Consider the following 57,671-nt stretch of genomic DNA (forward strand, 5'->3'; position numbering starts at 1 on the left):
GGCAAGACGCTCCACGCCCAGAACCCCGGAAACCGGCAAGAGATGAATGATGCCTACGAGCACCAGCAGGCCTGTGACAACTTTCTCCATGTTTGCCTCTCTTCCTTGAATTTAACGCTGAAATAAGCGGCGGCCCGACAGGGGCGTCCGGTGGAGGCCGCAGGCCGGAACATACTTAATTGACTTGTTAAATTTCTTGTTACGGAGCACTGGCGCCGCACCCCTCGAACTCGCAGTCGGCGTCAGCACCAACCGAAATAAGGTAATCAACCCACTTCAAAAGTTGCTCTTCTGACCAAGTTATAGGGCCGGAATTGCCCGAAATTACGTACGACTTTCTTAGGAATCCCTCTCGCTCTACCCGGAGCGGATAGTCAGCCAGTTCAGATTGAAGAGCCTCGACTGCAACCTTCCGCTTGGCGCTAAATTGAAAGTCGAAGTCCAACTTCGATTCTTCTGTGGCACCCAGTTCTATCAGCCGCTTCCAAACTTCGGCTGTCCTTACAAGATGTCCCGTTCTGTAATCTTCGAACTCAGTGCTCACAGGTTTACCCTTCGGAATTTAACGCCAGCAATAAACGGCGCCCTGACAAGGGCGTCCGGTGGAGGCCGAAGGCCGGAACGAATTTGATTGCCTTGTTATGCGGACTTCTGTTCTACAATCTGGAGGTTAAACGCTTCCGACTCTTCGGGCGGCTCAAAGTAACCTGTCACCATCCTAAAGACCTCCTCTGTGTCGAACTGTGCTCGTTCAGGTTGTTCTTTCTGCCGCTGTTTAAGCTGCTTTAAACAAACTTCATCGTCTACCGACAAATAGTACAGTTCATGAGGAATACCGTGTTGCGAGTATATATCTTTGAACCAAGCTCTTTGCTTCCGGGTGTTGCCAGGAAAATCCAGGACCACGGAGGTACCAGCCAAGAGCACTTGCTCAACGTGTGATCTCAGCACAGGCTTAAGACGAGATGAGTAACTAATGTAATCATTGAAATCTTTGATCTCGCCGGGGAACAGCGCGGCTAGCCATTCATCCTCTGAAATAAGCACGGCTCCCCGCTCACGAGCGATTTTGCCAGACAAAGTGCTTTTACCAGCTCCCATCTTCCCACAGAAGAATATCAACGTTCCGTACGAACTCATTGCTTAATCCTTACGCATAACGCCCTTGTTTAGCGGCGCCCATGTAGCGCAGCGAAATGGGCGTCCGGTGTAGGGCCGCCAGGCCCGAAACATACTACAACTACTTGTTAAAGGCTTTTGAAGGAAGCGCTCGGTAATCACTACAACACCGACAATATTGTCTGGAAGATGCTCACAACTGTCAGGAATCCGCCAATGACGATCAGTCGTCTTCGAGAGAGATCGATCCCCTGAATCAGAACAAAGGTTCCGACCGCGCCGCTGAAAAAACCTCGGCTGAACAGGGAACCACCGAGTGCATAAACAAACACCAAGTAAACGACTGCCAGCAGATACAGCAATACTCGTAACGGCTTGAACTCAAAACGCTTGTAGTAGGCTTGGTCTTCTGGGGATAGGTCTTCCTTGTTCACCGAAAACTCCCTTTAGCCTTTAACGCCAAAATTCAGCGGCGGCCTGTACGCAGCGAAGCGAAGAAAAGGCCGTCCGGTGGAGGCCCATCAGGGCCGGAACGAACTGGAATGATTAGTTATGCATGGCCTGGACGAAGTAAATTCCACAATTTCGCCCCCCAACTGCGCCGATAAAACGGCTCAACTGATTCAAACATATAACCTGAAGCTCCCGAATCGCCTCGGGTTACTTCGACAAAATCGACCAACATTCCTTTAGGGGCCGTATCGGCGACAACAGATCCAGCTTCTCGCATTACCAGCTCCAGACTACCCTCTCCCTCAAATCCAACCAGTAAAGTGGGCACTTTATCGGTAGTTAGTTCTTGCATCATGCAAAGGTATGCCGCTTTAACAACAGGATGCCGCGAAAGGAGCGACGTGAGCGCTGAAACCATTTCAGTCGGGTATCCGGCCGACTGCCACAACTGTATTTGCGTGGATTCTTCCACGATCCGTTGGGTTAGAGAATGATTGACGCCAGTTTCTAAAAGGGCCTCAATCTCATGTGGGAAGAATTCTTTTCCAAAATCCAACTTGGGATTCAAGTAAACAGTCGATCCTTTGGTCATCTCAAAAAAATTGCGGGCAGGCAACGAGACGACTCGAGTTTCCTCCTCTAAAATCTTCTGCACCGCAGAAACACTAGTGAAAAACGGTATTACTTTTGTTCCATCACTTTTTTCCCAATTTACAATTGACAGCTTTTCTCCTTCGACGGCGGTTCTAGAGCCTTCTTCGGAAACGTTGCTGAACCCAAGTACAACAATTTCCGACTCTAAGAGCTTCTTATAAAATATGGGACGGCTCCCGGGATCAGTAGCGGCTTGAATCAGAGCTTCTTCCAGATCATTCTGTGGTTCCGTCATGGACAATTCCCTAGTGCATAACGCTGAAATAAGCGGCGGCCCGTCAGGGACGTCCGGTGGACGGCCGATAGGCCGGGAACGAACTTAATTGACTGGTTAGTCAGCACGGATCGAGCGCTCCGCTATAGAAAACCATCCGAGCCATGATCCTGGCTTGATGACCAAGTAAAGACCAATCGCGAACTGAACCAACGAGCCGCCAAAATACATCGAACTTTTCACCGGTTCGGTGTTTCCCTGAAAAGCTTGAAGAGTTGCCATGGGAAATTCGGATAGCGCCGTCACAACGAAGTACAGACCTATGAGCTGGAAAAGGAGTTGTGGAGAAAACCCTTCAGTAGTTTCAATTGGGTCAGTTGGGACTTTTCGAATGATCGAGTTGGCAACCAAGATCATCCCCACCGCAGCGATTAACCCTATGGCGATGAAAATTGCGACCAAATAGATAAGGAAATTTTGGGTCGAGCTGGTTTCCAATAGCTCTGTGTAGGTTGAAACATAGACGCTGATCGTTGGGGCATACCAAAGAATGTTGAACGCTAGATAAAGGGCAAAGAATTTTATCGCCACTACCGTAATCCCTTGAGGTGTCATAGAACTCCCTTCATTCATGTGACTAACGCGGAGCACAGCGGCGGCCCGTCAGGGACGTCCGGCGGCCATCGGCCGCGTACTGATGCGGTTGGTTATATTTTGCTGGCTTCGGCTTCAGGCTCTCGCCCACCACGCAACACCAAATATAGCAGCGGACCTGCAGATACAAACACCGCTGTCAGAACGAAAAACGGGATGAGATAGCCCAATCCTTTACCGCGGCTTTTGGCGTCCTGGTACATCCAGACGCAAGCCAACGCGGCGAGAATGTAGAGATCTAGGACAACCTGGGCGGTATCCGGGCTAGACATCAGCTGGGCACCGAAGGCCAAAAGCGACTGCTCGGCGCCCGCCATTGTCCAGAAGGTAAAACCCATGAACAGGCAGAGGATGATTAGGGGGAATATCGATACTCTCATGATCTTCCTTGATTGAGGTTTAAGAAATATAACGCCAGGCTCACGCGCCGCTTTGGAGCCGCGAAGCGGCGGAAAATCGGTCGCCGTGCAGCCGATTGTTAACTCAAAAGGTATACATTTTGGACCAGACTATCTCGTCCCCATTGTGTTGGATACGACAGACAAAATCGGAAACATCTGAATCAAAACGCAGAGCGAACTCAAAGGTCCTTTCAGATTCCGGAAACGACTTGGACACATCATAGCGATAATCCACCTCAGATTCCTGGACCTCAAAGCCAGCTTCACTTACTACTGCCTTGGCGCCATTCACTGGCATGCCAATAGCAACATCCTCGCAGGTGCTATAAACCCGGTAGAAAAGAAAACCTGCGTAAAGGAAAAGGCTACCCCACAGCAGAGCAAGAAAAAGTGCGATGTATAACAGATACCTAACAGTTTTTCGCAGGATGCTCATGGGAGTTAACGCTTTTGTTCAGCGGCAGCTTTTGCGCAGCGAAGCGGAGAAAAAGCTGTCCGGTGGAGGCCCGTCAGGGCCGGAACGTACTGCAACTATTTGTTAGAACTTTTACGGAGGAACAACAAATAGATTGCAGAAAACAAAACCAGTAGAGCAAGCCCACAAATGATGTAAAACATCATTTGAAGACGCGATTCCGCCGCTTTGGTCTGAGTTTGCAACGCATCGTAAATAATTTCGAGCTCTTCAGAGGCGTTATCCAGAAGCGACTCGACTCCACCTTTGCCAACCTTGTCGACTTGTGCAATTTCTACTCGAGAAATTTGCTCTGTAGTTGCAGAAGGTTCGAAGACTTCATTGAAGCTAGCCATGGTCTTATAGGTACTCAAAGCTTCCCAGCTGTATATCACCACTCCTGTGAGAACCAGCGTCAATAAGCCAAAAATTATGCTCTTTTTCTGATAAGCGATACTGGTCACCACCTTTAGTTCTAACGCCAATGATAAGCGGCGCCCGTCTAGGGCGTCCGGTGGAGGCCGCAGGCCGGAACGAACTTAATTGATTGGTTAAATGCCGTACTCACGTTCTACCCTCGCAACACGAACTCGAAAGCTTGAGTACCATTTTTGGTGGCCAAGTCTCTGAGCTTCTCTGTGCTCTGCGTTCTTTTTCCAATTGGTGATGGACTCCAGGCTCTCCCAATAGGAAACAGTGATACCTAAATCCTCGCGCACGGACTCCATACCCAAGAAGCCCGGTTGGTTTGCAGCCAACTCAACCATCCTATCTGCCATTGCCCCGTAACCACTGTCGCCCTCAGTGCGATGGCTACTGAAAATGACCGCGTAATATGGCGGCTCAGGAGTTTTGGCTATCTCTGACATAGATCCCTCTAGGCATTTAACGCCAGCCAGCATGCGCGGCTACGGAATGCAGGCGAAGCCGCAATGCAGTATGCGTCGCGTGCCTGGCCTTGTTATAAGCTCTATGCTACTGAATTGAATAAATGATTTTGTTTCTCACAAGCTCAACTGAATCCTTATTATAGCCAGCAACCGCAACCATGAGCTTGCTTTGGGTAGGTGATATTTCTATACATTTCACTACAACACGGTTTGACTTTACGTTCCCGTATATTCCGTACTCATTCTCAACCTGGTTCTCCAGCCCCAGGACTTGCAGGGCATATGAGCTTTGTATCTCGCAAGCCTCTTTGGATTTGCTCAGGTCTTTAAACCATGACCAAAGCTCAGGCGGTTTTTCCCCAGCGATAGCAGATCCTGATAATAAAAACAGAAGAACTAAAACTTCCTTGTTGATCATGCGGATTTCCCTAGTGCTTATAACGCTGAAATAAGCGGCGCCCTGACAAGGGCGTCCGGTGGAGGCCGCAGGCCGGAACGTACTTGATTGACTTGTTAAGGACACCAGACCCGGGCCAACAAGGTTGCGATCACCCCAATACCAACTACAAGTGGCAAACCGTACTCAAAAAAGGCTCTTGCATATGCTAAGTGCCCAGCGCTTTGGTAGAGCCAAGCGACCTTTGGCAGAGGGGAATTATCATAATGGTGTTGATCTTCCTCATCCCAGTTCTCCATGTAGCTCTGAACATCTTCCAAATATTTCTGATACTTTTTTCTCCAAATATAAAAGTCCGATGTTCCATAAATTGCGAATGCACAGATGAAGTATGCAATCACCAAAGCCACGCCTATAACGAACATGCCTTGCGCTGAAACAGAGAGCGAAATGCCCAAAGCCGAGATGTTGGTTGGGACCAAACCTGCTGTTGCAACAAGAAAGCCCACGGAGCTGGCTATCAAAAGATTTCGTCGCTCTAGTCGAGCGATAGAGCTTAATGGATCTGATAGAAAATCCTCTGGATCAGGGCTTTGCAATATTCACTCCTTAACAGCTAATTATACGAACGTGTCCGTATATCACTTGTTCGTAAAACCCCATTCAAAAACGCTCAACAAAAAACGATTTTGTCTAATAAAAACAATCTCTTGATCACCAATCACCACGGCTACCGCCGGAGTTATACGCCCTCTTTTGAGCCACTCCTGCTCCCGCCATAGGCGTATAACTCCGCCATTCCTGTTCCAACTTTTCAACCCTATCAGATAGTTACCTTCATTTCTCATGTGATTTTTGGAGTTTTGCGAACGCGTTCGTATAACTCCGCCAACATCGGCCTCTTGACTTCGACTCAAACCGATATACTGTATATAAAAACAGTATTCAAGGATGAATGGATATGGATATCCCTACTCCGATACCTGCGCAACCAACCCGTTTTTTGGACAAAGTTCGAAGCTTTATACGCCTGCGAGGCATGGCGTATAAAACGGAGAAAACCTACCTGTTCTGGATTAAACGCTTTATTCGCTTCCATGGCCTCCAGCACCCAGAAGTGATGGGCTCTGCAGAAGTCGAAGCATTTCTGTCTCATCTGGTTTTGCGGGGAAGCGCAAGCGTCTCTACCCAGAGAGTCGCTCTGAACGCATTGGTATTCTTATACCGGGAATTCCTGGGCCAACCTCTGGATGATCTGAAGTTCGAACACTCGAGAAAGCCGGTAAAGCTTCCAACGGTATTCAGTGCGGAAGAAGCCAGGTCCGTTATTCGCAATCTGAGCGGAGACTACAAGCTTGTTGCCATGCTTCTCTATGGCTCCGGACTGCGTATCAATGAAGCCCTGCGCTTAAGAGTCAAAGATGTTGATTTTGATATGCAGCAATTGATTGTTCGAAGCGGCAAAGGTGCTAAAGACCGAATTACCCTACTGCCGGACATACTCGTGGAGCCGTTAAAACAACAGATCGATTCCGCATTGCACCAGCATCAGGCGGATCTATTGAAAGGATTTGGCTTTGTTTATCTTCCAGAGGGCCTTGCACGCAAATATCCAAATGCCAGTCAGGAGGCCGGGTGGCAGTATATCTTTCCCGCGCTGGAGCTTTCGAGGGATCCTCGCTCAGGCATTCGAAGGCGGCATCACTTGCTCGACCGAACAGTTCAGAAGCACTTTCGCCGGGCTATTCAGGCGGCAGGTATCCGAAAACTCGCGGGCAGCCATACCTTTCGTCATAGTTTTGCCACACGCTTGCTTGAGGCCGGCTATGACCTTCGCACTATCCAGAAGTTGCTCGGCCACTCGGATTTGCGCACCACGGAAATATACACCCATGTCGTTCGCAAGGGCGGCTTTGGTGTGCGCAGCCCGGTTGACGAAGGCTTCTAACTCTCCCAGTTGCTGGCTGGAATTCGCTTAACGTGGATGTGGCTGATAAAGGAGCGCGGCGGAAGCCGGGTTCCGCCGCGATTGGGATTATTGCATGTCGTTGAAGGCAGCGTCGGTTCTCGCTGCCAGGATAAAGTCGTTTTTATGCAGGCCGCCGATTTCGTGGCTCCACCAGCTCACAGCGACTTTGCCGTACTCCAGCACGATCACAGGATGGTGGTCTTCCTCTTCGGCGAGTTCGCCAATCTTGGTTGTGAATTCCAGGGCCTTCACAAAGTTTTTAAGCTTGTAGACCCTGTGAAGCTGTTCTTCCCCGTCAATGTCCAGGATTTCCCAGTCCGGAACATCCTTGTGTAACTGCTGCTTTTCTTCCTCGGTCGCCTTGGGTGCGTTCGGGCTGCAGGCTTCACAGCTGTGTGCTTTCAGGTCACTCATTTCAACCTCCATGGTTGATGGCTGTACTACAAGCGTGGGTCGTGCCATTCGCTTTATCAACCCTTCCCTTGAAATCCGGTCGCTTTCAGAATACTGTATATTTAAACAGTATTTCGAGAGTTTTCATCATGAGCGAGCTTCTGAACACGCTGATGCAGGATGCCCGTGTCTGGCAGGGGCACCGCCACACCCAGACCACGCAGCCGGCGGAGCCAACCGGGTATCAGGTTCTGGATAACCAGCTTGGAGGCCTGGGCTGGCCCCGGGGTGCCCTGAGCGAATGTCTGCTGGATGCGCCGGGTATTGGTGAGCTGCATTTGCTGCTGCCCCTCATGCAGCGGGTGTGCGGAGAAGGTAAAAGCGTGTTCTGGCTGAACCCGCCACACACGCCCTACGCCCCTGCCCTGGCCCGGGAAGGCGTCAATCTGGACCAGGTGGTGCTGATCCATACCGAAGATGAGGGCGACTTTCTGTGGACACTGGAGAACTGCCTGCGCTCACCGGTAACGGGCCTGGTGATGGCCTGGCCAGGCAAACTGGCCTCCCGGGAGGTTCGGCGCCTGCAACTGGCGGCTGAAGCCGGGAGCAATGTGTGCGTGTTGTTCCGGGAACGCCGTTACGCCGAGCAGAATTCTCCGGCGGCCCTGCGTCTGGAACTGGAACCGGGCGAACAGCAGGATCTCAAGGTGAATGTGCTCAAGCGCCGGGGTAGCTGGCCCGGGCAGCGCTGTTCATTGGCCATGGCCCAGAGGGCCGATCTCTCATTCCGTGAAACCACCCGGGTTGTCCGGGGCCCATGGTCGGGTTCAACCGGGTAATAACGCTCCATGCTCTGGCTGTATCTGCATTTCCCGCACCTGGTGCTGGATCATATTCGGCGCACCCGTGAAGATCAGGGCGCCCTGGTGGTGGTTGAAGGCTCTGGTCAGAAGGTGATCCAGGCCTGCCCCGAAGCCAGGAGCCAGGGTATTCGTAGCGGCATGCGTCTGAAAACCGCCATCAGCCTGGCGCCGGATCTGGGCATGGTGCGGGCCGATGAAACCCAGGAAGCCAGGATTCTGGAAGATCAGGCCCGCTGGCTGTACCGCTATGCCGCCCATATTGTACTGGTGCCGCCGGATGGCCTGCTGGCCGAAATTGGCAGCCTTCAGAAGCTCTATGGCGGGCTGCCCGCTGTCTGGCAAACCGTGGAACAGGGGCTGAATGAACGCCAGCTGAATGCCTGGATTGGTATTGGCTATACCCCTCTCGCTGCCCGGCTGATTGCCCGCGCCGGCAAGGGGGAATGTACGGCAGATAAGGGCCACATTCAGCGAAATTTGAGCCAGATGCCTTTGCTGGCAGCGGAATTCAACGAGAAAGCCTGTACCCGGCTACAGCGCCTGGGGCTGAACACGCTGGGAGAGGTGTTTGAGTTACCGCCCGGCGAACTGGCACGGCGTCTGTCTCCAGAACTTCTGGCTTACATACAGAAAATCCAGGGCACCCGGCCGGACCCTCGCACCCCCTGGCAGCCGCCTCACTCGTTCCGGCAACAGGCGGATTTTGTGCAGGAGATCGAGCATACCCAGGGCCTGCTGTTTCCGCTCCAGCGCATGCTCGCTGAACTGGAAGAAGATCTTTGCTGGCGCCAGCAGGATACCGACAGCCTGCGGCTGGTCCTGAGGCACCGGCATTCAGAGCCAACCCGGCTGCAGATCCGCACGTCCGGGCCGGAGCACCGGGCTGATCATTTCCTCAACCTGATTCGCCTGAGGCTGGAGCAGCATTCCCTGAGCGCGCCGGTTATCTCCATGGTCCTATTGGTAAAGCGTTTCCTGTCACGGGAAGCCCCCTCCGGGCAGGATCTGCTGGGTGAAACCCAGGATCTGAATGAAGCCTGGCATACCCTGATCAGCCGCTTGCAGGCGCGCCTGGGCGATCAGGCCCTCAGGCAGCTTTCGCCCCAGGCCGATCATCGTCCCGAACGGGCCTGGTCGGCCTCGGAAGTCCTGCGTAAAACCGGAACGCCGCTAGTACCGGCAGCAGAACTGCCCCGGCGCCCGCTCTGGCTGTTGAAAGGCCCGCAACCGCTAACCGAAGCGCCCGTTACCTGGTTTTCCGGGCCTGAGCGCATCAGCGGTGGCTGGTGGGATGGCCAGCGCGTGCACCGGGATTACTACATTGCCCAGTTGAACAGCGGCCAGTTGGCCTGGGTCTTCCGGGATGCCCGGGAAGGCTGGTTTGTGCATGGGTGGTTTGGCTGATGTCCGGGCAGCAGTATGCGGAGCTATTCTGCTTCAGCAATTTCACCTTCCTGACCGGGGCCTCTCATCCCCACGAGCTGGCTGAGCGGGCCCATGCGCTGGGATATACCGCCCTGGCCATTACCGATGCCTGCTCCGTTGCCGGCATCCCCCGGGCCTGGGCGGCGCTGGCAGACAGCCCGGTAAAACTCATTACCGGCAGCTGGTTTGAGCTTTCAGACGCACCGGTCGGGGCAACCCAGCCCCGCTTTATTCTCCTGGCTCGTACCCGCAAAGGCTATGGCCAGCTTTGCCAGCTGATCACTACCGGCCGTCGCCGGGCTGAGAAAGGCCAGTACCAGCTGTTTTACCGGGACATTGAAACCCACACCCTGGATGACTGTCTGTGCCTGTGGCTGCCCCCCTCGCCTACCGAGGCAGATTCCGATCAGGCGCTGGCCTGCGGCGAGTGGCTGGCCCGCCTGTTTGACCCCCGAGTCTGGATTGCCGCGGCCCGCACCCTGGAATCCGGCGAGGAGCAGCGGCTGGCGCGGACACACTGGCTGGCCGATCAGCTGCGCATTCCCGTTGCTGCCGTGGGCGAGGTGCACATGCACAGCCGGGAACGCCAGCCGCTGCAGGATGTACTGACAGCCCTGCGCAATCACACCAATCTGGAGAATGCCGGCCACTGCCTGTTCCAGAATGGCGAGCGATACCTGCGTCCCCTGTCCGTTCTGCAACGGCTGTTTCCGGAAGCCTGGCTGCATGAAACCCTGACCATTGCCAGCCAGTGCACCTTCGAGCCCGGCAGCCTGCGCTATGAATACCCGCCAGATCTCGTGCCGGAGGGCGAAACCCCGGCCGGCTATCTGAAACGGCTGACCCGCGAAGGCGAGCGCCGGCGTTATCCGGAAGGCACACCACTGCAGGTTCAGAGCCTGATCCGCAAAGAGCTGGGCCTGATTTCGGAGATGAAGTACGAGCATTACTTCCTCACCATCCACGATATCGTGGCCTTTGCCCGCAGCAGGGGCATTCTCTGCCAGGGCCGGGGTTCGGCAGCCAACTCTGCGGTTTGTTATTGCCTGGGCATCACCGAGGTGAACCCGGCCCGGGTGGAGCTCCTGTTCGAGCGGTTTATTTCCAAAGACCGGAACGAGCCGCCCGATATTGATGTGGATTTCGAGCACGAACGGCGTGAAGAAGTCATTCAGTACATCTACCAGCGTTATTCCCGTGAGCGGGCCGCCCTGGCTGCCACGGTGATCCGTTACCGGCCAAAGAGCGCCATTCGCGATGTCGGCAAGGCCCTGGGGTTTGATCCGGCCCTGGTAGAACAGTTGCTTGAGGGAATCGACTGGCGGGACAAGGCCACCAACTGGCGCCAGCAGATTCTGGACAAGAAAATCACCCGCAACCCCCAGGTGGCGGACCAGTTCTTCACCCTGGTCAATACCCTGCTGGGCTTCCCCCGGCATCTGTCCCAGCACGTGGGCGGTTTCGTAATCAGCGCCGGGCCACTGGCCGAACTGGTGCCGGTGGAAAACGCCGCCATGACCAACCGCACCGTGATCCAGTGGGACAAGGACGATCTCGAGAGCCTGGGCCTGATGAAGGTGGATGTACTGGCCCTCGGCATGCTCTCCGCCATTCGAAAAGCGCTGGAACTGATCAGCGAAGAAAAAGGCGAGCCTTTCCGGATACAGGACATTCCCCAGGAAGACCGTGACACCTACGCCATGCTTCAAACAGGCGACAGCATCGGCGTGTTCCAGGTGGAATCCCGGGCGCAGATCAACATGCTGCCCCGCCTGAAACCGGAAACCTACTATGATCTGGTGATCGAAGTAGCCATCGTGCGGCCCGGTCCTATCCAGGGTGACATGGTGCACCCGTACCTGCGCCGCAAACACGGTCTGGAGCCGGTGGATTACCCGAACGATGCCGTGCGCAAGGTGCTGGAGCGCACCCTCGGCGTGCCCATTTTCCAGGAACAGGTGATCAAACTGGCCATGGTGGCCGCCGGCTTCTCCGCCGGCGAAGCCGACCAGCTACGCCGGGCCATGGCGGCCTGGAAATCCCACGGCGACCTGACCCCGTTCCGGGAGAAGCTGGTCACCGGCATGCTGGAGCGCGGCCACGATGCCGATTTCGCCGAGCGGTTATACCAGCAGATCTGCGGTTTCGGTGGCTATGGTTTCCCGGAATCCCACGCCGCCAGCTTTGCCCTGCTGGTGTATGTCTCCGCCTGGATCAAGCGGCATTACCCGGCGGCCTTCTACTGCGCCCTGCTGAACAGCCAGCCCATGGGGTTCTATTCCCCGTCACAACTGGTGCAGGACGCCCGGCGCCACAACGTTATCGTGCTCCCGCCCGATGTGAATGCCAGCCAGTGGGACCATACTCTGGAAGGCGAGGAACGCCTCCTGCGCCTGGGGCTGAGAATCATCCAGGGCCTGTCCGTTAGTGGCGCCGAACGCATCCACCAGAACCGGCCCGCCACCGGCTACCGTTCCGCCAGCGAACTCCGCCGCCTGGCCGCGCTGAATCAGCGGGATATGGAACTGCTGGCCGGCGCCAACGCCATGCCGGCATTCACCGCCAACCGCCACCAGGCCTACTGGCAACTGCTCGACCACGAGCAGCCCACCGAACTGTTCGCTCAGGAAACGGCTGTCGACTACCAGCCGGAATACTGCCAGCAATTACCAGAACCCTCGGAAGGCCAGAACGTCCTTGCCGACTACGCCAGCCAGGGCCTCACTCTGCAGCGCCACCCTCTGGCGCTACTCCGGGAACAGGGCCACCTGAACTTCTGCCTCAGTGCCGAGCAACTGAAAAGTACCAAAGCAGGCATTCCGGTGCAGGTTGCCGGTCTTGTCACCGGCCGCCAACGCCCTGGCTCCGCCTCCGGCGTCACCTTCGTCACTCTGGAGGACGAAACCGGCAACGTGAACGTGGTGGTCTGGCTGGAAACGGCACGGCGACAGCGCAAGCCGTTACTGACTGCCCGATTGCTGCATGTGAAGGGAGTGCTGGAGCGACAGGGGGATATTGTGCATGTGATGGCGGGGCGGCTTTCAGATCTTAGCCATCTGATTAAGTCGCTACCCGTTAACGCCAGGAATTTCCATTAGGCACAAAAAACCCCGCACGAAGGCGGGGTTTTCGGTACTGCGGCAAGAGGATCAGCTCAGGAGCTTGATCATCACACCGGCAGCAACCGCAGAGCCGATAACACCGGCCACGTTCGGGCCCATGGCGTGCATCAGCAGGAAGTTCTGCGGGTTGGCTTCCAGACCAACCTTGTTGGAGACCCGCGCCGCCATCGGCACCGCAGATACACCGGCAGAACCGATCAATGGGTTGATCTGTTCCTTGCTCACCTTGTTCATCAGCTTCGCCATCAGAACACCGGTCGCTGTGCCAACACCAAAGGCCACAATGCCCAAGCCCAGGATGCCAAGAGTCTGGCCATCCAGGAACTTGTCTGCCATCAGCTTGGAGCCCACAGACAGACCCAGGAAGATGGTCACAATGTTGATCAGAGCATTCTGGGCCGTGTCGCTCAGACGCTCGACCACACCACACTCACGCATCAGGTTGCCGAAAGTGAACATACCCAGCAGCGGCGCCGCATCCGGCAGGAACAAAACGACTGCAATTAACACAACCAGCGGGAAAATGATTTTTTCCTGCTTGCTGACCGGGCGCAGCTGGCTCATCTTGATCTTGCGCTCTTCGGCCGAGGTCAACGCCTTCATAATGGGCGGCTGAATCATCGGTACCAGCGCCATGTAGGCGTAAGCAGAGACCGCAATCGCACCCAACAGATGGGGAGCCAGAACACTGGACACGTAGATGGACGTCGGGCCATCGGCACCACCAATGATACCGATAGCCGCCGCTTCCAGGATCGTGAAATCCAGAACCCCGGTCCAATCCAGCAGCGCAGCACCAATGACCGTACCGAAGATACCGAACTGTGCGGCAGCACCCAGCAACAGGGTCTTAGGGTTGGCAAGCAGCGGCCCGAAGTCTGTCATCGCCCCTACACCCATAAAGATCAACAGCGGACCAACCGTACTGCCGATAATGACGGAATAGAAGTTATACAGCATGCCATTGCCATAACCGAAGTCCTGGGCAAGGGAGTTGGCCATCGCCATCTCGGAGTAGCTGGCCTCTTTCACGGCTTGCTTGAAGGCTTCCTTCAGTTCGGGCGTTACCGCCTGACCGGCCTGGTAGGCCACATCCAGCGGCGCAGCCAATGCGGCCAGAATCTGAGTTGCCTCATTCTTCAGAGCGAAATGGATAGCATTTTCTGCCGCAGTCAGGGCCAGGCCTGCCTCCGGAATATTCGCCAGAATGCCGCCAAACCCGATGGGGACCAGAAGCAACGGCTCAAATTTCTTGTTGATCGCAAGATAGAGGAGCAAGAGGCCGATGGCGATCATGATCACCTGGCCTATCTCGATGTTGAACAGGCCACTACCTGTCCAGAGAGTCATTAATTTTTCCATGGAATGCTGGCCCTTTATGCGATTGTCAGCATTTCGTCATCAGGGGAGACGGCATCACCGACCTTGATGAAGACTTCACCGATTGTGCCGGCTTTCGGCGCGCGAACCTCGGTTTCCATTTTCATGGCCTCGAGGATAATCATCACATCGCCCTCTTCCACGGTGTCACCCGGTGAAACCAGGACTTTGAAGATGTTGCCGCCCAGCGGAGCAACCACAGGCTCGCCTTCACCTGCAGCAGGTGCCGGAGCCGAGGACGCAGCCGGTGCGGAGGCAGCACCGCCCTCGCCCTGGATCTGGGTGATCTCGCCGCCTTCGGAAACAGCAACCACAAATTTCTTGCCGTTCACTTCAACGGTGTAGGTCTCGGGGCCTTCAGACTTCTTGGCCGGAGCCGCGCTTTCGGCGGTCGGAACCGGCTCGAACGCATCCGGGTTGTCACGGTTTTCCAGGAACTTCAGACCAATCTGCGGGAACAGCGCGTAGGTCAGAACGTCGTCTTCGACGTTTTCGGCCAGCTTGATGCCCTTCTCGTCGGCAAGCTTCTTGAGCTCGTCAGTCAGCTTGTCCATTTCCGGCTCAAGCAGATCGGCCGGACGACAGGTGACAGGCTCTTTTCCGTCCAGAACACGCTCCTGCAATTCCTTGTTCATCGCCGCCGGTGCAGCACCGTACTCACCTTTGAGGATGGCAGAGGTTTCTTTGGAGATGGACTTGTAGCGCTCGCCGGTCAGGACGTTCAGTACCGCCTGGGTACCCACGATCTGAGAAGTCGGGGTTACCAGAGGAATGAAGCCCAGGTCTTCGCGAACCTTGGGGATTTCGTCCAGAACCTGGTCGAACTTATCGCTCGCGTTCTGCTCACGCAGCTGGTTTTCCATATTGGTCAGCATGCCACCCGGCACCTGGGCAATCAGGATGCGGGAATCGGTACCACGGAGGCTGCCCTCAAACTTCGCATACTTCTTACGGACCTGACGGAAGTAACTGGCGATCTCTTCGAGCAGGTTGAGGTCCAGGCCTGTGTCACGATCAGTACCCTCAAGAATCGCAACCACCGCTTCGGTGGGCGAGTGACCGTAGGTCATACTCATTGAGGAGATGGCGGTGTCCACGTTATCGATACCGGCTTCCGCAGCCTTGATGGCGGTGGCGGTCGACATGCCGGTGGTGGCGTGGCACTGCATGTGAATCGGGATGTCCAGCTCTTTCTTCAGACGGCTGACCAGATCATAGGCCACGTACGGCTTCAGAATACCCGCCATGTCCTTGATCGCGATAGAATCTGCGCCCATGTCGGCGACTTCTTTCGCCAGCTCAACCCACATCTCAATGGTGTGAACCGGGCTGGTGGTGTAAGCAATGGTGCCCTGGGCGTGCTTACCGGTTTTACGAACGGCCTTGATGGCGCGATCCAGGTTACGGGGATCGTTCATCGCATCGAAAATACGGAATACGTCGACACCATTCTCGGCGGCACGCTCACAGAAACGGTCAACCACATCATCCGCATAATGACGATAACCCAACAGGTTCTGGCCACGCAGAAGCATCTGCTGCTGGGTGTTGGGCATGGCTTTTTTCAGCTCGCGGATGCGCTCCCAGGGATCTTCGCCCAGGTAGCGGATGCAGGAATCAAAGGTAGCGCCGCCCCAGGATTCGAGGGACCAGAAACCGACCTTGTCGAGTTTCTCGGCAATAGGCAGCATGTCATCCAGCCGCATACGGGTGGCAAGCAGGGACTGGTGGGCGTCACGCAGAATAACGTCCGTAATCCCCAGCGGTTTCTTTGTGTCAGTCATCGTGTCAGCCTTCTGTTTAAAGGTTCTAGTCTTTTACCGGTTCACTTCTTGTGGCGCGACCGGAATTGTGCAATCGCCTTCTTGATGGCCTCGGCGGTGTCAGGGTCAACCGACGCGGGCGCCTTCGGCTTGGCACGTGGCGTTTTGGCCGGGGTTGCCGGCTCTGGCGGCGCAAACCGTCCTATGAGCTTGGACATGAGGAGTGTCGCGAATACCAGAATAATCAGGAACACGAATACAAACCCCATTCCGGCAATCATCAGATCAACGGCTTGTGACATCAGGTCAGTCATATCGAACAGCTACCTGTATTGATTTATGTTTCTCCCGAACTTTGCCCGGACTGACCAGTTAGACTAAGGTCTAACGGCCTTCCACGACAATTCGGGGGGCAAAATCCTGCGTAATTTACCGTTTTCAGGGCCTCCGGGCAACCTGAATGCAAAAATCTATACGGGGTTTCCGAGCGTCTCGGCCCGAAAAGACACGCATTCATACAGGCGAAGCAATTCTCATTCAGGCATATCGAACACGTATTTTCCGACCTTTGATCTTGCCGCTCTCAAGCCTGGACAAAGCCTTACCTGCCAGTGATTTTTCAACCGCCACAAAACACTGATGATCAAACAGATCGATCTTGCCGACCACCTTTCCGGGTAGACCTGCTTCGCCAGTCAGTGCCCCCAGAACATCCCCGGGGCGAACCTTGTCCTTGCGCCCACCGGCAATACACAGGGTTTTCATGGCGGGAACTACCGGTTTCAGTGGCGTTGCCAGCAGGGACTCCGTGTCACCCCACGCCACGCTGCGCCCCCTTTCGGATTCAATACGGCTGATCTTGTGACCCTGGGCCGGGGTGCAGAAGGTGACTGCATGGCCCTGCTCCCCTGCCCGACCAGTGCGCCCGATACGGTGGGTGTGAACTTCCGGATCCCGGGCCGGATCAGCATTGATGACCAGCGGCAGTGACTTGATATCAAGGCCTCGCGCCGCCACATCGGTGGCAACCAGGATGGAGCAGCTCTGATTGCCAAAGCGCACCAATACACTGTCACGGTCTCTCTGCTCGAGGTCGCCGTGCAAAGGCAGCGCGGAAAACCCACGCTCACCCAACTCCCCTGCCAGTTCGTCGCACTGCTGCTTGGTGGTACAGAAAACAATACAGGACTCGGGCTGGCGTTCAGAGAGCAACGCCACAATGGCATCCGATTTCGAATGCGGCGACACTTCGTAGAACAGCTCTTCAATATCGGGGTTGTCGCCGGTGTCCTCGGCACGAACGTCCACCGGGGTTTTCTGGTACTGCTTGCTGAGTTCACGGATGGGCGCCGGCCAGGTCGCCGAAAACATCATGGTCTGTCGTGATGGAGGCGTTTGGGACAGGATATCTTCCATCGCTTCCTGAAAGCCCATATCCAGCATTCGGTCCGCCTCATCAAGCACCACGGTTTTAAGCCGCGCAAGCGAGAGGGTCTGTTTGCGCAGGTGGTCCTGAATCCTGCCGGGTGTACCCACAACAATATGGGCGCCGTGACTGAGCGATCCGATCTGCGGCCCGATTGCAACGCCACCACACAGAGTCAGCACCTTGATGTTATCCCGGGCCCGCGCCAGTTCCCTGATCGCCTTGGCCACCTGATCTGCCAGTTCACGGGTCGGGCACAACACCAGTGCCTGAACCGCAAAAAGCCGGGGATTAAGCCGTTCAACCAGGCTAATACCAAACGCCGCCGTTTTACCGCTACCGGTTTTGGCCATGGCGATAATGTCTTGCCCGGCCAGTCCTGGTGCAAGGGCCTTCGCCTGAATCTCTGTGGGCTGGGCAAAACCCAGCTGGTCCAGATTCGAACGCATGGCGGAGGACAAACCGAAGTCACTAAAAGAAGACATAGACGAAAATCCCGGAATCAGCGGAAGCTGGTTATGAAGGCAATAATGAGGGCGTATACTAGGCCCGAATGATACCAGAATCCGCAACGAAAGAACGGAGTTACTGATGCCATCCCTGCAGGATCAATTACTGAAAGCCGGCCTTGCCGATGAGAAAAAGGCCAAGGCCATTCGCAGCGAAAAACGCAAACAACGAAAGCAGAAACCCAAGGGCGCTGTCGAGGTTAATGAAGCCGAGATCCGGGCACGCCAGGCTCGGGAGGAGAAGGCAGAAAGGGATCGCCAACTGAACCTGGAGCGCCAGCGCGCTTCCGAGAAGAAAGCCATTCAGGCCCAGATCCGTCAGCTTGTGGAAACCAATCGCCTTGATCGCAGCCGGGGCGAAACGTCCTATCAGTTTGTCCACGACAAGAAAATCAAGAAGCTTTTTGTGGACGACACCATGGTAGACCAGCTTTCCCGCGGCCGTCTGGCCATCGTCTTCGTGAACGACAACTATGAGATTGTGGCGGAAGGTGTCGCCAGAAAGATCATGGAAAGAGACGAAAGCGCCGTTGTGGTACTTCACGACCGTAAGACGGACGACGTGGGCGAAGATGATCCTTACGCAGGTTACGAGATACCCGATGACCTTATGTGGTAGACCAGTGCTCATACCTGGACTCAATCTTCTTTTGTAGCAACCTGCCGCTCGTGAAGACATAGGTACTACTCATGACCCCACGGCATCTGATTTAGCCTATACTTTGGTTATATACATAGAACCAAAGGAGATTGATCATGAGACTGAAGAAATCATTGAGCTTGATTGCTGGCGCCACGCTACTGGCATCCCTGGCCAGTATGCCGGCTGCCGCCCAATCCGACGACCAGGTTTTCGGACGGGAACTGATGACCCAGCAAGAGCTGCAGCAACATCACCAAACCATGCGAAACCTGAATACCGACGCCGAGCGTGCCCAGTACCGCCAACTCCACCATGAGCGCATGATGGAGCGAGCCAAAGAGCGTGGCGTGGAACTCAAGAACGGCATGGGACAGGGTTCCGGACAAGGCATGGGCAAAGGCCAGGGCATGGGTCAGAAGAACGGCCAAGGCATGGGCATGCAGAATGGCCAAGGGATGGGCCAGAAAAATGGACAGGGCGCAGGCGGTGGCGGCCAAGGTAAGAATCAGCAGTATAAGATGAAGGGTTCTGGCGCCCAGTAACCAGAATTCACTTTTCCAGACCATAAAAAAGCGGGGCTGATTGTCAGCCCCGCTTTTCTTTTGCGCCTGTTACTACCTGATTACTCAGGCATTGCTTAGACGCTTGCGCGCCCACAAGCCGCCCAGCGCCATCAACACCATGCCTGGCAACACAGGGTCGAACGGAGACCCTGGCTTGCCTGCGGTACAGCCGAAGATGGGGCCATCACCGTCGTTGGAAGCCGCGGCGGGCTCTTCCGGCTCAGGTTGAGGTTCAACCGGAGTACCAGGAATTGTCGGCTCATCGACAGCGCCATTCAGACCGGTAAACCGCACTGTGAAACTGCAAGTGGTATTGACGCCATCACCCGTACAGGTAGGCCAGTTAGACGACGCGCCAACCGAGATTGTCGGATTGATATTGACATTGGCGAGATCCTCAATGGGTCCTTGGGTGTACCCAGGCTGCCTAACAAGACCACTCGTTGAGTCAGGCGGACCACTTATGTCCAGCATTTCGCTTAGTGTAAGTGTTGCACCGTAGGTTTCAGCATATGCTGAGGCAATATCATAAAGTTCGGTTTCGGGGTCCCAGGTGGCAACCAATTCATTGCCATTATCGGCATCAATTACTGTCACCGGGTTATTAGCCCAATCTGCGAACGCATCAATGGCTACAGCCTCGCCATCAATCAGGACGTTGAAGGAACCATCATAAAGCGCGGACGCTGCCAACTGACTGAGGGATATCGCATCAGTAACGGTATCGTCGGGATCTCCTTCCCCCAAGGTTTCAACCAGAGGCAACACATCACCCGCCACCGTTGCGTCAAAGTTGACGCTGTTTGGATCCCATAATTCAGCAGACAATTCAGCCGTCGAGGCATCGTCGTCGTGATCAACTGTCACGGCGGCGTTGAACTGCTTTTCATTGGTCTGCCAATCCGGGGCTGCGGCTGTTCCGGCATTAAAGGCCAGAAGGATGGAGTCGTTGGCCGGGTTACCATCGTGGTCGATAAACCAACCCGTGGGCGTCTGGCTCAACGTGCGCCAATCACCAAACGGCGTGCTGTACTGCACAGGGATGGTACCGTTGGTCTCAAGCACATCTCCGTCATCAGCCGTACCTACCGATTCAGTAAATGCTGCAACTTCGGTACTGAAAAATGGAAGCCCCTCAGCTTTGCTCCCGCCAAAAAGCCCGCCGGGATACTTACCGATTGGACCGATACTGAGCTTATCGCCATTTGCAAAGCCAAAACTCAGACCATCACCAATGGATGACGGAATAAACTCGGTTCCTACGCCAAAACCGAGCTCGAAACGGAATGCGTTCATTTCACCGCCAACCGCATTAGAGGCGTCGGTCAGGTTGGAAAACTTCCCAAGCACGCGATACAGGCTTGTAGAGTCGTCCGCAGACACATCCACAACGATATCGATGGGGCCGTTGGTTTCTGTTGTTTTCAGCTTGAAACGCTTTCCGGAATCAGGCGGGGCTGTGCAGTTTTTAAAGCTCGGATCCACCAGCTGCCGATCCGGCTGGGCCATCAGGCAACCGGCAAAGTCGTATGTCTGCTGGGCAGTAAATGGCTCGTTATAAACCTTAATACCCAAGCCTACATTACCAAAATCGTTAACGGGATCGAGCCAGCCGAAACTGGCGGTTCCTTCGGTATCGGTATAAACCACGGTTTTACCGTCAACCGGCGGAACCGCGAGATTCTCTTCGTTCACCCGATCCATCGTTGCCGCAACAGCCACGTGCGGCAAACCGATCATGGAGCAAAGCACCGCGGTAGCGAGTCGATTCCTCGCAAAATTTCTTTTTGTAACAGTCATAATACTTCCCTTTGCGTACATCAGAAAATCTAAAACCAGAGCCGTTTCGGTTACCCTTCTCTAACGATGGTAAAGCACAAAACACAATAAGCAAATTTCTTTTAAGCCTAGACGGTAGGACAATCTGGAAGCAAAAGTTCTCATTGTTTGCACCCAGATCAGAGGAACTTGAGGTTGGAAACCAGCTGCCTATTGGTCGGTTCTCGAGCTCACTCAAAGACATGCCCGGATTGCGAGCCCCAGCACAAAGGCTCTCCTATGGAAATTCAAGCTGACTCGGACCGAGGGGGTGGTAAGGAACTCGAGGGGTGCGACTTTTTGTCACACCCTCTAGTCAGACCAAATTTGAACACTCATCAGGCACGATTTATCTGCCAGCCCCGACCAAACAAAGCCCGCATAATGATTTTATTTTTCAGCAAAAGCCTGATTTTCCGTATCAAATAGAACCCTCCAGAAACTATCTGTTACGGTATGACTCTGGATTATTGGGATAAAAGTGGCCTTAATAGCTTCACATAACAATTTCGAAATTCCGCCGGTGTATCAAATGCTTTCCCTACCTTCAGCAGAAAATGATGCGAATACGGTTGTTTGATATAGCCCTCAAAGACTAAGGACACCCATGACATTCTCGAGCTTCCTCACCAACATGACCATCCGGACCAGACTGGCAGGTGGCTTTGCCATTCTGCTGCTCCTGACCATTGTTGTGGGAGTGGTAGGCGACCGCGCGCTGGAAAGTTACAGCCAGCGATCGAATATCGTTGCCATGCTTGGGCAGGTGAACACCAACCTCACCGAGGCCCGGGTTGAAGAGAAGAACTTCCTTCTGACCGGCGAAACGCAGGCGGTTACCAGAACCCAGGCCCAGGGCGACCGGGTTCTGGAGCTGACCAATGATATCGGACCATTGCTTGCAGCCCCGGAAGACATCAAAACGCTGAGCCAGATTCAGGCTGATGTAAAAAACTACCAGCAGCTGATGGGCCAGGTTGAGACAAACATCGGTGAGCGCGAAGAAGCGCTTGAACGCCTTGAGACCAGCGCACGTATCTTCGGATCTTCGTTGAAGGCCCACAGCTCACTGTTCTTTGCCTCGGCGATTTTCGAGGATATGCGCCGGTCTGAACGCAAGTTTCTCATCGAACAGGACGATGCAAGCGTTAAGGCATATCTGGATGATGCAAAGAGGGTTCAGGGCCCACTCAAATCAGCAGCGATCACTGCCGAGGAAAAAGAACAGATCAATGCGGCGCTCGACACCTATGTCAGCGAATTCCGAGCGGTTGTGGATCTGACAAACGCGGGAGAGCAGCTGTCGGATGATATGGTCAGCACGGCGAGGAGTGCCATTGAATCGGCGAACAACCTCCGGGCACTTCAGGCGAAGAAGATGGAAGCTGACCGCCAGCAGGCATCCTGGCTGATTTTCGGCGCCACCGGCATCGCTCTGGTGCTCGGTATCCTGATGGCTTACCTCATTACTCGCGCCATCGTCTCCCCCGTCAACCAGGCGGTGAATATTGCGTCCGAGGTTGCCTCTGGCAATCTGACCGTGGATATCAAGGCAAGCGGCACCAACGAGATTGGTCGGCTGATGGCCGCCCTGGCAACCATGGTAACCAGCCTCCGGGAATTGGTCAGGAGCATTGAATCAGGCGCATCTAACATCGCCGCCTCTGCCGAAGAGCTTTCAACAGTTACCAACCAGACCAGCGACGGCATCAACCGCCAGAAACAGGAAACCGATCAGGTTGCCACGGCCATGAACGAGATGACCGCAACCGTTGGCGACATCGCCCGCAGTGCAGAACAGGCATTTTCTGTAGCCACAGACGCCGCCAGCCAGGCAAGCGACGGTGAACGGGAGGTACGGGAAACGGTTAACCAGGTGAACAACCTGGCACATGAAGTCAGCCAGAGCATGGAAACCATCCAGGGACTGCAGAAAGAAACCGCAAACATCGGAACGGTCCTGGATGTCATCAAATCGGTCGCCGAACAGACCAATTTGCTGGCCCTCAACGCCGCTATTGAGGCAGCCCGGGCAGGCGAGCAGGGTCGCGGCTTTGCCGTTGTCGCCGACGAGGTGCGCTCGCTCGCCCAGCGGACCCAATCATCCGCCCAGGAGATCGAGACGCTGGTGACATCACTTCAAAGCAGTGCTGGCAACTCGGTATCCGCCATGGAGTCCAGCACCTCCATGGCTTCGAACACTCTTGAGCGCGCCACGGCAACCGGAGCGACAATCGAACGTATTGCCCGGGCCGTAGAGGACATCAAACAGTACAACAGCCAGATTGCCACAGCCTCCGAGCAACAGACCTCGGTGGCCGAGGAAATCAACCAGAACATTACCAGCATCCGGGATGTTACCGATCAGTCCGCCGCCTCATCGAACCAGACCGCCAGCTCCAGCAGCGAGCTGGCCAGGCTCGGCAGCGACCTGCAGAATCTGGTCTCCCGATTCCGGCTCTAGGCCTTCCAAAACAAAAGAGGCAGGCAACTCTTCCTGGTTGCCTGCCTCTTTTTCCTGGCGTCGGTCTAGCTCAGTGGAGCTGGTGCCGCTCGAATATCTCCAGGATTTCCCTCTCGGTCTCAGCAGGCACGCTGACCTTCACCACCATGGCCTCCTCGTCGATGAAAATGTTGTCGCGAGGGATACCGGTTGCAATAAGGTCATCCCAGGCGTTCTTCGCCTGGTCGCGGTCTCTATAGCTACCGTTCACTGTTTTGTTCATGGTTAGATCTCCTTCCTGAAAACGGATTTCCCTACACCCTTAAGGTTAGGTTCGAGGAAGGCGTTTGGGCAAATAATGATCAATCCGAAATTGATCGGGGACAAATAAAAAACCCCGCACAAGGCGGGGTTCTTTATTTGATATGGCGCGGCTGGGAGGATTCGAACCTCCGACCGCCTGGTTCGTAGCCAGGTACTCTATCCAGCTGAGCTACAGCCGCTTAAAACTTGGGGCAGGTTGATCGATGGCGCGGCTGGGAGGATTCGAACCTCCGACCGCCTGGTTCGTAGCCAGGTACTCTATCCAGCTGAGCTACAGCCGCACATTGATCACTTGCTGTGGTTGAACGCTACTTCAACCTGTCTCGCTTTCCCCAAAGGGAAAATGGCGGAGAGGGAGGGATTCGAACCCTCGGTACGATTGCTCGTACGGTTCCTTAGCAGGGAACTGGTTTCAGCCACTCACCCACCTCTCCTTGAGAACGGGGCGTATACTACCATAATTTTTCTGTTTTCATAGGGTTGACACGAGATTTTTCAGGCTCGTTTCACCCCACCATCAAAAAAGCCGTTCAGGTTTCCCATGAACGGCTTTCTGTCTTTCAGCTGTTGCCGGGTTCCGGCTCTTCAGAGCCTTTTTCCGACTGGATCCGCTGATAGATTTCTTCACGGTGTACCGCAACTTCTTTCGGGGCATTCACGCCAATGCGTACCTGATTGCCCTTCACTCCCAGGACGGTGACGGTGATATCGTCGCCAACCATCAGAGTTTCGCCCACGCGGCGAGTCAAAATCAACATATCCCTTACTCCCTATCCAGAGCTACCTGTTCCGATAAATGGTTTTTTATGTACTTCTTGTTTTTATAGTGGGATCACTTGCCAATCTATAGACGCACATTCCCTTATACGGTTCACGTTTGTCATAGGCTCAGCATATGATGCCCTTTTTCGGAGGCCCCGCAGACCGACCTTTTATCTGCGGATGTCAGGCCTCTTCCGATACCGCGGACTTGTCCAGTTCAAATGCACTGTGAAGCGCTCGAACCGCAAGCTCAAGGTATTTTTCATCGATCACCACTGAAATCTTTATTTCTGATGTGGAGATCATCTGGATGTTGATGCCCTCGTTGGACAGCGCCTCGAACATCTGGGTTGCCACGCCAGCGTGGGAGCGCATACCCACACCCACAATGCTGACCTTGGCAATCTTGCTGTCGCCGGCAACTTCACGAGCACCTAGCTCGTCGGCGACCCGCTGAAGCACCTCTTTCGCGCGTTTGAAATCATTGCGATGCACGGTAAACGTAAAGGCGGTACGGTTATCCTCACCCACGTTCTGAACGATCATATCCACTTCGATATTGGCGTCGCTCACCGGTTTCAGAATACGCAGTGCGCTGCCCGGAGTATCCGGTACGCCGGCAATAGTCAGTTTGGCTTCATCACGGTTAAAAGCGATGCCGGACACAACCGGTTGTTCCATGGCGTTTTCATCCTCAAGAGTAATCAGGGTGCCTTCGCCTTCCTGGAAGCTGGAAAGCACCCTTAACGGAACGTTGTATTTACCTGCAAATTCTACCGCGCGGATCTGGAGCACTTTCGAGCCCAGACTGGCCATCTCGAGCATTTCCTCAAACGTAATCCGCTCCAGCCTGCGCGCAGTGTCTACAACTCTGGGATCGGTTGTATAAACACCATCCACGTCAGTATAGATCTGGCATTCATCCGCCCTGAGTGCGGCAGCCAACGCGACGGCCGTGGTGTCAGACCCACCACGTCCCAGAGTGGTGATATTCCCACTTTCGTCCATTCCCTGGAATCCGGCAACAACTACTACCCGGCCGGCATCCAGGTCTTCGCGCATGCGCTGCTCATCAATCTGCTTGATCCGCGCCTTGGTGTGACTGCTGTCAGTCAGGATTCGTACCTGCGAGCCGGTGTAGGAACGCGCTTCACAGCCGCGTTTTTGCAGCGCCATGGACAGCAGCGCGATCGTTACCTGTTCACCCGTGGAGACCAGCACGTCCATCTCTCGGGGCGTCGGCTCCTCCATGATGTTATTGGCCAGGGAGATCAACCGGTTGGTTTCTCCACTCATGGCCGATACGACAACGACCACATCGTGACCGTCCTTGCGAAAACCGCAAACCTTGTCGGCTACCGCTTCAATACGTTCGGTTGTTCCAACCGATGTGCCACCAAATTTCTGAACCAACAGAGCCATTGTTTTCCCAATATCCGAAACGGGGACTCACAGCGGAGCAACACTCCGCCAATTAAAAGAAACGGGCGGGATTATAAACCCCAGCCCGCTCACAAAAACAGTTGCTTAAGCGATATTTTTCTCGACCCAACCGGCAACGCCTGCCAGCGCATCCGCAAGCTTGGACGGATCGTTACCCCCGCCCTGAGCCATATCGGGTCGCCCCCCGCCCTTGCCGTCGACCTGAGCGGCCAAGTGCTTCATCAGGTCACCGGCCTTGATGCGTCCAGTGGCCGATTTCGTGACACCAGCAACCAGGGTCACCTTGCCATCTTCCACGCTGGCTAGCACCACAACACCCTCGCCCAGCTTGTTCTTAAGCTGATCGGCCGTTTCCATCAGGGCCTTGCGGTCAGCACCTTCCAATTCGGAAGCCACTACCTTAAGCCCGCCAACGTCGACAGCGGTGCTGGCCAGATCGGTCCCGGCCGAAGAAGCAAGTTTTGCCTTCAGGGCATCCATTTCCTTCTCGAGCTGACGGTTGCGCTCAATGGTCTGTTGGACCTTTTCAATCACGGACTCGCGGGAGCCTTTCACAAGGCGGGCTGCCTCGCGAAGGGTACGCTCGGTGCCGTCGATCCAGTCCAGCGCGCCCATGCCGGTAACCGCTTCGATACGACGCACGCCGGATGAGATACCACTCTCAGAGGTAATGCGGAAAAGGCCAATGTCACCGGTGCGGGAGACGTGGGTACCGCCACAGAGTTCGACAGAATAGTTGTCGGTACCCATGCTGAGCACCCGGACTACATCTCCGTATTTTTCACCGAACAGCGCCATGGCGCCCTTTTCCTGGGCCTTTTCCATGTCGGTAATTTCGGTCTGAACCGGGCTGTTCTCCAGGATCTGCTCGTTCACCTGGCGCTCGATCTCGCGAAGTTGCTCCGGAGTAACGGCCTCGAAATGGGAGAAATCGAAACGCAGTTTGTCCGGATCCACCAGTGAACCCTTCTGGCCCACGTGCTCGCCCAATACCTTGCGCAGGGCCGCATGCAACAAATGAGTGGCGGAGTGGTTGCGCTTGGTACGCTCGCGGCGGGCGTGATCAATCCGCGCGTCGACTTCCAGCCCCGGGAACAGCTCGCCCTCGATCAGGGTGCCAAGGTGCAGGTGATTATCACCTTCCTTACGGGTATCCGTTACCTTGAACCGGCCACCGCTCCAGGTCAGTAGACCGGTGTCACCAACCTGGCCACCGGATTCTGCATAGAAAGGCGTGCGCTCAAGTACCACCACAGCTTCATCACCGGCTTCAGCGGTCTTTTCTTCACCGCCGACAATCACCGCGCGGATTTTTTCGTGGCCGTCGATGTGCTCGTAACCGGTAAACTCGGTCTTGCCTTCAAGCTGCAGACCGGCAGCGTTGTAGTCGATGCCGAATTTGCTGGCAGCACGGGCACGCTCACGCTGACCTTCCATCGCCTTCTCATAGCCTTCGTAATCCAGGGTCAGGCCTCGCTCACGGGCAATGTCGTTGGTGAGATCGACCGGGAAACCAAAGGTGTCGTAAAGCGTGAAGATGGTCTCGCCCGGAATCTCCGTACCCTCAAGCTCGGCAATATCCTGCTCGAGCAGGCGCAGGCCCTTGTCCAGGGTCTTGGCAAATTGCTCCTCTTCCTGCAGCAACACCTTTTCAATCTGTTTGCGGCTGCTGACCAGCTGCGGGAACGCATCGCCCATCAGTTCGCACAGGGCGCCGGTGAGCTTGTAGAAGAACGGCCCGGTGGCACCCAGCTTGTTGCCATGGCGTGCCGCACGGCGAATGATCCGGCGCAGCACAAAGCCACGGCCCTCGTTTGACGGCATCACGCCGTCCGCGATCAGGAAGGCGCAAGAGCGGATGTGGTCTGCGACAACGCGCAGGGATGCTTCGGTGGTGGCCGCACCACCCAGAACCTTGGAAGCAGCCGCCAGCAGATCCTGGAACAGATCAATCTCATAATTACTGTGGACGCCCTGCAGAACTGCTGTAATCCGCTCCAGCCCCATGCCGGTATCCACAGACGGCTTGGGCAGCTTCATCATCTCGCCGTCAGCCGTGCGGTTGTACTGCATGAACACCACGTTCCAGATTTCGATGTAGCGATCACCGTCCTCTTCTGGTGATCCGGGGGGGCCACCAGCCACATCCGGGCCGTGATCGTAGAAAATTTCGGTACAGGGACCGCAGGGACCGGTGTCTCCCATCTGCCAGAAGTTGTCAGAGGCGTAACGGCCACCTTTGTTATCGCCAATACGGACGATACGGTCTGCCGGCACCCCGATTTCCTTGTTCCAGATATCGAAGGCTTCGTCATCTTCTGCGTAAACAGTTACCCAGAGTTTTTCCTTGGGCAGGTTCAGCCAGTTCTCGCCGGTAAGGAATGTCCAGGCGTAGTTGATGGCTTCCCGCTTGAAGTAGTCGCCAAAACTGAAGTTGCCCAGCATCTCAAAGAAGGTGTGGTGACGGGCGGTGTAGCCGACATTTTCAAGGTCATTGTGCTTACCACCAGCGCGGACACATTTCTGCGAGGAAGTGGCCCGGGTGTAGTCACGCTCTTCACGCCCCAGGAACAGGTCCTTGAACTGGTTCATTCCCGCATTCGTAAACAGCAATGTGGGGTCGTCCGCAGGTACCAGCGAACTACTTGGAACAATGGTGTGACCTTGCTGCTTGAAATAATCGAGGAACGCCTGTCGCAACTCTGCGGTTTTCATAGCCCTTTGATACCTTTCCAGAAACCCGGCAGAAATGCCGCCAGGTCCGCGATTGAATACGAATACTTACATGCTTGTGCAAATCCGCTACTCTAGCACACGCCGAGAACAGGAAAAACGTGAAACATCACAGGAGATTCCATGCCCCGACGCTTCCATGACGCCGAGGAACTATTCCCACCAGCCACCGCCCTCAAACGTGCCCTTGCCATTATTTACGACGGTTTGATCAGCATTGCCGTGCTGCTTGTCGCTACCTGGGGATACACCATGGTGGCCGGCTGGTTTACCGGCTGGGACCGCTACGAGCAAATGGCCGAGTCCGGCCAGCTCTCGGGAGACCCGGGGCTGACGTTCACCCTGTTTCTGGTTCTTTACCTGTTCTTCGGCTACTTCTGGACGCGCATCGGCCAGACCCTGGGGATGCAGGTGTGGCGGATCCGCATTGAAAATATTGATGGCACGTCGGTGAGCTGGACCAAGGCGCTCAGGCGCTATGTGACGGCGGCTGCAGTGATCTTCCTGACGCTTCTGGGCAGCTACTATTTCGGAGCAGCCACCCTGTTTCTTAGCCTCCCGGCTATTGTCGCGCTGTTCTATCCGATTAACGGCCTTTCGGTTACCGATCGCCTGTCAGACAGCGTCGTTGTCTCGGTTCCAAAGGAGAAGACCGACAAGAAAAAGCGCGCAGCGAAGTAACGGCCCGGACCAGACCGGGCCTCTCAACCGGCCCGGCGCATCAAGATAGCTCCGATAACAGCATTGACGGCAATTGGCACCAGTACCGCCAGCATCGGGTTGAAGCCGTAAACCAGGCTCATAGGCCCCAGCAGATCCTGCATGTATTTGAAGAGCAACCCCACCAGCAAGCCGGTAAACACCCGGAAACCCATGGTGACCGAGCGCAAAGGTCCGAAAATAAAGGAAATGGCGACCAGCACCATCACAGCAGTGCCCAGGGGCATCAGGGCTTTCTTCCAGAATGCCAGCCAGTAACGCGAGGCATTGAGGTTCTGCTCTCCCAGATACCGGGCGTAGGTGAACAAGCCGGTCATGGAGAGATTTTCCGGCTTTACAATCAGGACGCTCAGAACGCTAGGGGACAGCCCCGTTTCCCATCTCAGTGTCTGCCTATCCGAACGGGTGGTGCTGTCACGTTCAAACTCAGTGGTGCGAACCTTCTCCAGCAGCCAGTAATCACCCTGGTAGATTGCCCGCTCCGCAAAGCTCGCCGACAGCAGTTTCCGATTTTCGTCAAGCTGAAAGCGCGAAACACCGTGAAGCACGCCGTTAGGCTGCACCGCGTTCAGGTGAATGTAGGTGTTCCCTTCCTTGTGCCAGACCCCCGACGCCGAAGCCACGTTGGTGCCAGCACCCAATGCCACGGCCTTGTCACTCTGCGCCACACGCTCTGCCGGCGGCGCCACATATTCGCCGATCAACACACCGAGGATGACCACAAACAGGGCCGGCTTCATGGCCGACCAGACAATGCGCTTGAGCGTTACACCGGCAGCCCGGATCACCGTCAGCTCCGATGAACTGGCCATGGAACCCAGACCCACCAGACATCCCATAAAGGCGCCCAGCGGCAGGTAATCGTAGATACGACGGGGCAGAGTCAGAAAGACATACCAGAGCGCTTCAAGTGTTTGGTAACCGTTCCGGGTATCCTCGAGCTCGGCGATAAAGGCGAAGATGAGATCAAGCGACAGCACCACCACCATCACCAGAAACATGGCGCCGCCGACGGTCCGCATTACATAGCCATCAATTTTGCGCATGGGCAGCCCCCTCCCGCATCAGTCGCCTGCGATGCAGCCAGTCAGGACCAAACTGCAGCCAAAGGCCAAAACCGATGAACAGGGCATGAACCCAGAGCATGCCGACCCACTCGGGAACCTTGCCTTCGGCCAGCCAGTCGCGGGCGACGATCAGCAAGCCCAGATAGGTGATGTAAACCAGCATCGCCGGAAGCAGATGAAAAAACCGGCCCTGGCGGGGGTTCACGCGGCTCAAACGCACAGCCAGCAAAGTCACCACCGGGACAATCAGGGGTAATGAGAGACGCCAGTGCAGCAACGCGCGATCCTCAAGCCGGTCCGACTGCATCAGGCTCCAGGTGCTGGCACCCTCCTCCAGTTCCCGAGTCCCGGCGTTTCCACTCTCGATTTTCAGACCGTAGGCCTCAAAATCAATAGTCGTGTAATCCAGCTCACCAGCCGCACCCTGAAAGCGACCACCTTCTTCCAGAATCAGGAATCGGCTCCCCGTCTCCGGGTCCACCAGCTGAGATCCGGAATCGGCCGTGATAATGGTCAGGCCCTGGCCGTCTGCCGCGTATTCTGCAATAAAAACACCCTGCAGCCGACGTTTGTCCTCACTCAGGCCTTCGGTATAGGTCACCCGTCCACCCGAGGAGAAATCCTGAAAGCGCCCCGGCGCCAGCATTTCGAACTCCGTGGCTTTGCGCTGCTCATTAAAGATCTCTTCAACCTGGTTCATACCCCACGGCGACACGTAAAGACTCATGGCGCCGACAATAACCATCACCGGGAAACTGCCCAGAAGGGTTTTACCCAACAAAGCCTTGTCGCTGACACCGCAGGCAAACAACACGGTCATTTCGCTTTCGAGGTACATGCGGCCGTAGGCAAGCAAGATGCCGATAAAAAGCCCCAGGGGCAGTATCAGTTCGAGGAACCCCGGAAAACGGTACGCCATGATCTCGAACAGCACTCCGGCCGAAATACTACCCTGGGCAGCACTGTCGAGGTATTTCAGGAAACGCCCGCTCATGAACACCAGCAGCAGGATGCCGGAAACGGCAATCATGCTGATCATGATCTGGCGGATGAGGTAACGGAAAATGATGCTCAAATCGGTCTCTCTGGCCGTATCCGCTGAAACGTGGAGGTAGCTGGGAACTGCGCGTATTCTATGTAACCTTGGTGCCGAATGACAGAGCAGCGGTATTACACCGATATGAAGGCGCGAGCAGGCACAGAAGCCGCGCCATTCGCTTGATAATTTCCCGGCAAGCCCCAATGCTAGAATAGATCACAATCAAGAACGATTCCCGCCAGCGGCGGATGTCTCGTGAACAATCAACAGGAGTTGCCATGAATTTCAGCCTGAGCAGTAAAGCCATCGCCAGTAACAAAGCAGATTGCCTCGTTATCGGCTTACCCGAGAAGGGTACCTGGCCAGATTCCACAAATCAGGCCGATGAGGCGCTGGGTGGGCTGATCAAGACACTCCAGAAAGCCGGCGACCTATCCGGCAAGAATGCCACCACCGTTACGATTCCCCTCACTGACCAGCCCTGGAGCCGTCTACTCGTGGTTGGCACCGGGAAAGATACCGAGCGCAGCCCTGCGAACTACCGCAAAGCGCTGATCGCAATGATGACCGCTCTCAAAGACGGCCCGTCGAAAAGTGTTGCCATCGCTCTGGCAGATACCGCTGTAACCGGCGAAGAAGCCGTCAGCTCCGAAGCTGCCCGTTTAAGCCTGATCGGCCGGACTCTTGAAGACCAGCTCTATACCTTCAGCGACTTCAAGAGCGAAAAGCCTGCTGACCGTAAGCTGAATAAAATTGTTGTCTCTGCCTCCAGTGCCGGCAAGGCTCTCAAAGACGCATTCAACCTCGGCCTGGCCACTGGCCGGGGTATGAACCTCACCCGCGACCTCGGCAACACTCCGCCCAACATCTGCCACCCGGAGTGGCTGGCCCAGCAAGCCAAAAAACTGGCCAAGGACTACGACTGTATCAAGACCGAAGTGCTTGATGAGAAGCAGATGGAAAAGATGGGCATGAACACCATCCTGGCCGTGGGCAAAGGCAGCACCCAACCCCCGCGACTGATCGTGATGGAATACCGTGGCGGCAAGGCCAAGGACAAGCCTCACGTGCTCGTCGGTAAAGGCATCACCTTCGACACTGGCGGTATCAGCCTCAAGCCCGGCGAAGGCATGGATGAAATGAAATACGACATGGGCGGCTCTGCCAGCGTCTTCGGCGCCATGAAAGTCCTGGCCGAAACCCAGCCCAAGATCAACGTGGTGGCCGTGATTGCCGCTGCGGAAAACATGCCGGACGGCGGTGCTTCACGCCCGGGCGACATCGTTACCACCCTGTCGGGCATGACCGTTGAAATCCTCAACACCGACGCCGAGGGCCGCCTGGTACTCTGCGACGCCCTCACCTACGTGAAGAAATTCGACCCGGCTGCGGTCATTGATCTGGCGACCCTGACCGGCGCCTGTATCATCGCCCTTGGCAACCACGCCACCGGCCTGCTTGCCAACAACGATGAACTGGCCAATGAATTGCTGGCCGCAGGCGAACGCGCCGGTGACCGCGCCTGGCGCCTGCCCCTGTGGGACGAATACCAGAGCCAGCTCGACAGCAACTTTGCCGACATGGCCAACATTGGCGGCCGCCCGGCCGGCACCATTACCGCGGCCTGCTTCCTGTCCCGGTTCGCCAAGGACTACCGCTGGGCCCACCTGGACATCGCCGGCACAGCCTGGCACTCCGGCAAAGCCAAAGGCTCCTCTGGCCGGCCGGTCCCCATGCTGGTCGACTACCTGATGTCCCATGCCGGGAAATAACCCGGTGCCTTCTCCGGAACCCGGCAGCGCTGCTGCCGGATCTTCCGGGCAGGAGGATCGGAACCAGCGTTACTGGTTCCATATCCTCGCCCAGAACACCCCCGCCGCCCGCAATCTCCACGCTGCCAAACTCGTGGAGAAGGCCTGGCAGCAGGGCGATCGCGTGTGCATCGTTTGCGATACGGCAAGGCACGCCGAGGAACTGGACGATCTCTTGTGGGATTTCAGCCCCGACGCTTTCATCCCCCATAGCGTTGTCCCCGACTCGGCGACTACCTGTTCCGATCCCGTCGGCATCCTGCTCTGCCCACCCGCTCCCGAGGATTGGGATACCGTGATCATTCTCTCGGCAACCTTGCCCGCGGATGCGGACCGTTTTAAGCGGCTTGCGCTGGTTGCCCATAACGACCCGAATGTTCTCAATCAGGCTCGGTCGCATTTCAAGCAGTTGCGGACGTTGGGGATTGAGCCTCGGGTGCATGACCTCAGGAAACGGGGGTAGTTTTTGTCGGGTTACGCTTTGCTAACCCGACCTACGGTTTAACTCGGATTTCGCCGTTGGGCAGGCGACCATGTATAATCGGGCGTCTCAATTTTCCCTTGTGAATCAACCAACGGTCACTGCAGAACCCCATGGAAAAAACCTACCAGCCAGAAAACATCGAGCGCCAGTGGTACGAAAACTGGGAATCCAAAGGGTACTTCCGCCCCAGCGGTGAAGGCCAGTCCTACAGCATCGCCATCCCGCCGCCCAACGTTACCGGCAGCCTGCACATGGGCCATGCGTTCCAGCACACCATCATGGACACCCTCACCCGCTTCAAGCGCATGCAGGGCCGCAACGCACTGTGGACCGTCGGTACCGACCACGCCGGCATCGCCACCCAGATGGTGGTTGAACGCAAACTGGCCGCGGAAGAAGAAAAAACCCGTCACGACCTGGGTCGGGAAGAGTTCATCAAGCGTATCTGGGACTGGAAAGAACATTCCGGCGGCACCATCACCCGCCAGATTCGGCGCCTTGGCAACTCTGTAGACTGGGACAACGAACGCTTCACCATGGACGACGGCTTTTACAAGGCCGTACAGGAAGTGTTTATCCGTCTGTACGACGAAGGCCTGGTGTACCGTGGCAAGCGGCTGGTCAACTGGGACCCGAAACTGCACACCGCCATTTCCGATCTGGAAGTGGAAAACAAGGAAGAGAAAGGCTTTTTCTGGCACCTGCGCTACCCGCTCGCTGACGGCGCGCAGACCAAAGACGGCAAAGACTACCTCGTAGTCGCTACCACTCGGCCCGAGACCATGCTCGGCGATACGGCCGTGGCGGTGCATCCGGACGACGAGCGCTACCAGCACCTGATTGGCAAGCACGTGATGCTGCCGCTGGTGAACCGGCGGATTCCAATCGTGGCCGATCATCATGCCGATCCGGAAAAGGGCTCCGGCTGCGTGAAGATCACCCCGGCCCATGACTTCAACGACTATGCCGTGGGCAAGCGTAACGACCTGCCGATGATCAATGTCATGACCCAGGATGCCAACATCCGGGACGTGGCCGAAGTATTCAATGCCGACGGCACCGAAAACACCGAACTCGACGGCACCATGCCGGGCGCCTACTCCGGGTTGACCCGCGAAGCGGCCCGCAAACAGATCGTCGCCGACATGGAAACCGAGGGACTGGTGGAGAACATCGAGGATCACGTCCTCAGCGTCCCCCGTGGTGACCGCTCCGGCCTGATTATCGAGCCAATGCTCACCGACCAGTGGTTTGCCGATGCCAAGACCCTGGCCAAGCCAGCTATCGAAGCGGTCGAAGACGGTCGCATTCAGTTCGTGCCGAAACAGTACGAAAACATGTACTTTGCCTGGATGCGCGACATCCAGGACTGGTGTATCTCGCGCCAGCTCTGGTGGGGCCACCGCATTCCGGCCTGGTACGACGCCGACGGCAACATCTACGTTGGCCGCAGCGAAGACGAAGTTCGCCAGAAGCACAGCCTGGACGCCAACGTCGCCCTGGAACAGGACGAGGACGTTCTCGATACCTGGTTCAGCTCTGCCCTGTGGACCTTCGGCACCCTGGGCTGGCCGGAGATCACCGAACGGCTGAAAAACTTCCATCCAACCGATGTGCTGGTGACCGGTTTCGACATCATCTTCTTCTGGGTTGCCCGGATGATTATGATGACCATGCACTTCATGAAGAACGAAGACGGCACACCCCAGGTGCCCTTCCATACTGTGTATGTCACCGGCCTTATCCGGGACGAGCACGGCGACAAGATGTCCAAGTCCAAGGGCAACGTGATCGACCCGCTGGACATGATTGACGGTATCAGCCTGAACGACCTGCTGGAGAAGCGCACCGGCAACCTGATGCAGCCCAAGCTGGCCGAGAAAATCGGCAAGCGCACCAAAAAGGAATTCCCGGAGGGCATCACCGCCCACGGCACCGACGCCCTGCGCTTCACCCTTGCCGCCATGGCCACCACCGGCCGCGACATCAACTGGGACATGAAGCGCCTGGAAGGCTACCGCAACTTCTGCAACAAGCTCTGGAACGCCGCCCGCTATGTACTGATGAATACTGAGGGCGAAGATTGTGGCGTGAATGACGAGCCCGTGGAACTGTCTCTGGCAGACCGCTGGATCATCAGCGAGCTGCAGAGCTGCGAGCAGGACGTGATCCGCCACCTGGACCAGTACCGCTTCGATCTGGCGGCCTACGCGCTCTATGAGTTCATCTGGAACGAATACTGCGACTGGTATCTGGAGCTGTCCAAGCCAGTGCTCAGTGATGAAGACGCCAGTGCCGAAGCCAAACGTGGCACCCGTCGCACCCTGGTGCGCGTACTGGAATCCGTTCTGCGCCTGGCGCACCCGATGATGCCGTTTATCACCGAGGAAATCTGGCAGCGGATCGCCCCCCTGGCCGGCAAGACCGGCGACAGCATCATGCTTCAGGCCTACCCGCAACCGGATGCCACCAAGCAGGATTCAGCGGTTACTGCTGATATTGAATGGCTAAAGGGCGTGATCGTTGCCGTGCGGAACATCCGGGGCGAAATGAACATCTCGCCGGCGAAGAAGATTCCGGTATTGCTGCGTGGCAAAGACGCCGAGGATCAGCGTCGCATGAATGATAATCGCCAGTTCCTGAGTTCCCTGGCCAAGCTGGAGAGCCTGGACTGGTTTGAGGGTGACAAAGCTCCCATGTCTGCCACCCAACTGGTGGGAGACATGGAAGTACTGGTTCCCATGGCCGGCCTGATTGACAAGGATGCCGAACTCAAGCGTCTGGACAAGGAGCTGGAGCGCCTTCAGAAAGAGATCGGTCGCCTGGAGGGTAAACTGGGTAACGAAAAGTTCACGGCCAAGGCTCCGGCCGAGGTGGTCGAGAAGGAACAGGAAAAACTCCGGGACGCCCAAAGCAGCCAGGCCCGCCTGAGCCAGCAAAGGGCCGATATCGAGGCCATGTAACCGGCATGATCGGTATTCTCGGCGCAGGCTCTCTGGGCAGGCTCTGGGGCGCAATGCTACCCAACGGTTGCGTTGCCTTCGTGGCCAGACCGGGCGAGCCCACCGACTCAAGCGTCGATTACCGTTTCCGGCCCTTTGAGGGGCCGGAATCCGCCTTAAGTATTCCGCTCCTCAGGGCCAGTGACACGCCGGACCTGATGCTGGTGACAACCAAGGCCGGTGATACCCTGAGCGCCGTGGCAGGCGTGATCGACCAATTACCCGTTGAAACCCCCATCCTGCTTTTCCAGAACGGACTGGGCAGCCAGCAAGCTGTCGCCGAGCGTTGGCCGCAGCGCCCTATCCTGGCCGCGAGCACCACCGAGGGCGCCAATCGACCGGAACCAGGGCTTCTCGTCCATGCCGGTACCGGCGATACCTGGGTGGGTCCGCTGACGGAGCAGGCCAGATTCTCCGTGGACCGCGCGGTCGCCACGCTGGAAGACTCCGGCCTGGCCATTCATCCGGAGCCGGCGATCCTCCAGCGACTCTGGCAGAAACTGATCATCAATGCGGGCATCAATCCCTACACCGCCATCCTGAACTGCCCCAATGGCGACATCCTGTCTGCAGGGCTATATCAGAACACCATCGACGAGCTTTGCGCGGAACTGTCAGAGCTGATGAGCGCCGCCGTCCAGATCAGGGAAACACCGGATTCCCTGCGCAAACGCATTGAACAGGTCGCTCAAAACACCGCCGGCAACACATCGTCCATGCGTGCCGATGTTCTCCGGAAACGCCAAACCGAGATAGACTTTATCAACGGGTATCTCGCAAAACTCGGAAAAGAGCTCGGTATCGACACGCCGGTGAACCAAATGCTGACTGAACGGGTACAACAACTGTCGTCACATTAACAGGAGCAGACTGATGGGCAACCGCCTTTCCAAGATTTACACCCGCACCGGAGACGATGGCTCCACGGGTCTGGCCGATGGCAACCGGATTGCCAAGAATGCCCAGCGAGTTGAAGCCATGGGCACCGCTGATGAACTCAACTGCCATATCGGGTTGCTAATCGAAACCCTGGACAGCGACGACGAACTGGTGGAGAGCCTGCGCCGCATTCAGCACCATCTGTTTGACCTGGGGGGCGAATTCGCCATCCCCGGCAGCCGTGTCATCGGTGACGAACACATCGAATGGCTGGAAGGCACCCTGGACCGCCACAACGAAGGCCTGCCACCGCTGAAGAATTTTGTCCTGCCCGGCGGCAGCCCCGGCGCCGCCCAATGTCACCTTGCCCGGGCGGTCTGCCGTCGTGCAGAGCGGGTTGTCGTCGCCCTCGGCCATGAGGACTCGATCAACACCGCTTCACGACACTACCTGAACCGTCTGTCGGATCTGTTGTTTGTCATCGCCCGCGTACTGGCACGGCGCGAGGGTGGCGAAGAAATTCTCTGGGAACAAAAAAAATCCGGCCTCTGAGGGCCGGATTTTTCATTGCGCTTAAAGGTCGCGACGATCAGACCTTGAAAGCCTCCACCAGACGCTGAAGCGACGCTGTCAGTTGCGACATTTCTCTGGACGAACCCAGCGTTTCTTCGGCATTGGAGGCGGTTTTCTGGCCCAGCTCGCCGATCTGCTCAACGTTCGAGTTCACGTTCTTCGCAACGGCAGACTGTTCTTCGGCAGCCTGGGCAATCTGGTGACTCATATCCACGATCACCGAGATGCCCTTGGCGATTCTGTCCAGAGCCTCCGTTACCGCACCAGACTTTTGCACCGTTGCCTCAGTGACGTCCCGGCTGTTGGTCATGGCCGACACGGCGTCTTTGACGCCGCTCTGAAGCCGGGAAATCATGCCCTCGATCTCTTCAGTCGACTTGTGAGTGCGCTGTGAAAGCGAGCGGACCTCATCGGCAACCACCGCAAATCCGCGCCCCTGCTCGCCGGCCCTGGCCGCCTCAATAGCTGCGTTCAGGGCCAGCAGGTTGGTCTGCTCTGCAATCGCCTTGATCTCAAAAAGCACCTGACTGATGTTATCACTGTCCTTGCTGACCCGGTTGATCACTGCCACGGCACCGGAGATCTCGCCCGCCAGCTTATTGATCGTTTCAACGGTGTCGGCAACCACACCGCGCCCGGTTTCAGTGTCCTGCTCGGCGTTGCTGGCACTGTCTGCAACCCGGTGCGCGCTTTCGGTAACTTCGTGAACCGCCTCGACCATCTGATTCATGGCTTCATTGATCTGGCCGCTTTCTTCCATCTGTCGCGCCACAGCTTCGCTGTTGGCCGCTGCGGTATCGTTGACCCGAGTTGCCTGCTGGTCAACGTCCGCCGTGGTCCGGCTGACAGAGCGGATCAGCTCTGCAATCCGGTCGGTCATGTTATTGAATTCCGTGGTCAGCTCACCAAGCTCATCGCGGTTGCGCAAATTGATGTGGGTGGTCATATCGCCCGCAGCCACGCTCCGAGCGGCTTCGCTGAAGCGGTTGATGGCGGTGCGCACGGACATAAAGAAGCCGATATAGAGATAGACAACCACCAGCAGCACTGCGACCAGGGCAATAACGATCAGGCGACGCTGGTTGATCTCACTCTCGAGCCGTGCGCGCAGGTTCGACTCGACCACGCTGAACGCAGCCGTCTTGACCTCATCGTAGTAGGCCAGCTGCCCGGACATCAGATCGTCGTATTCGGTCCAGGGCATTTCCAGACGCATGGGCGTTATCACGTTCAAGTCCAGCTGATCGCGGACCACCATCAGGCTCTCATCAACCCGCTGAATGGCCTTGCCGGCCTGCTCTGTGAGGGCAGGCGACGCCTCAGAAGCCAGCGCCAGGGCCGGTGAAAGCAGTGAGCTGCGATTGGTCAGCTGGTCATAGATTTCGTTCAGGGTTTCGCTCAGGGCATAGCCTACCTGCCCCTCAACAAGGGCAAAGATACCGTAGGACTTTGCGCGTCCGATAACGGTGCGCGCGGCGGGGAGTGAATCTCGAACCAGACCAAGAATCAGCTGGTTCTCCCTGGACGCACCCTGCCCCAGGCCCGAAGTTTCAATGGTTGCAGAGAGCAGCGCCTGAGCCTTCTGGACAAACTCCTGATAATACTTGAACTGGGGATCGAAGCTGCCCTGATAGTTATCATCGGCCCGCAACGCCTCCCACTCCTGGCGAAGGGACTCGACCTGATCAGCCCAGGAGCCGGACGTATCGAACGAGTGTTCTTCTGCCGTCAGTGCCGCCAGCGTACTATCAACCTCACTGGCAGCCTCTTCGGAAACTACGGCAATAGCGCTCTCATCCTTGATGATCGCGGGCGAGCGGTAATCGCGATAATCCATCGCCGCGTCCACCAGCCCGTCCACTTTCTGAAGTTGCTCAAGCCCCTCGACGCCTCGGGTCATGGTCTGAACCGAGCGATTCAGCTCGGAAATAGCGAGCCAGGACAGTCCACCGATCGGTAACAGGAACAGAATACTGATGAGACTGAACTTGTAGACCATCGGCAGCCGGTTCATCAGCGCAATAGCAGGATTAATGAGTTGCTTCACAGGGACCCTCATGCTGGCAGGCAAAAACTGAATAGTTTTTCTTTTCTTATATTGTCGCCTAAAGTCTTAAAAACTTGAGCATTATTTGTTGTTAAACTGTAATGTTTTATAAAATTTGACTTAGACCACTCCAGAAATTACCAGCAGAGCCAGTGTGCATATCCATACCAACATGCTTCTGTTTAACAAATCCCTGACTGCTCTCAGACTTCGCCCTCCGAATGCTGTCCATTCATCAGGGTGAATCCGGGAAAAGCGCGCCGGATCCAGTGCATACCCGGTTAACGACCCGTTGGCCGAAATCATAAGCACCTCTCCGGCTTTTTTGCGAACGCCGGTCAGGGTCTGGCGGGTTTCCCGGAGCCACCCGGCGAGATCTCCTGCGATTCCAAAGGTCAACGACAGAAGCCTGGCAGGAATCCAGTCAGCCAGTTCCGACATTCTTGCAAACCGCGGCCTTGCTGGTGCCTGAGGCCATTGATCAGCAAGCGCGACCAGCCCACGGGCCAGAACGGCAAGCCCGATACCGCCAACCACATACCAGAAAGCCACCAGGAAGAAGCGCTGGAACACTGAAACCATCAACGCCTTGGACAGGGAGAGGTGCATGGCCTCGGGAGACAGCGCAGCCCCCCGCTCATCGGCCGGGAGAAGGTCTTTCACATGATGCCAGGCCGACTGCATGTCTCCCCGCTGCCATGCCTCTGCATAGGCCCGCAGCACCTGTCGCCAGCCCGGCGTACCCATAAGGACAACCAGAACCAGGAACTCCAACGGGTAAGCCGCCATCCTCCAGCCGGAGGACACCAGGAGATATTCCGCCAAACCCAGAAGAAAAGCCGGTAGAAAAACCAGCGCCAGTCCGATAGCAATCCCCGACTCATGGCCCGCCTTGACCCGGCTGCCATTGCGAAACCACCGACGCCAGACCTCATCGCCGGATAGTAGATCCAGGGAGTCCAGACGCCGGCGCACCATGTACGCCAGAAGAAACACAATAAACACCATTCAGACGTTCCTCCCGGATCCCCGGGCTGCTTGCAGGGCTGCCCGGAAATACGACCAGTCGAAGGCTGGCCCCGGATCGCTCTTCCGGCCGGGTGCGATGTCGCAGTGGCCGGTGATGCGACCGACCGTGATCTCCGGCCAGGCTGCCATAATCAAGTCCGCCACCTCCGCCAGCTTAAAATACTGTTCAGGGGTATAGGGGATGTCGTCAGTTCCTTCCAGCTCGATACCGATGGAAAAATCATTGCACTCCTCCCGCCCTTCAAAGCACGAGCGGCCAGCATGCCAGGCCCGTTCGAGAAGACTGACAAACTGGACCAGAACGCCATCCCGGCGAATCAGCAGGTGAGCGGACACCTGAATGCCTTCTATGGTCTGGAAATAAGGATGCGCCGAGTGGTCAAGCCGGTTGCAGAAGAAATCTTCTATTTCCGGGCCGCCAAACTGGCCAGGCGGAAGACTGATGTTATGGACAACCAGCAAGGAGACTCCTTCCCCGTCCGGACGAGGTCCGAAGTTCGGCGAAGGGCACCATCGGGCGAAGGGAATCCGTCCGGTTTCGCGAAGTGATTTTCCATCGGTACCGGAATCAGAAAGCCGTTCGGAAAAAACGTCTGTATCGGGCAAAGTAATTCCAAATGTTTCAGAGGATTACACTGTCTCTGATTGAATCACAAAGTTGCCACGGTTGCTACGAATCAGTCCTTGCGGCTGCTGCGGAGGTTATCGATGATCGACTCAAGCGCCCGGTCGAAAATCAGGCCGTCATCAAGCATGCTGATTTTCCCGGCTTCCATGTCTGCGGCCAGCTCCTGACGCAGATACTCGGCCACCTTGGCGCCACTGCGATTCACAAAGATATACTTGCCGGTCGCCTTGATGAAGGCCGCAAGTTTGCACCGCACTTTGGTTTCGTCACGGGTAAGTTCAATCCAGGAGCCCACACGGAGGCTGTCCGCCTTGCCCAGCCACTCTGGCGACACCTGATCCGCTGCCTCGGCCATCTCGGCCTTCTGGGCAGGGGGGTCACTGACTACTGCAGTAGCGGGCTCCTCGGGCTCAGCCGGCACCTTGGTTTCGCTAAACGCCCCTTCAGCTGCCGGAGGCGCCACGGGCGCTTCAACGGGTTGTTCCGGCTGGAGCAAGACCTCAGGTTCCGCAGGTGGTTCCGGGCGGGACGGAGCGGTCACTAGACGCTGGAAAACGTCCACATGCGCAAGCTCCAGATCACGGATAGCTGCGTCAGTGGCAAACGGGTCCCAGGAAATCTCCTGCAGCGCCTTGCGAAGATCATCCACAATGGCAGGGATTGCCCGTAGCAGTTCTGTCCGGGTCGAGTCAGTAACCGGGCGAGGATCCACACTCCACACCAGCTGCTCGGTCAGGTTCCGGGCCTGCTGCCAGCGATCGCTGTCTTCGCCTTCCCGGAGAACCACCCACTGCAGGTACTTGGTCCAGGCTTCGTTGAGCAGCTCGGCAACCGGCTCAGGAACGTCCCGCTGCTCAGTCAGCTCCTGCACCAGGCCTTCCGCCGCCTGGGACGCTCGCTCCTGACGAGCCCGCCCTTCTTCCGCATCCCGAAGGCGTTGTTCCACGAGTTCACGACGCCTGCGATCGAGATCCATGAAGTGACTGAAGTCTTTCAGCAATTCTTCGAACAACGACACGTTAGTGGTGAACTCGCTAAGTACCCGATCCACCACCGATTCAATCTTATCCCGAAGCGGGTCTCTTTGGCCGGCCTTCTTTTCGGTCCAGCCGATGGCTGACAGTGCCAGCTCGTTGAGCAGCTTGCGGACCGGGTGACCACCGCGATTGAAAAAATTCTTGTCGCTCAATGCGACTTTCAGCACCGGTATCTGCAGACGACCGATCAACGCCTTCATCACCGGGTGCAGTTGCCGATCCTCCAGAATGAAGTCGAAAAGCATGGAGACCAGATTGATCACATCACTGTCCATCTGCCCTACGTTCAGGCTTTTCCCGTCACCGGAGCGCAGGATGGGCTGAAGCTGCTGATTCAGAGGCACAACAGCGCCGTCACCCCATTGCCGACTGTTCGACTGGGCTTCGGTGAGACGAGCCATGAGTCGATCAGTATCTATGTAACCTTCGCCCGCTGGCGCTCCACCACTGGCAGGCGCAGAATCGCCACGATGCAACAACGCACTGAGTTCTGAGAACGTAGCCTGGGATTGCGACACGCCCTGACTCCCACTAGCGGAACTGCCCTGAAACCCATCAGAGGTTGCAGCCGGACCTTCGCCTGGCGGACGCTGAGCCGAACGGGCGGGCACCTTGCCGGCGGGAGGCCGCTTCATGTCAGGCATGACACCCTCACTGATCAAGGTGCGATTCGCTTCTTTGTAAAAATCACCAAGAATATCGGCAAGCAGGCGATCAAACAGCTTCAGAACCACCAGCTTGGCCCGGATATCAATATCCAGATCGGCGCAGGCCTCGGCTACGCCGCCACAGATGATCTCCGGACTCAATGGCATCTGCGCATCCTTGAGATCAATGCCCGGCACCAGGTGTCCAACCCGCGCAGTCAGCAAACGGATCTGTTCGGTGTGACGGTTCCGGAGTTTATTGATCAGGTTGTCGACAGCCACCTGCTGCTCAAGCTGGGAGTGATCGATGAGACTGAGCGAATCCTCGTCAACCTCATCGAGAGACCGGGCCTCCTGCTGGGGCTGGAACTTGCCAATTTCGTTGAAAGCCTGGCTGACATACTGGAGGATCGAGACCGCCATGGCCTTGCGGCGAAGCCTGAGCTCTCGCATGGCATCAAAGTAGGCGGTCTGGTCAAGGTTGGAGCCGGCTCTGTCGGCAAGTTCAAACAGGGCGTCGTCGGCACGATCAAAAAAACTGGCAAGAACGGACTTCAGGGACTGACCCGATGCGTCACGCAGGCGAACGAGAGCAGCGGGCAATGAAAACCGGGCGGACGGCTTTCGGCCTGAAAAGCTGACAACCTTGTTACCATGCACCATGTCACTGCTCCGCCTTGTTTTACACAAATGCCTGTTTGTTTTCCCACCTTCGATGATACGAGCTGCCCACGTCAGGTTGTGTCAGAATTTGTCACCTTTTGTATAGACCTGACCTGCATCACAGTTTAGCAGTGTGGACTCAAGAGTTTGGCGATTCACCAGCAGGCCATTAGAATTGGCAGCCTGAAAAGCTTACAACCCACAGCACCGGACACTTTGCCCTATGATCCCCCCCGAACTCCTTCGCCAGGCCAGAATCGAAAACGTTGCCCAGAGCCTGCGGGAAGATATTGGTGATGGTGACGTCACGGCCAGACTGATACCCGCCGAAAAGCCGGCCAGAGGCCGCGTGATTACACGGGAAACGGCAACAATTGCAGGCAGGGAGTGGGTAGACGAGGTATTCCGGCAAGTAGATCCGTCCGTTGAACTGACCTGGCAGGTATCCGATGGCGAAACCGTGTCACCGGACCAGGTACTGTTCACCATGCAGGGCCCTGCCAGAAGCCTGCTGAGTTCTGAACGTGCCGCCCTGAACTGGCTTCAGACCCTTTCCGGGGTTGCTACCACCTGCGCCAGCTATGCTGCCCGGGTTGCCCACACCAATGTACGACTGCTGGATACGCGCAAAACCCTGCCCGGCCTGCGCCTGGCCCAGAAATATGCCGTTGCCTGTGGCGGCTGCTTCAATCACCGCATCGGGCTCTGGGATGCCTTCCTGATCAAGGAAAATCACATTGCCGCCTGCGGCTCGATTGCAGAAGCCATTGAGGCCGCCCACAGGATTGCCCCGGGCAAGCCTGTTGAGGTGGAAACCGAAAACCTCGACGAGCTGGCGCAAGCCTTGAAGGCAGGCGCGGACATCATCATGCTGGATGAATTCTCGCTTGAAGACATGCGAACCGCGGTTGCCACCACCCGAGGCAAGGCAAAGCTTGAGGCCTCTGGGGGAATCAACGCCGACACGCTGGTTCCGATCGCGGAGACGGGCGTGGACTTCATCTCGATCGGCGCGCTGACCAAAGATGTGAAAGCCGTGGATCTGTCCATGAGACTGGACTGATCATCCTCCACTGAGCAGGCGGTCGATTGCCTCCAGCTCACTGACCAGCCTGCTTCCTGACACCGGGCGCCCCCGAAAGTGCTCCTCGGCCATGGGCGCTATGCCGGAAGTCGCGGGTAGCGGATGATCGTTTTCGATGATCACTTTCATCCGGGCGACAAAGACAAATTGCAGCCACTGGGTAAACTCCAGCGTATCTATGCAAAATGGCTGAACACTTTGGAACGCCTCTTCCGGTGGTGGCTCGGACTCCCAAAGCCCCAGCTGCCGCAACTCCATCTCAATGTTCAGAAGGCAGTCCGCAACCTGCCCGATCGGGTTACCGGATTCGGTCATATCAGTCTCGCTTCAGTCGGTGAGCGGCTCAAGCTCCACGGTTTCACCATGCAGAACCCGGAATAGGTCCTCATACTGCTGCGTCAACGGGTGCTTGGGAGCCATATGAATCAGGGGCTGCCGGCTCTGATGGGATTCTTTCATCTTCACGGAACTTGAGAGCCGTACAGGGAGGACCGGCAAGCCTTCTTCGATAAGTTCCCGGACCAGTTGCTTCGGCAGACTGGCACGCGGCTGGAACTGGTTCGCAACAATCCCCTCCACCACAAGATCTTCGTTATGATCTTCTTGAAGATCTCGGATTTCGTTGAGGATGTTGTAAAGGGCCTGACGAGAGAAATCGTCACAATCGAACGGAATCAGGCAGCGCTGGGCGGCGATCAGCGCTGAACGGGTGTAGAAATTCAACGCGGGCGCGGTGTCGATGTAGATCGCATCGAAGGATTCGCCCAGCTTTTTCAGTGCCTCTCTCAGCTTGTAAATCTTATGCTTGGCTTCAAGCTTGCGCTCCAGAAAGTCCAGCTCCGGGCTGGAAGGCATCACAAACAGGTTCTTGAACGGTGAGGCGTGGACAAACTCGTCCGGCCTGCGGTTGAACACAGTGAATGCAACCGTCTGTTCAAGCATATCGGCAACGGTGTCTTTGAGCTCGCTGGCGGGCTTGCCCAACAGGTAATGGGTGGAGTTGCCCTGGGGATCGAGATCCACTACCAGGGTTCGTTTCCCACGAGCGGCACTGATAGCTGCGAGATTGCACGTGATACTGGACTTGCCGACACCGCCTTTCTGGTTAAATACCACCCGTCTCATTTTGTCTCTCCCTTGATGAACCCGTTATCGTTTTCTGCCCTACGATGAATTCAGTCCAACTCACCAACCCATCACTGTTTTCACAAACGGGATAGTCAGTCTTCTCTGCGCCTGAAGTGAATTTTCATCCAGTATATCGAGAATTCCCAGCAAATCACCGAGCCTTCGAGGCGCCCGGCGCATAATGTAGCTGGCTACGTCGTCCGCCATCACCAGCCCTCGCTTCTCGGCCCGGGCCCTCAGAATCTTCAGGCGATCCTCATCCCGGTAGATACCCAGCTGAATGATCAATCCGTGACTGAATCTCGAGACCAGATCCGGCAACTCAAAGGGCAGACTGGCTGGCAAATCGGCCAGACTCACCAGCAAAAGACCGCCCCGGTCCTGTATCCGGTTATAAAGATGAAAAATGGCCTCTTCCCACATCCGCTCGCCTGTGATGCGGTCGACATCATCCAGACAGACGATGTCGTGAGTCTCAAGCCCCGCCAAGGCATCAGGACCAAAAGGCTCAAGCTCTGCAATGCTGATACAGACCGCAGCCTTGCCCTGTTTTTCGCCCAGGTGGCACACCGCCTGCAAAAGATGGCTTTTGCCAGTATCGGCATCGCCACACAGAACAACCACCGGAACATCATCAGGTTGATGACACACGGTTTCAAGACGCTGGGCCGCACTCGTGTTCCGGTCGCCATGGAAGTTGTCGAACCGGGCATCATCACGCAACTTGACCCCGAGCACCAACTGAGACGCAGTCATGACCGGGTAGCCCTCCAGGCACGTAATCCCCACACGAAAAGGTAGTGCGCTCCGCTAAACACAGTTGATACAGCCACCAGGAGAATGCCGGCATCCACGACCCAGGGCTGCATCGGCAAATCAGCCAGTAGCACGATAATGGCCAGGGCGACGAGAATCTGGATAAAGGTATTGATCTTGCCCGGGATGCTGGGCTCCATATCGTAACGGCCAACCGTGTAGTGGTAAGCCAATGCCCCGACCACAATCAGCAGGTCCCGACCCAGAACCAGCAAAAACAGCCAAACCGGAAGAATGGCAGTGAGCGTAAGCATCAGGTAGGCCGTAATCAGCAGGGCCTTGTCAGCCAGGGGGTCAGCGATTGCCCCAAGCCTCGAACGCCAGTTGAAATGCCGGGCCAGGAAGCCGTCAACCGCGTCAGTGCCAGCCGCCAGAAAGAATATCAGCAGCGCCCGGCGATAATCTCCGGCCAAGAGCGCTCCCGCAAAGGGCGCAATCAGAAGGATGCGCAGGAACGTCAGGGCATTGGGAATCCAGCGCCAGCGGTGCAAATTCAAAAGACTCCCTCCGGTTACACCTTATTCGCCGCCATCGCTCCCGATGACAGAAGACGGTTGCCAACGATAATACAGAACCTGGTACAGGGATTCGAACGCCTCCCTGGCCTCTTCCTCATCGACGGGCACCGGCTGATAGGTAAACAGTTCAGTCTCTTCGGACCCTTCAGCAGAGGTTTGCTGATCCGGGTCCACCGGTTGCGCTTCCTCGCTTTCGGGCGTGTCTTCAGCATTCGTGGCAGACGACGCCACCTGATCCGTTGTTATCCGGTCGGTACCTGACGGTTCGGCCGGAAGGTCCGACTCCATTGGAACAAAGCGCGGGTCCAGGGCGATATATTCACGAAGCTGGTCCAATTCGCCGGAAAAGGCCACCCGCAGGGTAAGCTGTTCATCGCGTACCCGGTGGGCGCCGACACTGACAACGGGCGTCAGACCCTCCAGCACCTTATTGGCTCTGGCATAGTCTTCAAGTGAGGACACGCCGCGCAGAACAATATCCACCTGAGGGGAATCTCCCACCTCCGAAGCGGCAACCGCGTATCGGCTGGCGTATAGCTCGGCCCAGCGATTAATCATGGCTTCCGCCAATGCCTCCGGCGTCTGGGCGGTTATCGATTCTTCACCAGCATTCATGGCCATACCGTCGAACACCCAACCGGCACGCCATTGCCCACCCGTGCGGCTGACCCGCACCAACGCCAACACATCATGATCAAGATCTTCGGAGGCAGACTTCACCCGACCAATAAACTGCCCCCAGATATCCGAAAGTAGCTCCCGGTCCGAGGTGTAATCCGATGATGGGAGCGCCACGGGCAAGCCCCGCTTCCTGGCGGCCTCATCGAACGCAGCTCGCCAGGTTCCGGCGCTTTCCTGGCCGGAGCCTCCTTCAGGCCGGGTAACCAGGGTTCGCGAACCCCGATCCTCGGCGGCGATCCAGGCCAACGTGAGGGGTCTGTTCGCCCCCCATACCGGCGCATTAATCGAGGCCAGGGCGCGGTTCACACCGACCGCCCCGAAGGACATGCTCAGAACACTCTGACCGAATTCATCCCGGGCAACCTGATAGGAAAGCAATAACGACTCAGCATCGGACAGCAGTGTTTCAACGCCCTCCATTGCCAGCACGTCACGAGTACCGGAAACCCGGACAAGCACCTGACTAAGGCCATCCGCATACCCCTGGGCCAGCTGACCCGGCGAGGATCCCGCCACCGGAACCTTGGCTGAATAAAGACCGGAAACTGTCACTGCGGTCACCTGGGCGGAAAACCCGACCAGCAGAAAAGAAAACAACGCAAAGAACCACGCCGCGGATACAGACCTGTGTGCCGGCTTTTGTCCTGATACTGACATGAAACACCCTGCAATTCGCATGAATGGCGCATAGGATACACCATGCCCCAAGGCGTGAGTAGCGGCCCCGGATTTCAGAAAAGCAATATACATTTGGAGCACCACACCGCACCTGTTAAAATCCGCCGCCTGACCCACTGGCCAACGGTTAAGTACACCATGAGCGAACAGAAGCCCTCCCTGACCTACCGCGATGCTGGCGTCGATATCGATGCAGGCAATGAACTCGTCAGTCGAATCAAGGACACCGCAGCGCGCACCCGTCGCCCGGAGGTTCTTGGCGGTCTGGGCGGCTTCGGCGCCATGGTCTCGATTCCCGCCGGATACAACGAGCCGGTTCTGGTTTCCGGCACTGACGGTGTGGGCACCAAGCTCAGACTGGCCATGCAGCTGGACAAGCATGACAGCATTGGTATTGATCTGGTCGCCATGTGCGTGAACGACTTGGTGGTCGGTGGCGCTGAACCACTGTTCTTCCTGGACTATTATGCGACCGGAAAGCTCAACGTAGACGTAGCGGCCCAGGTTGTCGCCGGCATCGGCGAAGGCTGCGAACAGGCTGGTTGCGCGCTGGTAGGCGGCGAAACTGCCGAAATGCCGGGCATGTACGAAGGCGACGACTACGATCTTGCAGGTTTCTGCGTGGGCGTTGCCGAGCGCAGCGAGATTATCGATGGCGGCCGGGTTCAGTCCGGAGACGTGCTTATCGCCCTGGGCTCCTCCGGCCCCCACTCCAACGGCTACTCCCTGATTCGGAAGATTCTGGAAGTAAGCAACGCCGACCTCGACCAGCCAATGGGCGATACCACCCTTGCCAATGCTTTGATGGCGCCGACCCGAATCTATGTCAAAAACCTCCTTCAGCTGATTCGTGAAGTGGACGTCCGGGCACTTTCCCACATCACCGGCGGCGGCCTTCCGGAGAACATTCCCAGGGTCCTGCCAAATGGCACCATTGCCGCGATTGATACCGACAGCTGGTCGCTGCCCCCGGTATTCCAGTGGCTCAAGGACAACGGCGGCGTTGCCAGTGAAGAGATGTACCGCACGTTCAACTGTGGTATCGGCATGATTGTCTGCGTGCCGGCCAATCAGAAGGAGCTGGCTCTGGACACCCTGAAAGCACTGGGCGAGCACGCCTGGCCGGTAGGGGTGATAGAGCGGGCAGACAGCGAAGAGGTGGATGCCTGCGTTCGCTACGCACCGGGGCTGTTGTCGGCATGAAGGCAGATCAGACTCCCTTGCCCAAAATTCTGGTACTTGCATCCGGCAGTGGCACCAACCTCCAGGCACTGATCGATGCCAGCCGTGAGCGGGATTTCCCGGGCCAAATAGTGGCCGTCGGCTGCAACCAGCCTGGTGCTTTTGCCCTAGAACGCGCTGCCCAGGCCAATATCGAAACCTTCGTGGTAAACCACAAGAACTTCGAATCCCGAGACGAGTTTGATGCCTCCTTGATGGCGGAAATCCTCCGCTACAATCCGGATCTGATCGTGCTGGCAGGCTTCATGCGGATTCTGACCACTGATTTTGTCCGCGCATTCCGGGGCAAGATGCTGAACATTCACCCTTCCCTGCTGCCCAAGTACACCGGACTGAACACTCACCGCCGGGCACTGGAAGCGGGCGATACGGTTCACGGCGTTTCTATCCACTTCGTTACCGAGGAGCTGGATGGCGGCCCGGTTATTACCCAGGCAGAAGTAGCCATTGCTTCCGATGACACCCCCGAAAGCCTCGCAGAAAAGGTACAGGCCAAGGAGCACATCCTTTACCCCATTGTTGTCCGCTGGTTCTGCGAAGGCCGGATTCAACTGGGCAGTGATTACGTGTTGTTCGACGGCGAACCCTTGAACGCTCCGATGCGCCTGCCAGACAACTGATACATCGCCTGAACGAATTGTCATCCCCGCATACTGCCCAAGCAGCTACACTGTCGCCATTGATGACGGTAACGGTTCGGGTTTAACAAGATGCTTTCACGACGACTCACCAGAATAGGTTGCGTGACCTTGCTGACCTGCTTCGGCATTCTTGCCGGGCCGGTCACTCTGCACGCACAGACCGAAGCGGAGCTAGCTCCTTTCGAGGCAAGCTACACCGCAGCCATGGAGAAGGGCCTCTCCCTCAATGGCACGGCAAAACGTACACTCACCTCCCAGGGCAACGATGTCTGGTTGTACCGCACGGATGTGGATTCCTTTATTGTCAGTATCGACGAATCGCTGATATTCCGCTGGGAGGACGGCCAAGTTATACCCATGCGATACCGGTATCGCTTATCGGGTTTTCTGATCAGTGATCGGAAGAACTCCATCGACTTTGACTGGTCCGAAGGTATCGCGACCGGAGAGTACAAGGGAAAACCCTTTGAGCTGGCACTGGAGGAAGGCCTGCTGGATCCCCTGGGTTATCAGCTTCAGCTGCACCAGGACATCAAGAACGGTAAGCGGGAAATGACCTACCGGGTGCTCGACGGCAACTCCATAGACACCGACAGCTTCGCGGTGATCAATGGCGAGAGCATGAACACCGGCAGTGAACAGAGGGCGACCCTCAAGGCGGAGAAGGTTCGCGAGGACTCGAAGCGCCAGACCCTGATGTGGTTCTCGCCGGAACAGAATTTCCTGCTCGTCCGCCTCAGACAGGTGGAACCGGACGGCAGCACCTATGAGTTGAAACTCAAGGAAGCGGAGTTCGAGCGCTAGAAATCGCGCCCGGCCTCCCGCCAGACAGCCTTGACCTCATCAGCGATGATCCGAAGGCCCTCGGCAACCCGGTCGTCGTCCTGGGAATAGGTCACGCGCAGGCATTCGTTCCGATGCTTCCAGCCATCCTCCGGCAGCCCCGGGAAGAAATAATGCCCGGAAACCACCAGAACACCCCGGCTCTTCAGCCGCTGATATAACTCAAGGCTGGTAATCGGCAGGTCCGGAAACCAGAGCCACAGGAACATGGCGCCTTCGGGTTTATGGACGTACCAACGACAACTGTCCCCCCCCATGGCCTCGCGGAAAGCGGCCACCGCCCGCTCCATTTTCGCCTTGTAGAACGGGCAAACCACATCCCGACTCAGGGATAGGATCTCACCCGAGCGAACCAATGGCTCCGCCAGCATGGCGCCAAAACTGCCCGTAGCCAGATTCATGATGGCGTTAATGCCTGACAACGCCTTGATGACCGGCTCGGCCGCAATCACGATACCTGTTCTCGCCGCCGGCAGGCCAAGCTTCGAAAGGCTCAGGCAGAGGATAATCTGATCGTTCCAGGTCGGGGTTGCATCAACGAATAGCAAGCTGGGAAAGGGCGTGCCATAGGCGCCGTCGACGATCAGAGGGACATCGTGCTGGCGGGCAAGCTCTTCCAGCCGTGCAAGCTCCTCGTCAGTAACGACGTTACCGGTTGGATTGGTGGGCCGCGACACGCAGATAGCCCCGGTCTCGCCGGTCACTTCCACGGCATCAAAATCCACCCGGTACTTGAATTCGTGAGCATCAGTGAAAGAGATGTCTGGCTGAACCGCATGGAACAGGCCTGGTTCGATGCCGGCGTCGGCGTAGCCGATGTACTCGGGCGCAAGCGGCAAAAGAATATGCTTGCGGTTGCCGTCCCCGTAGTCTCCGCCAAACATGTTGAACAACATGAAGAAGGCCGCCTGGCTGCCGTTGGTCAGAGCGATATTCTCGGGTTTCAGGCCCCAGCAATATTCGCGGTTGAGCAGCTCGGCGAGCGACGCGATAAACTGCTTTTCCCCCTGGGGCGGATCGTAGATACCGACCAGACGACGAACATCGCCCTCGTTACGGCTCATATCCGCGAGAATTTCCTGCACTCTCTGCTGGATTTCGGGAATATGCCCGGGATTTCCGCCACCCATCATGATCATGTCGTCACCGGACGCCATGGCATTACCCAGGTCATCCATCAGGGACGTGATACCGGCATCGGCGGTGAACTTGCGACCAAAAGCAGAGAGTTTCATGGGGTAAAATCCATCTGACCTAATCTGAATATAACGGGTAATACCGGAAGTGTAGCTTGCTCGCTCCCCAACGTTTATTCGGTGAGCGAAATGCCAAGGTTACTGACGCCCTCGTTGGCTGCATCTTCCCGGAGACGGGCCACGAACTGATCGGTTGGCGTGCGTTGGCGCTTCAGCTCCAGGATCAGGTTCCGCTGGAAGGTTTTGTCTTCTTTCATCAACGGGTGGTGATCGAGCAGACGAACGAGCTCGTCTTCCTCGAGGTCTTCCCCTTCGGACAGCTCAATAAAGTTCATCACGGTTCCGGTCGCCATCTGTGACGCATCGGTAGCGCGGTGTTTGGACGGGTTCAGGCGGTTCAGCAGCGCCTGCTCCAGTAGCTGACAGAAGTCGAAGGCCGGGTAAACACCGTAGGCATCGTAGGCGTCCACGTCTGGCGACAGGGTTTCCAGTTTGGCGAGCAGCTGCGGGATCGCCGATTCGGAGACGTCCTTTTGGAGCAGGTCCCAGCCGAGATCCAGAAGCTGGCGCATTTTGGCACCGGTCTTCAGGCCCATGGCATCGGCAAACAGCGCGTAGTTCGGGAATGAGCGCTCAGCCAGAGCGAGCAGGAAGGCGCATTCGCGCCAGCCCTGCAGTTGTGAAACGGCTTTCAGGAACTGGTTGGCGTTCATGTCCTGGGCAGAGTCACGCCGGTCTGGCCAAGATACTTGCCGCCCCGGTCTTTGTAGCTGGTTTCGCAAATCTCGTCGGATTCGAAGAAAAGCATCTGGGCCACGCCTTCGTTGGCGTAGATCTTTGCCGGCAGGTTGGTGGTGTTGGAGAACTCCAGGGTAACCTGGCCTTCCCATTCCGGCTCCAGAGGGGTGACGTTGACGATGATGCCGCATCGAGCATAGGTGGACTTGCCCAGGCAGATGGTCAACACGCTTCGCGGGATGCGGAAGTATTCAACGGTGCGGGCCAGCGCAAAGGAGTTCGGCGGGATGATGCAGACGTCGCCGGTGTAGTTGACGAAGCTGTTTTCATCGAAATTCTTCGGGTCCACGGTGGCGGAGTGGACGTTGGTGAAGATTTTGAATTCGTTGCTGCAGCGTACGTCGTAGCCGTAGCTGGAGGTGCCGTAGGAGATCACGCGGCCTTTTTCGGTTTCACGAACCTGTCCGCTTTCAAACGGTTCGATCATGCCGTGTTGTTCGGACATCCGGCGAATCCACTTGTCGGATTTGATGCTCATTGGCGAAGTCTCGTATCCACTGGGAAAATTGGGGCGTAGTTTACCTGTTCGCTCCGGGTCTGTCAGTGCTCGGTCACCGAAACGCTTGAGATCGAACCGGAAAGGTTCCGCTCACGGGTCGACAGTTCAGCCCCTACCCTTCTGGCGATGTCGCGATACCGCCGCGCTACTTCGGAGTCCGGTTCTGCGATCACCGAGGGGGTGCCGCCGTCTGTCTGTTCGCGGATGGTCATGTGCAGGGGCAGCTGGCCGAGAAGTGCGGTGTCGTATTCCTGGGCGATGCGCTCGCCGCCACCATGGCCGAACAACGGCTCTTCGTGGCCGCAGTTGCTGCAGATGTGGACACTCATGTTTTCGACAACGCCCAACACGGGAATGTCGACTTTGCGGAACATTTCGATGCCTTTTTTACCGTCCAGCAGGGCGATGTCCTGGGGAGTGGTGACGATGACGGCACCGGTGACCGGGACTTTCTGGGCCAGGGTGAGCTGGATATCGCCGGTGCCGGGGGGCATGTCGACGATGAGGTAGTCGAGTTCGTTCCAGAGGGTCTGCTGGAGCAATTGCATCACGGCGCCGCTGACCATGGGGCCACGCCAGACCATGGGGGTTTTCTCGGTAACGACAAAGGCCATGGAGTTGGCCTGGAGGCCGTGGGCGTCCATGGGGACGAAATATTTGTTTTCGCGGGTGTCCGGGCGTTTGCCTTCGGGCACGCCGAGCATCATGCCGATGCTGGGGCCGTATATGTCGGCGTCGAGGATGCCGACTCTGGCGCCTTCGGCCTGAAGTGCCAGAGCCAAGTTAACGGCTGTGGTGGATTTGCCGACACCGCCTTTGCCGGAGGCCACGGCGATGATGTTTTTAACGCCAGGGACGGAGGGCAGGTCTTTCTGGACTTTGTAGGAGTGGATTTTCTGGCCCACGTGGACGTCCACGTTCTCGACACCTTCGACGTCTTCCAGAGCATTACCGACCAGCTGCTTGAGGGCACCTGCGATGCCTTTCGAGGGGTATGGCAGTTCAACCATGAGGGTGACGTTTCCGCTCTCGTCGGCGTTCAGGGATTTTACGGCACCCAGTTCGTAGAGGTCCTTGTTGAGGTATGGATCGCGGTACTCGCGAACCGCTGCTTGCAGGGCCTGCTCAGAAATCTGTGTCATCGGGTTCTCCGGAATAAGCTCATGCTCGATTTTAAGCACGGAAACAGGTGATTCGGGTGAAAATTATCTGCTCGGAAGGTATCATCTGTGCCCGTTTCTGACCATATGGGGTCTTTACCTGGCGCAATCAATTTAAATAGCCGCCAGACCCCGTTTTGTCTTTCCAACCCGTGTCAACATAAGGTTCGGACATCACCATGACGCAAGCGAGCAAGCAACAGCGCGATATTCTGGTTACCAGCGCCCTGCCGTACGCCAACGGCCCTATTCATCTCGGGCACCTGCTGGAATACATTCAGACCGACATCTGGGTGCGCTATCAGAAGATGCGGGGCCAGAACTGTTACTACGTTTGCGCCGACGATGCCCACGGCACCGCCATCATGCTCCGCGCCGAGCGGGAAGGTATTACCTCCGAGCAGCTGATCGACAGGATTCGGGAGGAGCACCAGGAAGACTTTGCCGGGTTCCACATCCGCTTTGACAACTATTACACCACCCACTCCGAGGAGAACCGTCAGTTCTCGGAGTACATTTACCGTCAGCTCCAGGAAAACGGGCACATTGCCACGCGCAAGATCACCCAATCCTACGACCCGGAAAAGAACATGTTCCTGGCGGACCGGTTCATCAAGGGCACCTGCCCCAAGTGCAAGACCGAGGACCAGTACGGTGATAACTGCGAGGCCTGTGGCGCCACCTACACGCCTTCCGAGCTGATTAATCCCCGTTCGGCGGTTTCCGGCGCGACACCCATCGAGAAGGAATCCGAGCACTATTTCTTCAAGCTACCGGACTTCCAGGACTTCCTCGCCAACTGGACCCGCAGCGGTACTCTTCAGCCCCAGGTCGCCAACAAGCTGGCAGAGTGGCTGGATGCCGGCCTGCAGGAGTGGGATATCAGCCGTGATGCGCCCTACTTCGGGTTCGAAATCCCGGACGCGCCGGGCAAATACTTCTATGTCTGGCTGGACGCGCCTATTGGGTACCTGGCCAGCTTCAAGAACCTCTGCAACCGTGAAGGCATCGATTTCGAGCACTTCTGGAAAGCCGATTCCACCGCTGAGGTCTACCACTTCATCGGCAAGGACATCATCAACTTTCACGCGCTGTTCTGGCCGTCCATGCTGCATGATGCTGGCTTCCGCACACCGACCGCGGTCTGGGCCCACGGCTTTGTGACCGTTAACGGTAAGAAGATGTCCAAGTCCCGGGGTACGTTTATCATGGCGCGCACCTACCTGGACCACCTGAACCCGGAATACCTGCGCTACTACTTTGCCGCCAAACTGACCGGCAGCGTCGATGACATGGACCTGAACCTTGAGGACTTTGCCGCCCGGGTGAACTCGGATCTGGTGGGCAAGGTGGTCAACATTGCCAGCCGCAGTGCTGGCTTCATTACCAAGCGCTTCGACGGTCAGCTTGGTCAGGTTACCGAGCACGCCAAACTGAAAGAATTCATCGAGGCCGGCAAGGAAATCGAGGAATTCTACGAGACCCGCGAATTTGGCCGCGCGATGCGCCGCATCATGGAGCTGGCTGACATTGCCAATCAGTATGTCAATGATGAGCAGCCGTGGGTCATCGCCAAGCAGGAAGGTCAGGACGAAAATCTTCAGGCCATCTGCACCAACGCCATCAACATGTTCCATCTTCTGATGACCTACCTGACGCCCGTACTGCCGGAAACCGCGAAGGCCTCCGAGGCGTTCCTGAACGCGCCGCTGGACTGGAACAATCGGAGCGAACGCCTGGAAAACCACGGCATCAACAAGTTCAAGCCGCTGATGAACCGTGTGGACATGGCCCAGATCGAGAAAATGCTGGATGCCTCCAAGGAGGAATTGCCTGCAGCGACCGGCAAGCCGGCCCCTGCAGCCAATCTTGAGCCTATCGCGGATGAAATAGAATTTGGCGATTTCGCGAAAGTGGATCTTCGGGTCGTTAAGATTGTCAAAGCC

General features: G+C 56.6%; 54 protein-coding genes and 3 tRNA genes (2 of these 57 cut by a window edge). 18 read left to right on the plus strand and 39 right to left on the minus strand.

What is annotated here, in order from left to right; translation table 11 throughout:
* The 11 genes from FMN52_RS19135 to FMN52_RS19185 all read right to left on the minus strand — a co-directional run.
* A protein-coding gene (locus tag FMN52_RS19135) for a phosphopantetheine adenylyltransferase (protein ID WP_148610205.1) crosses the window boundary here: on the minus strand, positions 1-90 show its 5' end (the start). The gene continues 285 nt to the left of window position 1, outside the view; 90 of the gene's 375 nt are visible here — the first part of the coding sequence; its start codon is at positions 88-90; the stop codon falls past the left edge of the window.
* A 549-nt stretch (positions 91-639) separates the two neighbouring features.
* Positions 640-1,140 (minus strand): ATP-binding protein, encoded by a 501-nt coding sequence (locus FMN52_RS19140; protein WP_148610206.1) that lies wholly within the window; start codon positions 1,138-1,140, stop codon positions 640-642.
* A 140-nt stretch (positions 1,141-1,280) separates the two neighbouring features.
* On the minus strand, positions 1,281-1,553 hold the full coding sequence (locus tag FMN52_RS19145; protein ID WP_148610207.1) for a hypothetical protein: 273 nt from the start codon (positions 1,551-1,553) through the stop codon (positions 1,281-1,283).
* 116 nt (positions 1,554-1,669) lie between these two features.
* Entirely contained in the window at positions 1,670-2,461 is a 792-nt protein-coding gene (locus FMN52_RS19150; RefSeq protein WP_148610208.1) for an enhanced serine sensitivity protein SseB C-terminal domain-containing protein, read from the minus strand.
* A gap of 96 nt (positions 2,462-2,557) precedes the next feature.
* Positions 2,558-3,055, minus strand: a complete 498-nt coding sequence (locus tag FMN52_RS19155) for a hypothetical protein (protein ID WP_148610209.1) — start codon at positions 3,053-3,055, stop codon at positions 2,558-2,560.
* A 92-nt stretch (positions 3,056-3,147) separates the two neighbouring features.
* Positions 3,148-3,474, minus strand: coding sequence for a DUF2834 domain-containing protein (locus tag FMN52_RS19160; RefSeq protein ID WP_148610210.1), 327 nt, complete (start codon positions 3,472-3,474; stop codon positions 3,148-3,150).
* 103 nt (positions 3,475-3,577) lie between these two features.
* Positions 3,578-3,931, minus strand: coding sequence for a hypothetical protein (locus tag FMN52_RS19165; protein ID WP_148610211.1), 354 nt, complete (start codon positions 3,929-3,931; stop codon positions 3,578-3,580).
* A 95-nt stretch (positions 3,932-4,026) separates the two neighbouring features.
* Positions 4,027-4,416, minus strand: a complete 390-nt coding sequence (locus tag FMN52_RS19170; protein WP_148610212.1) for a hypothetical protein — start codon at positions 4,414-4,416, stop codon at positions 4,027-4,029.
* Positions 4,417-4,500: 84 nt separating this feature from the next.
* Positions 4,501-4,818: an antibiotic biosynthesis monooxygenase gene (locus tag FMN52_RS19175; RefSeq protein WP_148610213.1), complete on the minus strand. Its 318-nt coding sequence runs from the start codon at positions 4,816-4,818 to the stop codon at positions 4,501-4,503.
* A gap of 106 nt (positions 4,819-4,924) precedes the next feature.
* On the minus strand, positions 4,925-5,257 hold the full coding sequence (locus FMN52_RS19180) for a hypothetical protein (protein WP_148610214.1): 333 nt from the start codon (positions 5,255-5,257) through the stop codon (positions 4,925-4,927).
* A gap of 95 nt (positions 5,258-5,352) precedes the next feature.
* Positions 5,353-5,835 (minus strand): hypothetical protein, encoded by a 483-nt coding sequence (locus FMN52_RS19185; protein WP_148610215.1) that lies wholly within the window; start codon positions 5,833-5,835, stop codon positions 5,353-5,355.
* A 356-nt stretch (positions 5,836-6,191) separates the two neighbouring features.
* Between FMN52_RS19185 and FMN52_RS19190 the strand changes: the two genes are divergently transcribed.
* Positions 6,192-7,184: an integron integrase gene (locus FMN52_RS19190; protein WP_205424977.1), complete on the plus strand. Its 993-nt coding sequence runs from the start codon at positions 6,192-6,194 to the stop codon at positions 7,182-7,184.
* Between the two features lie 87 nt (positions 7,185-7,271).
* Here the strand turns inward: FMN52_RS19190 and FMN52_RS19195 are convergent, their stop codons facing one another.
* On the minus strand, positions 7,272-7,619 hold the full coding sequence (locus tag FMN52_RS19195; protein WP_148610217.1) for a 4a-hydroxytetrahydrobiopterin dehydratase: 348 nt from the start codon (positions 7,617-7,619) through the stop codon (positions 7,272-7,274).
* Between the two features lie 128 nt (positions 7,620-7,747).
* On the opposite strand from FMN52_RS19195, the gene imuA reads away from it, so the two are divergent.
* From imuA to FMN52_RS19210, 3 genes are read left to right on the plus strand one after another with little or no spacing between them, the layout of a single operon-like run.
* Positions 7,748-8,437, plus strand: coding sequence for a translesion DNA synthesis-associated protein ImuA (gene imuA, locus FMN52_RS19200; RefSeq protein WP_148610218.1), 690 nt, complete (start codon positions 7,748-7,750; stop codon positions 8,435-8,437).
* 9 nt (positions 8,438-8,446) lie between these two features.
* Entirely contained in the window at positions 8,447-9,865 is a 1,419-nt protein-coding gene (locus FMN52_RS19205; RefSeq protein WP_148610219.1) for a DNA polymerase Y family protein, read from the plus strand.
* Entirely contained in the window at positions 9,865-12,984 is a 3,120-nt protein-coding gene (locus tag FMN52_RS19210; RefSeq protein ID WP_148610220.1) for an error-prone DNA polymerase, read from the plus strand. The genes FMN52_RS19205 and FMN52_RS19210 overlap by 1 nt, the downstream gene beginning before the upstream one ends.
* Before the next feature lie 51 nt (positions 12,985-13,035).
* Here FMN52_RS19210 and FMN52_RS19215 read toward each other — a convergent pair whose 3' ends face one another.
* The 4 genes from FMN52_RS19215 to dbpA form a co-directional block, all read right to left on the minus strand.
* Positions 13,036-14,358, minus strand: a complete 1,323-nt coding sequence (locus tag FMN52_RS19215; protein ID WP_205424978.1) for a sodium ion-translocating decarboxylase subunit beta — start codon at positions 14,356-14,358, stop codon at positions 13,036-13,038.
* A gap of 26 nt (positions 14,359-14,384) precedes the next feature.
* The gene (gene oadA, locus FMN52_RS19220; protein ID WP_148610222.1) at positions 14,385-16,172 is read right to left on the minus strand and encodes a sodium-extruding oxaloacetate decarboxylase subunit alpha; all 1,788 of its coding nucleotides are present in this window, start codon (positions 16,170-16,172) and stop codon (positions 14,385-14,387) included.
* 41 nt (positions 16,173-16,213) lie between these two features.
* Entirely contained in the window at positions 16,214-16,465 is a 252-nt protein-coding gene (locus tag FMN52_RS19225) for an OadG family transporter subunit (protein WP_148610223.1), read from the minus strand.
* A gap of 223 nt (positions 16,466-16,688) precedes the next feature.
* The gene (gene dbpA, locus FMN52_RS19230) at positions 16,689-18,062 is read right to left on the minus strand and encodes an ATP-dependent RNA helicase DbpA (protein WP_148610224.1); all 1,374 of its coding nucleotides are present in this window, start codon (positions 18,060-18,062) and stop codon (positions 16,689-16,691) included.
* 106 nt (positions 18,063-18,168) lie between these two features.
* Here dbpA and FMN52_RS19235 point away from each other — a divergent pair, with 106 nt between their 5' ends.
* Entirely contained in the window at positions 18,169-18,705 is a 537-nt protein-coding gene (locus tag FMN52_RS19235; protein ID WP_148610225.1) for a DUF2058 domain-containing protein, read from the plus strand.
* 137 nt (positions 18,706-18,842) lie between these two features.
* Positions 18,843-19,271 carry a hypothetical protein gene (locus tag FMN52_RS19240; RefSeq protein WP_148610226.1) on the plus strand — a complete coding sequence of 143 codons (429 nt, stop codon included), beginning with the start codon at positions 18,843-18,845 and terminating at the stop codon, positions 19,269-19,271.
* Between the two features lie 84 nt (positions 19,272-19,355).
* Here FMN52_RS19240 and FMN52_RS19245 read toward each other — a convergent pair whose 3' ends face one another.
* Entirely contained in the window at positions 19,356-21,032 is a 1,677-nt protein-coding gene (locus tag FMN52_RS19245; RefSeq protein ID WP_162525048.1) for a choice-of-anchor F family protein, read from the minus strand.
* 685 nt (positions 21,033-21,717) lie between these two features.
* Between FMN52_RS19245 and FMN52_RS19250 the strand changes: the two genes are divergently transcribed.
* The gene (locus FMN52_RS19250; protein WP_148610228.1) at positions 21,718-23,574 is read left to right on the plus strand and encodes a methyl-accepting chemotaxis protein; all 1,857 of its coding nucleotides are present in this window, start codon (positions 21,718-21,720) and stop codon (positions 23,572-23,574) included.
* Positions 23,575-23,644: 70 nt separating this feature from the next.
* Here FMN52_RS19250 and FMN52_RS19255 read toward each other — a convergent pair whose 3' ends face one another.
* From FMN52_RS19255 to alaS, 7 genes are all read right to left on the minus strand, one after another.
* The gene (locus tag FMN52_RS19255) at positions 23,645-23,836 is read right to left on the minus strand and encodes a hypothetical protein (protein WP_148610229.1); all 192 of its coding nucleotides are present in this window, start codon (positions 23,834-23,836) and stop codon (positions 23,645-23,647) included.
* A 143-nt stretch (positions 23,837-23,979) separates the two neighbouring features.
* Positions 23,980-24,056 (minus strand) — tRNA-Arg (locus FMN52_RS19260).
* 25 nt (positions 24,057-24,081) lie between these two features.
* Positions 24,082-24,158 (minus strand) — tRNA-Arg (locus tag FMN52_RS19265).
* Between the two features lie 63 nt (positions 24,159-24,221).
* Positions 24,222-24,311: transfer RNA gene (locus FMN52_RS19270), tRNA-Ser, on the minus strand.
* Positions 24,312-24,437: 126 nt separating this feature from the next.
* On the minus strand, positions 24,438-24,635 hold the full coding sequence (gene csrA / locus FMN52_RS19275; RefSeq protein ID WP_008172808.1) for a carbon storage regulator CsrA: 198 nt from the start codon (positions 24,633-24,635) through the stop codon (positions 24,438-24,440).
* Positions 24,636-24,822: 187 nt separating this feature from the next.
* On the minus strand, positions 24,823-26,061 hold the full coding sequence (locus FMN52_RS19280) for an aspartate kinase (protein WP_148610230.1): 1,239 nt from the start codon (positions 26,059-26,061) through the stop codon (positions 24,823-24,825).
* Positions 26,062-26,166: 105 nt separating this feature from the next.
* Complete coding sequence (alaS, locus tag FMN52_RS19285; RefSeq protein WP_148610231.1) at positions 26,167-28,797, minus strand: alanine--tRNA ligase; 2,631 nt, start codon at positions 28,795-28,797, stop codon at positions 26,167-26,169.
* Positions 28,798-28,938: 141 nt separating this feature from the next.
* On the opposite strand from alaS, the gene FMN52_RS19290 reads away from it, so the two are divergent.
* Positions 28,939-29,496, plus strand: coding sequence for an RDD family protein (locus tag FMN52_RS19290; protein WP_148610232.1), 558 nt, complete (start codon positions 28,939-28,941; stop codon positions 29,494-29,496).
* 23 nt (positions 29,497-29,519) lie between these two features.
* On the opposite strand, the gene lptG is transcribed toward FMN52_RS19290, so the two are convergent.
* Entirely contained in the window at positions 29,520-30,581 is a 1,062-nt protein-coding gene (gene lptG / locus FMN52_RS19295; RefSeq protein WP_148610233.1) for an LPS export ABC transporter permease LptG, read from the minus strand.
* Positions 30,568-31,677: an LPS export ABC transporter permease LptF gene (lptF, locus tag FMN52_RS19300; RefSeq protein ID WP_148610234.1), complete on the minus strand. Its 1,110-nt coding sequence runs from the start codon at positions 31,675-31,677 to the stop codon at positions 30,568-30,570. Before lptF ends, lptG begins: the two co-directional genes overlap by 14 nt.
* 242 nt (positions 31,678-31,919) lie before the next feature.
* Between lptF and FMN52_RS19305 the strand changes: the two genes are divergently transcribed.
* The 5 genes from FMN52_RS19305 to FMN52_RS19325 all read left to right on the plus strand — a co-directional run bounded on the left by FMN52_RS19305 (position 31,920) and on the right by FMN52_RS19325 (position 38,369).
* Complete coding sequence (locus FMN52_RS19305; RefSeq protein WP_148610235.1) at positions 31,920-33,413, plus strand: leucyl aminopeptidase; 1,494 nt, start codon at positions 31,920-31,922, stop codon at positions 33,411-33,413.
* A complete protein-coding gene (locus tag FMN52_RS19310; RefSeq protein ID WP_148610236.1) occupies positions 33,400-33,915 on the plus strand; it encodes a DNA polymerase III subunit chi in 516 nt (171 codons plus the stop codon). The genes FMN52_RS19305 and FMN52_RS19310 overlap by 14 nt, the downstream gene beginning before the upstream one ends.
* A 131-nt stretch (positions 33,916-34,046) precedes the next feature.
* Positions 34,047-36,899, plus strand: coding sequence for a valine--tRNA ligase (locus FMN52_RS19315; protein WP_148610237.1), 2,853 nt, complete (start codon positions 34,047-34,049; stop codon positions 36,897-36,899).
* Positions 36,900-36,904: 5 nt separating this feature from the next.
* On the plus strand, positions 36,905-37,798 hold the full coding sequence (locus FMN52_RS19320) for a 2-dehydropantoate 2-reductase (protein WP_148610238.1): 894 nt from the start codon (positions 36,905-36,907) through the stop codon (positions 37,796-37,798).
* 13 nt (positions 37,799-37,811) lie between these two features.
* Positions 37,812-38,369: a cob(I)yrinic acid a,c-diamide adenosyltransferase gene (locus FMN52_RS19325; RefSeq protein WP_014576743.1), complete on the plus strand. Its 558-nt coding sequence runs from the start codon at positions 37,812-37,814 to the stop codon at positions 38,367-38,369.
* A 37-nt stretch (positions 38,370-38,406) separates the two neighbouring features.
* Here FMN52_RS19325 and FMN52_RS19330 read toward each other — a convergent pair whose 3' ends face one another.
* From FMN52_RS19330 to FMN52_RS19345, 4 genes are all read right to left on the minus strand, one after another.
* Entirely contained in the window at positions 38,407-40,437 is a 2,031-nt protein-coding gene (locus FMN52_RS19330; RefSeq protein WP_148610239.1) for a methyl-accepting chemotaxis protein, read from the minus strand.
* Between the two features lie 120 nt (positions 40,438-40,557).
* Positions 40,558-41,445 (minus strand): histidine kinase, encoded by an 888-nt coding sequence (locus FMN52_RS19335; RefSeq protein ID WP_148610240.1) that lies wholly within the window; start codon positions 41,443-41,445, stop codon positions 40,558-40,560.
* Positions 41,446-42,072 carry a 1,6-anhydro-N-acetylmuramyl-L-alanine amidase AmpD gene (ampD, locus tag FMN52_RS19340; RefSeq protein WP_148610241.1) on the minus strand — a complete coding sequence of 209 codons (627 nt, stop codon included), beginning with the start codon at positions 42,070-42,072 and terminating at the stop codon, positions 41,446-41,448.
* A 71-nt stretch (positions 42,073-42,143) separates the two neighbouring features.
* The gene (locus tag FMN52_RS19345) at positions 42,144-44,441 is read right to left on the minus strand and encodes a DUF1631 domain-containing protein (protein WP_148610242.1); all 2,298 of its coding nucleotides are present in this window, start codon (positions 44,439-44,441) and stop codon (positions 42,144-42,146) included.
* A 223-nt stretch (positions 44,442-44,664) separates the two neighbouring features.
* Here FMN52_RS19345 and nadC point away from each other — a divergent pair, with 223 nt between their 5' ends.
* Positions 44,665-45,504 carry a carboxylating nicotinate-nucleotide diphosphorylase gene (gene nadC / locus FMN52_RS19350; protein ID WP_148610243.1) on the plus strand — a complete coding sequence of 280 codons (840 nt, stop codon included), beginning with the start codon at positions 44,665-44,667 and terminating at the stop codon, positions 45,502-45,504.
* Here the strand turns inward: nadC and FMN52_RS19355 are convergent, their stop codons facing one another.
* The 5 genes from FMN52_RS19355 to FMN52_RS19375 are packed head-to-tail and all read right to left on the minus strand — an operon-like array spanning position 45,505 to position 49,220.
* Positions 45,505-45,840, minus strand: coding sequence for a YqcC family protein (locus FMN52_RS19355; RefSeq protein ID WP_148610244.1), 336 nt, complete (start codon positions 45,838-45,840; stop codon positions 45,505-45,507).
* A 12-nt stretch (positions 45,841-45,852) separates the two neighbouring features.
* Positions 45,853-46,650, minus strand: coding sequence for a ParA family protein (locus tag FMN52_RS19360; protein WP_148610245.1), 798 nt, complete (start codon positions 46,648-46,650; stop codon positions 45,853-45,855).
* 60 nt (positions 46,651-46,710) lie between these two features.
* A complete protein-coding gene (gene hda, locus FMN52_RS19365; protein WP_148610246.1) occupies positions 46,711-47,409 on the minus strand; it encodes a DnaA regulatory inactivator Hda in 699 nt (232 codons plus the stop codon).
* A complete protein-coding gene (locus tag FMN52_RS19370; protein ID WP_205424979.1) occupies positions 47,406-47,966 on the minus strand; it encodes a CDP-alcohol phosphatidyltransferase family protein in 561 nt (186 codons plus the stop codon). The genes hda and FMN52_RS19370 overlap by 4 nt, the downstream gene beginning before the upstream one ends.
* Before the next feature lie 21 nt (positions 47,967-47,987).
* Entirely contained in the window at positions 47,988-49,220 is a 1,233-nt protein-coding gene (locus tag FMN52_RS19375) for a DUF2066 domain-containing protein (protein ID WP_240339545.1), read from the minus strand.
* Positions 49,221-49,484: 264 nt separating this feature from the next.
* On the opposite strand from FMN52_RS19375, the gene purM reads away from it, so the two are divergent.
* The 3 genes from purM to FMN52_RS19390 all read left to right on the plus strand — a co-directional run bounded on the left by purM (position 49,485) and on the right by FMN52_RS19390 (position 52,033).
* The gene (gene purM, locus FMN52_RS19380; RefSeq protein ID WP_148610247.1) at positions 49,485-50,549 is read left to right on the plus strand and encodes a phosphoribosylformylglycinamidine cyclo-ligase; all 1,065 of its coding nucleotides are present in this window, start codon (positions 49,485-49,487) and stop codon (positions 50,547-50,549) included.
* Positions 50,546-51,208, plus strand: a complete 663-nt coding sequence (gene purN, locus FMN52_RS19385) for a phosphoribosylglycinamide formyltransferase (RefSeq protein ID WP_148610248.1) — start codon at positions 50,546-50,548, stop codon at positions 51,206-51,208. The genes purM and purN overlap by 4 nt, the downstream gene beginning before the upstream one ends.
* A gap of 90 nt (positions 51,209-51,298) precedes the next feature.
* Positions 51,299-52,033: a DUF3108 domain-containing protein gene (locus tag FMN52_RS19390; RefSeq protein WP_148610249.1), complete on the plus strand. Its 735-nt coding sequence runs from the start codon at positions 51,299-51,301 to the stop codon at positions 52,031-52,033.
* On the opposite strand, the gene FMN52_RS19395 is transcribed toward FMN52_RS19390, so the two are convergent.
* From FMN52_RS19395 to apbC, 4 genes are all read right to left on the minus strand, one after another.
* On the minus strand, positions 52,030-53,307 hold the full coding sequence (locus FMN52_RS19395) for a valine--pyruvate transaminase (RefSeq protein ID WP_148610250.1): 1,278 nt from the start codon (positions 53,305-53,307) through the stop codon (positions 52,030-52,032). The two genes, FMN52_RS19390 and FMN52_RS19395, sit on opposite strands and share 4 nt — an antisense overlap.
* Positions 53,308-53,381: 74 nt before the next feature.
* The gene (locus FMN52_RS19400; RefSeq protein WP_148610251.1) at positions 53,382-53,981 is read right to left on the minus strand and encodes a YjaG family protein; all 600 of its coding nucleotides are present in this window, start codon (positions 53,979-53,981) and stop codon (positions 53,382-53,384) included.
* Positions 53,978-54,544: a dCTP deaminase gene (gene dcd, locus FMN52_RS19405; protein ID WP_008172848.1), complete on the minus strand. Its 567-nt coding sequence runs from the start codon at positions 54,542-54,544 to the stop codon at positions 53,978-53,980. The genes FMN52_RS19400 and dcd overlap by 4 nt, the downstream gene beginning before the upstream one ends.
* Before the next feature lie 62 nt (positions 54,545-54,606).
* Complete coding sequence (apbC, locus tag FMN52_RS19410) at positions 54,607-55,707, minus strand: iron-sulfur cluster carrier protein ApbC (RefSeq protein ID WP_148610252.1); 1,101 nt, start codon at positions 55,705-55,707, stop codon at positions 54,607-54,609.
* 197 nt (positions 55,708-55,904) lie between these two features.
* On the opposite strand from apbC, the gene metG reads away from it, so the two are divergent.
* Positions 55,905-57,671: the 5' portion of a methionine--tRNA ligase gene (gene metG, locus FMN52_RS19415; protein WP_148610253.1), read on the plus strand. It continues 264 nt past the right edge of the window; the window shows 1,767 of its 2,031 coding nt (coding positions 1-1,767); its start codon is at positions 55,905-55,907; its stop codon lies off the right edge, out of view.

It is taken from the genome of Marinobacter sp. BW6, assembly GCF_008107725.1.
Classification (GTDB): Bacteria; Pseudomonadota; Gammaproteobacteria; order Pseudomonadales; family Oleiphilaceae; genus Marinobacter.

Coding starts and splice junctions, on each gene's coding strand:
- FMN52_RS19250 (WP_148610228.1), top strand. CDS start 21,718: ATGACATTCTCGAGCTTCCTCACCAACATGACCATCCGGACCAGACTG.
- FMN52_RS19165 (WP_148610211.1), bottom strand. CDS start 3,931: ATGAGCATCCTGCGAAAAACTGTTAGGTATCTGTTATACATCGCACTT.
- oadA (WP_148610222.1), bottom strand. CDS start 16,172: ATGACTGACACAAAGAAACCGCTGGGGATTACGGACGTTATTCTGCGT.
- FMN52_RS19345 (WP_148610242.1), bottom strand. CDS start 44,441: ATGGTGCATGGTAACAAGGTTGTCAGCTTTTCAGGCCGAAAGCCGTCC.
- purM (WP_148610247.1), top strand. CDS start 49,485: ATGAGCGAACAGAAGCCCTCCCTGACCTACCGCGATGCTGGCGTCGAT.
- FMN52_RS19395 (WP_148610250.1), bottom strand. CDS start 53,307: ATGAAACTCTCTGCTTTTGGTCGCAAGTTCACCGCCGATGCCGGTATC.
- FMN52_RS19280 (WP_148610230.1), bottom strand. CDS start 26,061: ATGGCTCTGTTGGTTCAGAAATTTGGTGGCACATCGGTTGGAACAACC.
- FMN52_RS19390 (WP_148610249.1), top strand. CDS start 51,299: ATGCTTTCACGACGACTCACCAGAATAGGTTGCGTGACCTTGCTGACC.
- FMN52_RS19225 (WP_148610223.1), bottom strand. CDS start 16,465: ATGACTGACCTGATGTCACAAGCCGTTGATCTGATGATTGCCGGAATG.
- apbC (WP_148610252.1), bottom strand. CDS start 55,707: ATGACACAGATTTCTGAGCAGGCCCTGCAAGCAGCGGTTCGCGAGTAC.
- FMN52_RS19245 (WP_162525048.1), bottom strand. CDS start 21,032: ATGATCGGTTTGCCGCACGTGGCTGTTGCGGCAACGATGGATCGGGTG.
- FMN52_RS19325 (WP_014576743.1), top strand. CDS start 37,812: ATGGGCAACCGCCTTTCCAAGATTTACACCCGCACCGGAGACGATGGC.
- FMN52_RS19150 (WP_148610208.1), bottom strand. CDS start 2,461: ATGACGGAACCACAGAATGATCTGGAAGAAGCTCTGATTCAAGCCGCT.
- nadC (WP_148610243.1), top strand. CDS start 44,665: ATGATCCCCCCCGAACTCCTTCGCCAGGCCAGAATCGAAAACGTTGCC.
- FMN52_RS19140 (WP_148610206.1), bottom strand. CDS start 1,140: ATGAGTTCGTACGGAACGTTGATATTCTTCTGTGGGAAGATGGGAGCT.
- FMN52_RS19310 (WP_148610236.1), top strand. CDS start 33,400: ATGCCGGGAAATAACCCGGTGCCTTCTCCGGAACCCGGCAGCGCTGCT.
- FMN52_RS19305 (WP_148610235.1), top strand. CDS start 31,920: ATGAATTTCAGCCTGAGCAGTAAAGCCATCGCCAGTAACAAAGCAGAT.
- lptG (WP_148610233.1), bottom strand. CDS start 30,581: ATGCGCAAAATTGATGGCTATGTAATGCGGACCGTCGGCGGCGCCATG.
- hda (WP_148610246.1), bottom strand. CDS start 47,409: ATGACTGCGTCTCAGTTGGTGCTCGGGGTCAAGTTGCGTGATGATGCC.
- FMN52_RS19180 (WP_148610214.1), bottom strand. CDS start 5,257: ATGATCAACAAGGAAGTTTTAGTTCTTCTGTTTTTATTATCAGGATCT.
- FMN52_RS19215 (WP_205424978.1), bottom strand. CDS start 14,358: ATGACTCTCTGGACAGGTAGTGGCCTGTTCAACATCGAGATAGGCCAG.
- FMN52_RS19255 (WP_148610229.1), bottom strand. CDS start 23,836: ATGAACAAAACAGTGAACGGTAGCTATAGAGACCGCGACCAGGCGAAG.
- FMN52_RS19205 (WP_148610219.1), top strand. CDS start 8,447: ATGCTCTGGCTGTATCTGCATTTCCCGCACCTGGTGCTGGATCATATT.
- FMN52_RS19320 (WP_148610238.1), top strand. CDS start 36,905: ATGATCGGTATTCTCGGCGCAGGCTCTCTGGGCAGGCTCTGGGGCGCA.
- FMN52_RS19235 (WP_148610225.1), top strand. CDS start 18,169: ATGCCATCCCTGCAGGATCAATTACTGAAAGCCGGCCTTGCCGATGAG.
- FMN52_RS19160 (WP_148610210.1), bottom strand. CDS start 3,474: ATGAGAGTATCGATATTCCCCCTAATCATCCTCTGCCTGTTCATGGGT.
- FMN52_RS19175 (WP_148610213.1), bottom strand. CDS start 4,818: ATGTCAGAGATAGCCAAAACTCCTGAGCCGCCATATTACGCGGTCATT.
- csrA (WP_008172808.1), bottom strand. CDS start 24,635: ATGTTGATTTTGACTCGCCGCGTGGGCGAAACTCTGATGGTTGGCGAC.
- FMN52_RS19360 (WP_148610245.1), bottom strand. CDS start 46,650: ATGAGACGGGTGGTATTTAACCAGAAAGGCGGTGTCGGCAAGTCCAGT.
- FMN52_RS19210 (WP_148610220.1), top strand. CDS start 9,865: ATGTCCGGGCAGCAGTATGCGGAGCTATTCTGCTTCAGCAATTTCACC.
- FMN52_RS19335 (WP_148610240.1), bottom strand. CDS start 41,445: ATGGTGTTTATTGTGTTTCTTCTGGCGTACATGGTGCGCCGGCGTCTG.
- FMN52_RS19190 (WP_205424977.1), top strand. CDS start 6,192: ATGGATATGGATATCCCTACTCCGATACCTGCGCAACCAACCCGTTTT.
- FMN52_RS19195 (WP_148610217.1), bottom strand. CDS start 7,619: ATGAGTGACCTGAAAGCACACAGCTGTGAAGCCTGCAGCCCGAACGCA.
- FMN52_RS19400 (WP_148610251.1), bottom strand. CDS start 53,981: ATGAACGCCAACCAGTTCCTGAAAGCCGTTTCACAACTGCAGGGCTGG.
- FMN52_RS19155 (WP_148610209.1), bottom strand. CDS start 3,055: ATGACACCTCAAGGGATTACGGTAGTGGCGATAAAATTCTTTGCCCTT.
- alaS (WP_148610231.1), bottom strand. CDS start 28,797: ATGAAAACCGCAGAGTTGCGACAGGCGTTCCTCGATTATTTCAAGCAG.
- FMN52_RS19290 (WP_148610232.1), top strand. CDS start 28,939: ATGCCCCGACGCTTCCATGACGCCGAGGAACTATTCCCACCAGCCACC.
- dcd (WP_008172848.1), bottom strand. CDS start 54,544: ATGAGCATCAAATCCGACAAGTGGATTCGCCGGATGTCCGAACAACAC.
- dbpA (WP_148610224.1), bottom strand. CDS start 18,062: ATGTCTTCTTTTAGTGACTTCGGTTTGTCCTCCGCCATGCGTTCGAAT.
- imuA (WP_148610218.1), top strand. CDS start 7,748: ATGAGCGAGCTTCTGAACACGCTGATGCAGGATGCCCGTGTCTGGCAG.
- FMN52_RS19315 (WP_148610237.1), top strand. CDS start 34,047: ATGGAAAAAACCTACCAGCCAGAAAACATCGAGCGCCAGTGGTACGAA.
- purN (WP_148610248.1), top strand. CDS start 50,546: ATGAAGGCAGATCAGACTCCCTTGCCCAAAATTCTGGTACTTGCATCC.
- FMN52_RS19355 (WP_148610244.1), bottom strand. CDS start 45,840: ATGACCGAATCCGGTAACCCGATCGGGCAGGTTGCGGACTGCCTTCTG.
- FMN52_RS19240 (WP_148610226.1), top strand. CDS start 18,843: ATGAGACTGAAGAAATCATTGAGCTTGATTGCTGGCGCCACGCTACTG.